This is a genomic window from Lysinibacillus sp. FSL W8-0992, from assembly GCF_038008685.1.
Lineage (GTDB): Bacteria > Bacillota > Bacilli > Bacillales_A > Planococcaceae > Lysinibacillus.
In genome coordinates this window covers 4,553,501-4,611,171 of record NZ_JBBOZQ010000001.1, presented here as the reverse complement: position 1 = coordinate 4,611,171, position 57,671 = coordinate 4,553,501, and the positions used below count along the sequence as shown (strand labels likewise).

At 37.8% G+C, this 57,671-nt stretch carries 45 protein-coding genes and 3 rRNA genes (2 of these 48 running past the window's edge); 42 read left to right on the top strand and 6 right to left on the bottom strand.

Annotated elements, in window-relative coordinates; translation table 11 throughout:
* From neuC to prfB, 20 genes are all read left to right on the top strand, one after another.
* Nucleotides 1-147, top strand: the 3' end of a protein-coding gene (neuC, locus tag NSQ74_RS22890; RefSeq protein ID WP_340826346.1) for a UDP-N-acetylglucosamine 2-epimerase. 1,008 nt of this gene lie to the left of the window's left edge; the window shows 147 of its 1,155 coding nt (coding positions 1,009-1,155); the start codon falls outside the window, past its left edge; the stop codon is at nt 145-147.
* 153 nt (nt 148-300) lie between these two features.
* Nucleotides 301-1,236, top strand: a complete 936-nt coding sequence (locus NSQ74_RS22885; RefSeq protein WP_340826345.1) for a hypothetical protein — start codon at nt 301-303, stop codon at nt 1,234-1,236.
* A 2-nt stretch (nt 1,237-1,238) separates the two neighbouring features.
* Nucleotides 1,239-2,309, top strand: a complete 1,071-nt coding sequence (gene neuB, locus NSQ74_RS22880) for an N-acetylneuraminate synthase (RefSeq protein WP_340826344.1) — start codon at nt 1,239-1,241, stop codon at nt 2,307-2,309.
* 2 nt (nt 2,310-2,311) lie between these two features.
* Complete coding sequence (locus NSQ74_RS22875) at nt 2,312-3,301, top strand: GNAT family N-acetyltransferase (protein WP_340826342.1); 990 nt, start codon at nt 2,312-2,314, stop codon at nt 3,299-3,301.
* 44 nt (nt 3,302-3,345) lie between these two features.
* Entirely contained in the window at nt 3,346-4,008 is a 663-nt protein-coding gene (locus tag NSQ74_RS22870) for a class I SAM-dependent methyltransferase (protein WP_340826341.1), read from the top strand.
* A gap of 20 nt (nt 4,009-4,028) precedes the next feature.
* Nucleotides 4,029-5,075 carry a nucleotidyltransferase family protein gene (locus NSQ74_RS22865; RefSeq protein ID WP_340826340.1) on the top strand — a complete coding sequence of 349 codons (1,047 nt, stop codon included), beginning with the start codon at nt 4,029-4,031 and terminating at the stop codon, nt 5,073-5,075.
* Complete coding sequence (locus tag NSQ74_RS22860; RefSeq protein WP_340826339.1) at nt 5,072-5,758, top strand: acylneuraminate cytidylyltransferase family protein; 687 nt, start codon at nt 5,072-5,074, stop codon at nt 5,756-5,758. Before NSQ74_RS22865 ends, NSQ74_RS22860 begins: the two co-directional genes overlap by 4 nt.
* A gap of 118 nt (nt 5,759-5,876) precedes the next feature.
* Nucleotides 5,877-7,031 (top strand): glycosyltransferase family protein, encoded by a 1,155-nt coding sequence (locus NSQ74_RS22855; protein WP_340826543.1) that lies wholly within the window; start codon nt 5,877-5,879, stop codon nt 7,029-7,031.
* A 152-nt stretch (nt 7,032-7,183) separates the two neighbouring features.
* Nucleotides 7,184-7,561: a flagellar protein FlaG gene (locus NSQ74_RS22850; RefSeq protein ID WP_340826337.1), complete on the top strand. Its 378-nt coding sequence runs from the start codon at nt 7,184-7,186 to the stop codon at nt 7,559-7,561.
* A 26-nt stretch (nt 7,562-7,587) separates the two neighbouring features.
* Nucleotides 7,588-9,156, top strand: coding sequence for a flagellar filament capping protein FliD (gene fliD, locus NSQ74_RS22845; RefSeq protein ID WP_340826334.1), 1,569 nt, complete (start codon nt 7,588-7,590; stop codon nt 9,154-9,156).
* 14 nt (nt 9,157-9,170) lie between these two features.
* Complete coding sequence (locus NSQ74_RS22840) at nt 9,171-9,536, top strand: flagellar protein FliT (protein WP_340826333.1); 366 nt, start codon at nt 9,171-9,173, stop codon at nt 9,534-9,536.
* Between the two features lie 27 nt (nt 9,537-9,563).
* A complete protein-coding gene (gene fliS / locus NSQ74_RS22835; protein ID WP_340826331.1) occupies nt 9,564-9,974 on the top strand; it encodes a flagellar export chaperone FliS in 411 nt (136 codons plus the stop codon).
* A 239-nt stretch (nt 9,975-10,213) separates the two neighbouring features.
* Complete coding sequence (locus tag NSQ74_RS22830; protein WP_340826330.1) at nt 10,214-10,597, top strand: PilZ domain-containing protein; 384 nt, start codon at nt 10,214-10,216, stop codon at nt 10,595-10,597.
* Nucleotides 10,598-10,685: 88 nt separating this feature from the next.
* Nucleotides 10,686-11,237 carry a ribosome hibernation-promoting factor, HPF/YfiA family gene (hpf, locus tag NSQ74_RS22825; RefSeq protein WP_340826329.1) on the top strand — a complete coding sequence of 184 codons (552 nt, stop codon included), beginning with the start codon at nt 10,686-10,688 and terminating at the stop codon, nt 11,235-11,237.
* 614 nt (nt 11,238-11,851) lie between these two features.
* Nucleotides 11,852-13,403: ribosomal RNA gene (locus tag NSQ74_RS22820) — 16S ribosomal RNA — on the top strand.
* Nucleotides 13,404-13,648: 245 nt separating this feature from the next.
* Nucleotides 13,649-16,576 (top strand): 23S ribosomal RNA (locus tag NSQ74_RS22815).
* Between the two features lie 71 nt (nt 16,577-16,647).
* Nucleotides 16,648-16,763: ribosomal RNA gene (rrf, locus tag NSQ74_RS22810) — 5S ribosomal RNA — on the top strand.
* Together the 16S, 23S and 5S rRNA genes form the textbook arrangement of a ribosomal RNA operon.
* Before the next feature lie 519 nt (nt 16,764-17,282).
* The gene (gene secA, locus NSQ74_RS22805) at nt 17,283-19,796 is read left to right on the top strand and encodes a preprotein translocase subunit SecA (RefSeq protein ID WP_340826327.1); all 2,514 of its coding nucleotides are present in this window, start codon (nt 17,283-17,285) and stop codon (nt 19,794-19,796) included.
* Between the two features lie 363 nt (nt 19,797-20,159).
* A complete protein-coding gene (locus NSQ74_RS22800) occupies nt 20,160-20,717 on the top strand; it encodes a competence protein ComK (RefSeq protein ID WP_340826326.1) in 558 nt (185 codons plus the stop codon).
* 461 nt (nt 20,718-21,178) lie between these two features.
* A protein-coding gene (prfB, locus tag NSQ74_RS22795; protein WP_401021137.1) for a peptide chain release factor 2 occupies nt 21,179-22,283 on the top strand; the annotation gives its coding sequence in 2 pieces (ribosomal slippage) (nt 21,179-21,253 and nt 21,255-22,283; 1,104 coding nt in all).
* A 941-nt stretch (nt 22,284-23,224) separates the two neighbouring features.
* Here prfB and NSQ74_RS22790 read toward each other — a convergent pair.
* Nucleotides 23,225-23,734 carry a competence protein ComK gene (locus tag NSQ74_RS22790; RefSeq protein ID WP_340826325.1) on the bottom strand — a complete coding sequence of 170 codons (510 nt, stop codon included), beginning with the start codon at nt 23,732-23,734 and terminating at the stop codon, nt 23,225-23,227.
* A gap of 228 nt (nt 23,735-23,962) precedes the next feature.
* On the opposite strand from NSQ74_RS22790, the gene NSQ74_RS22785 reads away from it, so the two are divergent.
* The 12 genes from NSQ74_RS22785 (at nt 23,963) to NSQ74_RS22730 (ending at nt 39,348) form a co-directional block, all read left to right on the top strand.
* Nucleotides 23,963-24,205, top strand: coding sequence for an IDEAL domain-containing protein (locus tag NSQ74_RS22785; protein ID WP_340826323.1), 243 nt, complete (start codon nt 23,963-23,965; stop codon nt 24,203-24,205).
* 348 nt (nt 24,206-24,553) lie between these two features.
* Entirely contained in the window at nt 24,554-26,533 is a 1,980-nt protein-coding gene (gene uvrB, locus NSQ74_RS22780) for an excinuclease ABC subunit UvrB (RefSeq protein ID WP_340826322.1), read from the top strand.
* A gap of 7 nt (nt 26,534-26,540) precedes the next feature.
* Nucleotides 26,541-29,405, top strand: a complete 2,865-nt coding sequence (gene uvrA, locus NSQ74_RS22775; protein WP_340826321.1) for an excinuclease ABC subunit UvrA — start codon at nt 26,541-26,543, stop codon at nt 29,403-29,405.
* 279 nt (nt 29,406-29,684) lie between these two features.
* Nucleotides 29,685-30,875, top strand: coding sequence for a DUF4097 family beta strand repeat-containing protein (locus tag NSQ74_RS22770; protein WP_340826320.1), 1,191 nt, complete (start codon nt 29,685-29,687; stop codon nt 30,873-30,875).
* A 274-nt stretch (nt 30,876-31,149) separates the two neighbouring features.
* Nucleotides 31,150-31,836 (top strand): cell division ATP-binding protein FtsE, encoded by a 687-nt coding sequence (gene ftsE / locus NSQ74_RS22765; RefSeq protein ID WP_340826319.1) that lies wholly within the window; start codon nt 31,150-31,152, stop codon nt 31,834-31,836.
* Complete coding sequence (gene ftsX, locus NSQ74_RS22760) at nt 31,826-32,710, top strand: permease-like cell division protein FtsX (protein ID WP_340826317.1); 885 nt, start codon at nt 31,826-31,828, stop codon at nt 32,708-32,710. Before ftsE ends, ftsX begins: the two co-directional genes overlap by 11 nt.
* A 268-nt stretch (nt 32,711-32,978) precedes the next feature.
* The gene (locus tag NSQ74_RS22755) at nt 32,979-34,277 is read left to right on the top strand and encodes a murein hydrolase activator EnvC family protein (protein ID WP_340826316.1); all 1,299 of its coding nucleotides are present in this window, start codon (nt 32,979-32,981) and stop codon (nt 34,275-34,277) included.
* A 271-nt stretch (nt 34,278-34,548) separates the two neighbouring features.
* The gene (locus NSQ74_RS22750; protein ID WP_340826315.1) at nt 34,549-35,169 is read left to right on the top strand and encodes a hypothetical protein; all 621 of its coding nucleotides are present in this window, start codon (nt 34,549-34,551) and stop codon (nt 35,167-35,169) included.
* Nucleotides 35,166-35,753 carry a peroxiredoxin family protein gene (locus NSQ74_RS22745; protein WP_340826314.1) on the top strand — a complete coding sequence of 196 codons (588 nt, stop codon included), beginning with the start codon at nt 35,166-35,168 and terminating at the stop codon, nt 35,751-35,753. The genes NSQ74_RS22750 and NSQ74_RS22745 overlap by 4 nt, the downstream gene beginning before the upstream one ends.
* Before the next feature lie 616 nt (nt 35,754-36,369).
* Complete coding sequence (locus NSQ74_RS22740; protein WP_340826312.1) at nt 36,370-37,818, top strand: S41 family peptidase; 1,449 nt, start codon at nt 36,370-36,372, stop codon at nt 37,816-37,818.
* A gap of 124 nt (nt 37,819-37,942) precedes the next feature.
* A complete protein-coding gene (locus NSQ74_RS22735) occupies nt 37,943-39,124 on the top strand; it encodes a PDZ domain-containing protein (RefSeq protein ID WP_340826311.1) in 1,182 nt (393 codons plus the stop codon).
* Entirely contained in the window at nt 39,124-39,348 is a 225-nt protein-coding gene (locus NSQ74_RS22730) for a CsbA family protein (RefSeq protein ID WP_340826541.1), read from the top strand. Before NSQ74_RS22735 ends, NSQ74_RS22730 begins: the two co-directional genes overlap by 1 nt.
* Nucleotides 39,349-39,529: 181 nt before the next feature.
* Here the strand turns inward: NSQ74_RS22730 and NSQ74_RS22725 are convergent, their stop codons facing one another.
* Both NSQ74_RS22725 and NSQ74_RS22720 read right to left on the bottom strand, forming a co-directional pair.
* Nucleotides 39,530-39,856, bottom strand: coding sequence for an AzlD domain-containing protein (locus NSQ74_RS22725; protein WP_340826310.1), 327 nt, complete (start codon nt 39,854-39,856; stop codon nt 39,530-39,532).
* Nucleotides 39,853-40,584, bottom strand: coding sequence for an AzlC family ABC transporter permease (locus NSQ74_RS22720; protein ID WP_340826309.1), 732 nt, complete (start codon nt 40,582-40,584; stop codon nt 39,853-39,855). Before NSQ74_RS22720 ends, NSQ74_RS22725 begins: the two co-directional genes overlap by 4 nt.
* Before the next feature lie 125 nt (nt 40,585-40,709).
* On the opposite strand from NSQ74_RS22720, the gene NSQ74_RS22715 reads away from it, so the two are divergent.
* From NSQ74_RS22715 to NSQ74_RS22680, 8 genes are all read left to right on the top strand, one after another.
* Nucleotides 40,710-41,261, top strand: coding sequence for a helix-turn-helix domain-containing protein (locus NSQ74_RS22715; protein ID WP_173478100.1), 552 nt, complete (start codon nt 40,710-40,712; stop codon nt 41,259-41,261).
* Between the two features lie 11 nt (nt 41,262-41,272).
* Entirely contained in the window at nt 41,273-41,896 is a 624-nt protein-coding gene (locus tag NSQ74_RS22710) for a TVP38/TMEM64 family protein (RefSeq protein ID WP_340826308.1), read from the top strand.
* A 167-nt stretch (nt 41,897-42,063) separates the two neighbouring features.
* Nucleotides 42,064-45,573: a helicase-exonuclease AddAB subunit AddB gene (addB, locus tag NSQ74_RS22705; RefSeq protein ID WP_340826307.1), complete on the top strand. Its 3,510-nt coding sequence runs from the start codon at nt 42,064-42,066 to the stop codon at nt 45,571-45,573.
* A 1-nt stretch (nt 45,574) separates the two neighbouring features.
* Nucleotides 45,575-49,288: a helicase-exonuclease AddAB subunit AddA gene (gene addA, locus NSQ74_RS22700; protein ID WP_340826306.1), complete on the top strand. Its 3,714-nt coding sequence runs from the start codon at nt 45,575-45,577 to the stop codon at nt 49,286-49,288.
* A 158-nt stretch (nt 49,289-49,446) separates the two neighbouring features.
* Nucleotides 49,447-50,613 carry a DUF418 domain-containing protein gene (locus tag NSQ74_RS22695; RefSeq protein ID WP_340826305.1) on the top strand — a complete coding sequence of 389 codons (1,167 nt, stop codon included), beginning with the start codon at nt 49,447-49,449 and terminating at the stop codon, nt 50,611-50,613.
* A gap of 124 nt (nt 50,614-50,737) precedes the next feature.
* Nucleotides 50,738-51,640, top strand: coding sequence for a fumarylacetoacetate hydrolase family protein (locus tag NSQ74_RS22690; protein WP_340826304.1), 903 nt, complete (start codon nt 50,738-50,740; stop codon nt 51,638-51,640).
* 228 nt (nt 51,641-51,868) lie between these two features.
* Nucleotides 51,869-52,237: a YisL family protein gene (locus NSQ74_RS22685; RefSeq protein WP_340826303.1), complete on the top strand. Its 369-nt coding sequence runs from the start codon at nt 51,869-51,871 to the stop codon at nt 52,235-52,237.
* 393 nt (nt 52,238-52,630) lie between these two features.
* Nucleotides 52,631-54,097: an alpha-amylase family glycosyl hydrolase gene (locus tag NSQ74_RS22680; protein ID WP_340826301.1), complete on the top strand. Its 1,467-nt coding sequence runs from the start codon at nt 52,631-52,633 to the stop codon at nt 54,095-54,097.
* Nucleotides 54,098-54,390: 293 nt separating this feature from the next.
* On the opposite strand, the gene NSQ74_RS22675 is transcribed toward NSQ74_RS22680, so the two are convergent.
* Both NSQ74_RS22675 and NSQ74_RS22670 read right to left on the bottom strand, forming a co-directional pair.
* Nucleotides 54,391-55,248, bottom strand: coding sequence for a DegV family protein (locus NSQ74_RS22675; RefSeq protein ID WP_340826540.1), 858 nt, complete (start codon nt 55,246-55,248; stop codon nt 54,391-54,393).
* A 92-nt stretch (nt 55,249-55,340) separates the two neighbouring features.
* Nucleotides 55,341-56,147: a Cof-type HAD-IIB family hydrolase gene (locus NSQ74_RS22670; RefSeq protein WP_340826300.1), complete on the bottom strand. Its 807-nt coding sequence runs from the start codon at nt 56,145-56,147 to the stop codon at nt 55,341-55,343.
* A gap of 125 nt (nt 56,148-56,272) precedes the next feature.
* Here NSQ74_RS22670 and NSQ74_RS22665 point away from each other — a divergent pair, with 125 nt between their 5' ends.
* Together NSQ74_RS22665 and NSQ74_RS22660 are read left to right on the top strand one after the other, a co-directional pair.
* Nucleotides 56,273-57,037, top strand: coding sequence for a prolyl oligopeptidase family serine peptidase (locus tag NSQ74_RS22665; RefSeq protein ID WP_340826297.1), 765 nt, complete (start codon nt 56,273-56,275; stop codon nt 57,035-57,037).
* Between the two features lie 53 nt (nt 57,038-57,090).
* The gene (locus tag NSQ74_RS22660; RefSeq protein WP_173478090.1) at nt 57,091-57,399 is read left to right on the top strand and encodes a metal-sulfur cluster assembly factor; all 309 of its coding nucleotides are present in this window, start codon (nt 57,091-57,093) and stop codon (nt 57,397-57,399) included.
* 219 nt (nt 57,400-57,618) lie between these two features.
* Here NSQ74_RS22660 and NSQ74_RS22655 read toward each other — a convergent pair whose 3' ends face one another.
* A protein-coding gene (locus NSQ74_RS22655; RefSeq protein ID WP_445669070.1) for a Crp/Fnr family transcriptional regulator crosses the window boundary here: on the bottom strand, nt 57,619-57,671 show its final stretch. The gene runs 643 nt beyond the window's last position; only the last 53 of its 696 coding nucleotides appear in the window; its start codon lies off the right edge, out of view — the gene reads right to left on this strand; its stop codon occupies nt 57,619-57,621.

Here is a 57,671-nt window from a genome sequence, read left to right as displayed (position 1 = left end):
TCACAAGCTATAAGCAGTGATTTCATTGATAACTTAGAAAATATGCCTCTTAAATATGATGGTTATGAAACATCAACTGAGATTGTTGAGATTTTGAAAGACTTAGATTTTTCAATTTTGACAAAAAAGAAATTCTGTGATTATTAGAAAGGAGGTAATAGTATTCGAATAGGTGGAGATTTTGAATTAACGCCAAATTTATTAGTAGGGAAACCAATAAATAATTTAAATAACTGGGTAATAGATAGTGGTAGTGACATAGTTTGGACAGATACTGGTCGCTCCGGAATTTATTTAGCTTTGCAAGACTTATTAAAAAAGGGAATAGAAAAAGTAGCGTATTTACCAATATTTTGTTGTGAATCAGTGAAACAACCTTTTATACAATTAGGCTTTGAAATTAAATACTATTCAATGGGAGAGGATTTACAACAACCGAAGTCTTTACCTGTAGATTTAAATAATAAAGTATTTTTATTTATTAATTATTTTGGCTTTGAAAATAAATGTATATATAGTTGGTTACAAAAAAAGAAGGAAGTTCAATCTTTTTTTGTAATAGAAGATTGTGTCCAGGCTGCCTTTAATAGTTTCGACCATACACTTTCCGATTACATCATATATAGTTTTAGAAAATTTACCCCTCAACCAGATGGTGCAGCTTTAATTGCAAGGTCATCTAAATTCAATTTGGAGCTTGATACACATTACGATAACGAAGAGTTTTTAGGTAAACAAATTTTTGGAAAAGTATTAAGGGCGAGTGTAGAAGATGAAGCGCTATATTTAAACTTATTAAAAGATTCAGAGTTACTATTAGATGTACCTATTCTTCCAAGTGAGATTTCGGATATATCTAAATTAATTATGAATAGAATTGATATAGTTGAAGTGAAAAGAAAGAGAAAAGAGAATTGGGAAAATTTATTTTATGAGCTGGATTCGAATGATTTTTTGAAAGCAAATATTAAAAGCTTGTTTAAATGTCTTGGTAATAATATTGTACCATTGGGTTTTCCTATCATTGTAGATGAAAAGAAAAGAGATGAACTATTAAGTTTTTTGAGGTCGCGAAATATATATTGTCCAGTACATTGGCGTATCAGATCTTCATCAATAAAAGAGGATTATGAATTAAGCAAAAAAATAATCACAATACCCATTGATCAAAGGCTAGGCGAAGCAGAAATCAAATACATCATACAAACATTAATTAATTTTTACGAGGTGCATTAATTATGAAAACATATATTATAGCAGAGGCTGGAGTCAATCATAACGGAGATGTTAATCTAGCAAAAAAGTTAGTTGATATCGCAGTAAAAGCTGAAGCAAATGCAGTAAAGTTTCAAACTTGGATTACTGAAAATGTAATGAGTAAAACGGCTCCCAAGGCAGAATATCAGATTGTGAATACTGGTAGTCAAGAGAGCCAATTTGAAATGGAAAAGAAGTTAGAATTGACTTTTGATGAATTTATTGAATTAAAGAATTATTGTGATGAAAATAGAATTGAATTTTTATCTACACCATTTGACTTTGAAAGCGCAGATTTTTTAATTAACTCTTTGAAGTTGAGTACAATCAAAATACCATCTGGTGAGATTACTAATGCACCTTTATTACTTTATATTGCTAAGCATCATAAAAATATAATACTTTCCACAGGTATGGCTACAGTAGCAGAGATTCAACAGGCATTAGGTGTTATAGCTTTCGGATTAATAAATGATAAAACTAGTCCTTCAATAGAGGCTTTTGAAAGTGCCTATATATCTGAACAAGGACAACAATTATTAAAAGAAAGAGTAAGGCTATTACATTGTACTACCGAATACCCTGCACCAATAGATGAAATCAACTTATTAGCAATGAAATCAATGAGTAAAGTATTTGGGTTACCAGTTGGTTATTCTGATCATACAGAAGGTATTGAAATATCAATTGCTGCTGTTGCACTAGGAGCAACAATAATTGAAAAACACATTACTTATGATAAAAATGCAGAAGGACCAGATCATGCAGCTTCAATTGAGCCGCTAGAATTAAACAAAATGGTAGAAAGTATTCGAAATGTAGAAAAATCTATTGGAAATGGTATTAAGATTCCTAGTAAATCGGAATTAAAGAATAGAGAAATTGCCAGAAAAAGTTTAGTTGCTTCTGAAGCTATTAAAAGCGGAGAATATTTTAGCGATGCTAATTTGGCAATAAAAAGGCCTGGTAGTGGAATGTCTCCTTTCTATTATTGGGAATTACAGAATCAGAAGGCGACTAGAGATTTTAATATAGATGAGGAGATAAATTAAAAATGATTGTTTCAATCGAAAAAGCGATACAAGTTTTTGAGTTACTCCCTAAAGATTTGCAATCTTACTATATGAATCCTACTTATATTGCGAAAGATTCTTTAAATAATCAAAAATTAAAAGTATGCTTTTTTGTTATTCATCAAGAAAATAATATTTTTTATCATGCATTTTATTTAGGTAATGTGTTAGACACTAATTTAAGAGATATTTTAACTCCATATGGATATGGTGGACCTATTATTTTTGGCACTAAGATATTTAAAGAAAAAGCCATTAATAGTTATAAAGATTGGTGTAAAGAAAATAAAGTATTAGCAGAATTTATAAGGTTCCATCCCTTGGCAAATACAACCGAATCTTATTATGGAAATTTGTTGTTTAATAGAGAAACTGTTTATATTGATTTAGAAAATCCTGGTGACCTAATAGGTGGTTTTAGCACAAGAGTTCGTACAGCTGTAAAAAAGGCATATAAAAATAATTTAAAGGTGATTTTCTCTAAAGAACCTATTTATTTAGAGGCGTTTATAAATCTATACAATGATTTAATGTTGAATAAACAAGCAGGATCAGATTATTTTTTTAAAGCTGAATATTATAAAGAACTGTTAAAAAGTGATCATACTTTCTTATTAAGCGTAATAGATACAGACGGTGAAATAGTAGCGTCTTCAATATGCTTTATGACAGATTATATTGCCGAGTATCATTTGTCAGCTTCAACAATAAAGGGAAGAAATTTATGTGCAACAAATATAATAATTTATGAATTCGCCAAATTTGCTAAAGAAAATAATGTGAAGAACTTTTATTTAGGTGGAGGGACAGATAGTTCTACTGAGAACTCTTTACTCTTTTTTAAAAAAGGTTTTTCAGCTCTGAGTAAAGGTTTTTATATAGGAAGTTATATTCATGATCCAATAAATTATAAAGATTTAAAAACAAAAATAGGAGATTTTGATAATAAAAAAATTTTATTCTACCGTTAATTAATTTTTTTAAAGGCTAAATTCAAATTAAAAGAGGGATATATATGGCATGGGATAAAGTATGGAATGATATATTTTTAAATCAAGAATGGGGAAAATATCCTTCGGAAGATTTAATAAGATTTACTGCTAGAAACTTTTACAATAACCATAATCGAAAAGAAATAAAAATTTTAGAAGTTGGTTGTGGTGTAGGGGCTAATTTATGGTATTTATCGAGAGAAGGATTCTCTGTTTACGGTATAGATGGCTCAGAAATAGCAGTAAAAAAGGCAACTCAAAGATTAGATAACGAAATTATAGGTTGGACAGGAGAAGTTATTCAAGGCGATATACTAAATATTCCTTATGGAGATAATTTTTTTGATGCTGTAATTGATAGTGAAGCTATCTATGCTAATGATTTTGAAAATGCTAAAAAAATCTATAATGAAATTTTTAGAGTCTTAAAACCTGATGGGAAATTATTCACAAAACATTTTGCTAATGGTTGTTGGGGAGATCAAACCGGAGAAAAAGTAGGATATAATGCATGGATAGTAGATGATGGTCCTATGTTGGGAAAAGGTTTATCTAGATTTGCAACAGAGGAAGATATGAAATTACTGTTAGATAAATTTCAAATACTAGAGTTTGAAATAATTAGTAGAAGTTGCGAAAATCAAAAACATTTAATAAAAGAATGGATCGTAATTGCACAAAAATGAGTTAAGCTGGTGGTGTTAGATTGGGAAATTGGAAAAATATTGTTGTATATGCTGAACAAACATTACTTGAAACTATGAAAATAATAGATGATTCATCTTTACAATTTGCTGTAGTTGTTAATAAAGAGAATCAATTACTAGGGACTGTAACCGATGGTGACATTCGTCGAAGCATATTACGGGGAGAAGAATTAAATACTTGTATTTATAATGTAATGAATAAAATGCCGGTATTTGCTTATGAGTATAATACAAGGAACGAATGCTTAGATATATTAAAAAAATATAATCTTAAACAGCTACCTATTATTAACAAAGAAAAGCAACTTGTGAATGTAATTTTTAAAGAAATTAGAAACCTCCAAGAGGAAAATAATAGCGTAATTTTAATGGTTGGAGGTTTAGGTGCTAGATTACGTCCCTTAACAGATAAAATTCCTAAACCTATGCTCAAAGTTGGTGATAAGCCGATACTCGAAATTATCATTGAAGGTTTTAAACAATATGGTTATACAAATTTTATTTTATCAGTAAACTACAAGAAAGAAATGATTCAAAATTACTTTCAAAGCGGAGAAGCATTTGGGGTAAATATTACTTATATAGAAGAAACAAAAAGAATGGGCACTGCAGGGGCTCTTTCAATGTTACCAGAGAGACCTACAAAACCTGTATTTGTAATGAATGGAGACCTTTTAACACAGGTTAACTTTCACCAGTTAATGCAATTTCATAAAGAACAACAAGCAGTAGCAACAATGTGTGTACGCGAATACGAATATCAAATCCCTTATGGTGTTATTAAAACAGAGGGAGCAAATTTAGTTTCCATACATGAGAAGCCTATACATAAAAATTTTGTAAATGCAGGTATCTATGTTTTAAATCCTGAAGCATTTGATTATATTCCTAAAGATGTCTATTTTGATATGCCTACTTTATTTGAAACAATTATTGCAGATAATAAAGCAGCAACTATTTTTCCTATTCGGGAATATTGGTTAGATATAGGTAGACTAGATGATTTTGAAAAAGCTAATTTAGATTACGGGGAGCGTAATGTATGAAACAGAGCATCTTAGCAATTATTCCGGCCAGAGGAGGCTCGAAAGGAGTACCACGAAAAAATATAAAAAATTTAGCAGGAAAACCTTTAATCGCTTGGACTATAGAAGAAGCAAAAAAATCAAAGTTTATTACACGCTTAATTTTATCTACTGAGGACGAAGAGATTATAAAAGTGGCAAAGCAGTTTGACTGTGAGGTGCCATTTACTCGACCAATGGATTTAGCCCAGGATGGAACACCAGGTATTGATCCAGTTCTACATGCCATTGAACAATGTCCTGGTTATGACTATGTGGTACTTCTTCAGCCTACTTCGCCATTAAGAACTGTAGAGGATATTGATGGTTGTATCGAAATGGCTATTAAACATCATGCTAATTATTGTGTTAGTGTAACAGAACCGGAATATTCACCATTTTGGACGTATACTATTGAAAATGGATATTTAAATCCACTGATTAAGCAAGATAAAATAACTCCAATTCGTCAAGATTTACCAAAAACATTTAAACTAAATGGCGCTGTTTATGTTGCTAAAGTAAGTGCTATATTACAAGAAAAGTCTTTTATTAATAGCGATACAAAAGCATTTATTATGCCAACAAATAGATCAATGGATATTGATACAGAGTTGGATTTTGAAATATGCGAAAGTATATTAAAAAAGAGAAGGGAAAGTTAGTGGAGAGATAAAACCTAAAGAAAACTTCCTTAAAAACTATAAGGAAATATAAAAAGTAACCATTTATATTAGCTGAAACTGATATTATATTATTATCGAGGTGATTCATTTGAAAAAAGTGATACTAATAAAAGGGCAATCTAATTACAATGTTCTTAGGTATTGGATTGATGCACTTGCAGTTGGGTTTGAAAAAATAGGTGTAGAAGCGATTGTTTTAGATGTGAATAACTCGATTAATCAACAACTTATTACAACATTGCAAATGGATGTCGATGCGATTATATCATTTAATGGTTTATTAATTGAACAAAAAGAAGTTCTCGAAAAGGTTATTCGAGCTCCATATATCTATTTACTTATTGACCATCCAATTGACCACTTAGCACGTATTCAAAACTTGCGTGAAGGAGATATATTAACTTTGATGGATCGTAATGATGTGAATAATTTAGAAATATTCGGTCTTATTGTTAATAATCTATATATGCTTCCGCACGCGGCAATCGAATTATCTATTGAACCATGTGAGAAGTCAATAGATATTTTAGTGAGTGGTTCTTATTCAGATATGTCAAATTATAAAGAGTATATTAATGGACAAACACCAGCAATAAGAGCAATTTGTGAAGAGGTTATAGAAAATTGTTTAGCTGATACAAGAAAATATTATATAGAAGAGTTTATAGAAGCTTTTAAAAAGCGTGGTATTTCGATTGAATTACGATTATATGAATCGCCTGAATTTATTAAGATGGTTTATGATATTGGTCGTTATGTTTATTCTAACAATCGTTTAAAAGTAATTACGGCTTTAGCGGATGCAGGTATTAAAGTGGATATATACGGAAGTAATTGGGATTGTTCTCCTGTGGCTAGTTATCCAAATGTCCATATCCATGAATCGGTAAGTTATTGGAAGACACAAGAATTAATGAGAAAGTCAAAAATAGTGATGAACTTTCAAGCATTACTCCGTGATGGTACCCATGAAAGGGTTTTCGCCGGAATGGCAGCACGTTCTGTGGTAGTAACAAATGAAACACCTTACTTAAGAGAAATATTTAATGAAGGTGAAGAATTAATTTTCTATAACTTTAATGATATAAATGAAATGGTGAAGAACGTACAAGGTATTTTAAAAAATGATGGACAACGTGGAAAAATATCAGAGTCAGCATGGCAAGCCGTAAAAGGAATGCATACATTTGAAGAAAGAGCAAAAGCAATTGTCGATATTTTTCATGATGTGTATCCAAAGACATTAAAATAAAAGCAAATCAACTTTTAATTTGAGCAAGTTTATATGGGGAAATATGACTTCTATTTTTCTATTTATTTTTACATAATCTTTTTTAGTGAAAGAATGCCAAATGCTTCCGATAATAAACTTAAGTTATTTATTTGTTTAGGAGGTTAGTGAAAATGCGAATTGCCACACAAAGTCAATCAATAGAATCAGGTAATCCATCGGGCTCTGTACAGACAATCCAGAAAAACTCTAACGAAGTAACAACTAATTCAGTTATGTTACCAATAAATGAGAAAATAGAAGTGAAAACCGAAGAACAGTCAGTATCAAAGGAAAAATTACAGCAGGCAGTAGACTCAGTAAATGAATTTTTACAATTAAACCATAGTGCATCTAAGTTTGTGTTTCATGAAGGATTAGATCGTTATTTTGTACAGGTTGTTGATACTGAAACAGAAGAAGTTGTAAAAGAAATTCCACCGAAAAAACTTTTAGATGCATTTTATGAGATGCAAAAGCTAGTAGGTATGATTGTAGACGAAAAAATATAAAATTGTAATTATTGGAGGTAAATATTATGGCAACTACAAATGCAGCATCGTTTTCATATTTATCAAGTTCTAGTAACCGACTTACAGGATTAGCTTCTGGTATGGATATCGACTCTATTGTTGAAAAGTTGATGAAAGCTGAAAGTGCAAAAATGGAGAAGCTTCAGCAACAAAAGCAAAAATATGAGTGGCAACGTGATTCTTATAGAAGTATTAACACTAAATTAGAGGCTTTTAGAACAGAGGCATATGATAAATATAAACCAAGTTCATTTTTAACAAAGTCTGCAACAGTTTCTGATTCAAGTAAGTTATCAGTAACAGCGAGCGCTTCAGCTTCAGGATCTTTAACAATAACAGATGCTACGCTAGCAAATTCTGCTATTAAAATTTCTAATACAATTAATATCCCGAATACAGCTGATGCGATAACAGGATCTACAAAGTTAAAAGACTTAAATATTACAAATCCTGATGGTGAAGTAAAGGTTAAAGTGATTCAAAAAGATGGTACTTTAAAGGAAACTTCAATAAAGTTTAATGTTGAAACAGATACAGTTGAAGACTTTGTGAAAAAAGTTAACTCTTCAGGAGCTGGGCTAACTGCGATTTTCTCAGGCGGTAAGATGTCTTTAACAGCAAATGCAACAGGAAATAAAGATGGCTTATCCATGGAAGTAGTAACTGATGGAACAAATCCTCCTTCTTCAGATGTTTTTGAAAAGTTAGGCCTAGCAGATAATACAGGATCATTTGGTAATGCGGCAGTTGGTCAAAATGCTAAATATACTGTAAATGGTATTGAGAAAACAAGCTCATCGAATACATTTTCTGAATCGGGTTATACAATTACATTAAATAAAACTTTTACACAAGCTGATGGATCGGTATCGATTTCTTCGACTACTGATAAAAATGCAATTGCGGATAAGGTCAAATCTTTTGTTGAACTTTATAATGGGCTAATTGAAAGCTTGAATTCTCCTATTAAAGAGAAGAAGAATTATAGCTATCCTCCTTTAACAGATGCTCAGAAGGCAGAAATGTCAGAAGATGAGATTAAGAAATGGGAAGAGAAGGCTAAATTGGGTACTTTAAGAAATGATGCTGCAATTAGCGCAGTTGTATCAAATATGCGAACAGCTATTTACTCAATTGGTACTAATAAAGATGGAAAGTACAATACGTTATATAACATTGGCATAACTACTTCAGATAAGTACACAGATGGTGGCAAATTAGTAATTGATGAAAAAAAACTTCTGCAAGCAATTGAAGAAAACCCAGATGCAATAGCAGATTTATTTACACGATCAGCAGAAGAAAATGGTACAGGAGATAAGGGTGGACTTATAACTCAACTGCGCGGTATAGCGAAAACGGGAATTGATTCAATTGCTGCTAAGGCAGGAAAAGAAGGTGCGGTTGAAAATTCATTCACTTTAGGTAAGAATTTAATTTCAATTGAAACAAAAATTAGTGATTGGCAAAAAAAATTAAAATCAATTGAAGAGCGCTATTTCAAACAATTTTCTGCAATGGAGCAAGCTATTCAAAAAGCGAACTCGCAATCTAGTTTATTTGCACAAGGATAACTTTGGTGAGATAAATGGATGATAAATTATTAACTAATTATTTGCAGATTTCTGCTCAACTATATAAATATTTGACACAGATCCCAACAGGTGAAGAACGTACAGATTATACTAACAAAATAAATGATTATTTAGATGACCGCGGAAAACTAGTAGAGCAAATAAAACAGTGTAACTTCAAGTATGATGCAACTAATAAAACACACCAAACATTATTCGAACTGGATAAAGGTATTCAGGAAAGATTATCTATAGTGATGGATGCTGTTAAAGAAGACATTAAGGATTTAAATAATTCTAAAAAGCATGAACAACAATATATAGATCCATATGAAAGTTTAAGAACTTTAGAAGGTCGTTATTACGACGGAAAAAAATAGCAGTTATTTATATAAAGGAGTGTCTCCATGGCAACGCAAAATGCAGCTTATAACGCCTACAAACAAAATAGTGTGACAACGGCTTCACCAGGAGAGCTTACGTTGATGTTATATAATGGCTGTTTAAAGTTTTTAACTAAAGCTAAATCAGCTATCAACGATAGAAACATTGAACAGCGAAATTACAATATTCAACGCTCACAAGCAATTATTTCAGAATTGATGTCTACATTAAACATGGATATTGAGATTTCAAAACAAATGATGAAATTATATGAATATATACAACATCGTTTAGTAGAAGCAAATATCCAAAATGATGTTAGCATCATCGAAGAAGTTGAAGGCTTAGTGACAGAGTTTCGGGATACTTGGAAAGAAGTTATTCGCATTAATCGACAACAACAGTTCGGTAATGGGAATAACGGACATGTTTAATAAAAAATTAGAGACCATCGCTTGATGATGGTCTCTTTTGTTTATTAGACAAATTATGCAAATGAAAAAACGATAAAGTTATTAAGATTATACAAAAATCGACAAGAGGAACTTTACATATAGTCATAAATTAGGTGATTTAACGGTAAAATATGTTACTAATTCCCTCTGGATGAAAATCATGTATTCGTGTCATAATCAAGCTAACTAAATGTTTGAAAAGTATTGGGGTGGGGAAAATGATATTTAAGCGTCAAGAAGGCTTTCGTTTTAAATTTGACGAGCCGGTTAATATGACCTTTGCTATATATGAGAATGGTAAAGTGAATCATGCGCAAACGGCAATGGCTGATTTATTGGATATTAGTCCGAGGGGATTAAAGATGTTTACTGAGGTTGATTTAGGTGTACGTCCTTCTCCTCTTGATTTGCGCTTTGTTCTAGATACAAGAGAAATCCGAGTATATGGCGAGGTAATTTGGAGCCGTCCTCATGGTAATGGGAAACAATACGGCGTATTTTTCAATAATCAAGGCGCTATTGAGGATTTGATTGTTGACGAGCTGAAATTACGTCGTAAAAAAGAAATGGCTGAAGCAAAACAGAAAAAAATAAATTCATAAAATTTTATTGAAAAAAGAATTATTTTAGAGGAATTTCACACACTTGTGTAGAAATAAGAAGTATAGCAGTCATAAAGGAGGAGTTTACATGTTAAACTTTAACATTCGTGGTGAAAATATTGAGGTAACGCCAGCTATTCGAGAGTATGTAGAAACTAAAATCGAAAAAGTTGAACGTTATTTTAACGAAGATGTTAACGCCAATGCTAACGTAAATTTAAAGGTTTATAATGACAAGCAAACAAAAGTGGAAGTTACGATTCCAATGAAGAACTTAACACTTCGTGCAGAAGAACGTCATAATGATATGTATGCTGCTATCGACTTAATTGTTGATAAATTAGAGCGACAAATTCGCAAGCATAAAACAAAAGTAAACCGTAAATTCCGTGAGCGTGAAGGTGCAGGACTTTATTTTGCTATAACGCAAGCTGCAGCTGATACTGTAACAGAGGAAGACGAATATTCCATTGTACGTACTAAACAGTTTGATTTAAAACCGATGGATCATGAAGAAGCTGTTTTACAGATGAACATGTTAGGCCATGATTTCTACATTTTCACTGATGCTGAATCAAACGGCACAAACATTGTTTACAAACGTAAAGATGGCAAGTACGGCTTAATTGAAACAACTTAAATAAATGATTAAGAACCCTCAATTATGAGGGTTCTTTTTTATCCCATTTAAAGGATGGTATATTGTACTTTTAAAATGTAGAACTAATGTGTTGAGGCTAAGTAGGATAATGGAGCTTTACATAATATCCGGAGTCTAGATGAAATGCATTTCAATCTAAATGAGTGCGGTGTTTTTCCTTTCCTTAATCTAAAGGTATAATAAAGAACTTCTCATACTTATAGTATAAAAATAAAAAAACAATTTTTTATTAGTTTTTGTTGACTAATCTATAATTAACATGATATTATTTAATCCTGTCGTCAAACACCAATAGTATTAATGAAATATTAATCAAATATAATGTTGACAGATGAAATGTTATCGTGGTATATTGTAAATCCTGTCACTTCGACAGCGAAAATAACTTTTAAAAAAGTTATTGACAAACACAATGATATTTTGATATAATAATTTTATTGCTGCTGAAACGCAGTGCAACATGAACCTTGAAAACTGAACAAGCAAAACGTAATCAATATAGTTTTTACTAGCTAACTACGTTTAGTGAACGAAACAAAATTTTGGACATCAAAATTGATGCCAGCAAAACAATTTGAGCTAATCAAATTTCTTTTATGGAGAGTTTGATCCTGGCTCAGGACGAACGCTGGCGGCGTGCCTAATACATGCAAGTCGAGCGAACAGATAAGGAGCTTGCTCCTTTGACGTTAGCGGCGGACGGGTGAGTAACACGTGGGCAACCTACCCTATAGTTTGGGATAACTCCGGGAAACCGGGGCTAATACCGAATAACTTGTTGTCTCTCATGAGACAATTCTAAAAGACGGTTTCGGCTGTCGCTATAGGATGGGCCCGCGGCGCATTAGCTAGTTGGTGAGGTAACGGCTCACCAAGGCGACGATGCGTAGCCGACCTGAGAGGGTGATCGGCCACACTGGGACTGAGACACGGCCCAGACTCCTACGGGAGGCAGCAGTAGGGAATCTTCCACAATGGGCGAAAGCCTGATGGAGCAACGCCGCGTGAGTGAAGAAGGATTTCGGTTCGTAAAACTCTGTTGTAAGGGAAGAACAAGTACAGTAGTAACTGGCTGTACCTTGACGGTACCTTATTAGAAAGCCACGGCTAACTACGTGCCAGCAGCCGCGGTAATACGTAGGTGGCAAGCGTTGTCCGGAATTATTGGGCGTAAAGCGCGCGCAGGTGGTTTCTTAAGTCTGATGTGAAAGCCCACGGCTCAACCGTGGAGGGTCATTGGAAACTGGGAGACTTGAGTGCAGAAGAGGATAGTGGAATTCCAAGTGTAGCGGTGAAATGCGTAGAGATTTGGAGGAACACCAGTGGCGAAGGCGACTATCTGGTCTGTAACTGACACTGAGGCGCGAAAGCGTGGGGAGCAAACAGGATTAGATACCCTGGTAGTCCACGCCGTAAACGATGAGTGCTAAGTGTTAGGGGGTTTCCGCCCCTTAGTGCTGCAGCTAACGCATTAAGCACTCCGCCTGGGGAGTACGGTCGCAAGACTGAAACTCAAAGGAATTGACGGGGGCCCGCACAAGCGGTGGAGCATGTGGTTTAATTCGAAGCAACGCGAAGAACCTTACCAGGTCTTGACATCCCATTGACCACTGTAGAGATACAGTTTTCCCTTCGGGGACAACGGTGACAGGTGGTGCATGGTTGTCGTCAGCTCGTGTCGTGAGATGTTGGGTTAAGTCCCGCAACGAGCGCAACCCTTGATCTTAGTTGCCATCATTTAGTTGGGCACTCTAAGGTGACTGCCGGTGACAAACCGGAGGAAGGTGGGGATGACGTCAAATCATCATGCCCCTTATGACCTGGGCTACACACGTGCTACAATGGACGATACAAACGGTTGCCAACTCGCGAGAGGGAGCTAATCCGATAAAGTCGTTCTCAGTTCGGATTGTAGGCTGCAACTCGCCTACATGAAGCCGGAATCGCTAGTAATCGCGGATCAGCATGCCGCGGTGAATACGTTCCCGGGCCTTGTACACACCGCCCGTCACACCACGAGAGTTTGTAACACCCGAAGTCGGTGAGGTAACCTTTTGGAGCCAGCCGCCGAAGGTGGGATAGATGATTGGGGTGAAGTCGTAACAAGGTAGCCGTATCGGAAGGTGCGGCTGGATCACCTCCTTTCTAAGGATATTTTCGGAATACAAACCTTGGGTTTGTAAGATTACGTTTTGCGTTCAGTTTTGAAGGTTCATCATTACGATGAAATACTTCAATATATACTTGCTCCTGTCGCTACGCTTTCGTCGCAAAGCTGCGAAGAAGTAGAAACAGGTAGTAGCTTTGTTCTTTGAAAACTAGATAAAACGACATTGAAATTGTAACAAACACATTTATTTTTAAATTAAGTTTTTTAGGCTTAATAACTAGGTTAAGTTATTAAGGGCGCACGGCGAATGCCTTGGCACTAGGAGCCGAAGAAGGACGGCACTAACACCGATATGCTTCGGGGAGCTGTAAGTGAGCTTTGATCCGGAGATTTCCGAATGGGGGAACCCACTACGTTTAATCGCGTAGTATCTTGACGTGAATACATAGCGTCTTGAAGGCAGACCCAGGGAACTGAAACATCTAAGTACCTGGAGGAAGAGAAAGAAAAATCGATTCCCTGAGTAGCGGCGAGCGAAACGGGAAGAGCCCAAACCAAGAGGCTTGCCTCTTGGGGTTGTAGGACACTCTATACGGAGTTACAAAGGAATGAGTTAGATGAAGCGACTTGGAAAGGTCCGCCAGAGCAGGTAAAAGCCCTGTAGTCGAAAGTTTATTCCCTCCAGAGTGGATCCTGAGTACGGCGGAACACGTGAAATTCCGTCGGAATCCGGGAGGACCATCTCCCAAGGCTAAATACTACCTAGTGACCGATAGTGAACCAGTACCGTGAGGGAAAGGTGAAAAGCACCCCGGAAGGGGAGTGAAAGAGATCCTGAAACCGTGTGCCTACAAGTAGTTAGAGCCCGTTAATGGGTGATAGCGTGCCTTTTGTAGAATGAACCGGCGAGTTACGATTACGTGCGAGGTTAAGCTTTATAAGGCGGAGCCGCAGCGAAAGCGAGTCTGAATAGGGCGAATTAGTACGTGGTCGTAGACCCGAAACCAGGTGATCTACCCATGTCCAGGGTGAAGGTGAGGTAACACTTACTGGAGGCCCGAACCCACGCACGTTGAAAAGTGCGGGGATGAGGTGTGGGTAGCGGAGAAATTCCAATCGAACTTGGAGATAGCTGGTTCTCTCCGAAATAGCTTTAGGGCTAGCCTCGTGATGAGAATACTGGAGGTAGAGCACTGTTTGGACTAGGGGGCCATCCCGGTTTACCGAATTCAGACAAACTCCGAATGCCAGATATTTATACACGGGAGTCAGACTGCGAGTGATAAGATCCGTAGTCAAAAGGGAAACAGCCCAGACCACCAGCTAAGGTCCCAAAGTAATCGTTAAGTGGAAAAGGATGTGGCGTTGCACAGACAACCAGGATGTTGGCTTAGAAGCAGCCATCATTTAAAGAGTGCGTAATAGCTCACTGGTCGAGTGACGCTGCGCCGAAAATGTATCGGGGCTAAACGATTCACCGAAGCTGTGGATTGACATCTACGATGTCAGTGGTAGGAGAGCGTTCTAAGTGCGTTGAAGTCAGACCGGAAGGACTGGTGGAGCGCTTAGAAGTGAGAATGCCGGTATGAGTAGCGAAAGACGGGTGAGAATCCCGTCCACCGTATGACTAAGGTTTCCTGAGGAAGGCTCGTCCGCTCAGGGTTAGTCGGGACCTAAGCCGAGGCCGATAGGCGTAGGCGATGGACAACAGGTTGATATTCCTGTACCACCTCCTCACCGTTTGAGAAATGGGGGGACGCAGTAGGATAGGGTAAGCGCGCCGTTGGTTGTGCGCGTCCAAGCAGTAAGGCGTGTGTGTAGGCAAATCCGCACACTGTAACGTTGAGCTGTGATGGCGAGTCCGTATGGACGAAGTTCCTGATTTCACACTGCCAAGAAAAGCCTCTATCGAGGTGAGAGGTGCCCGTACCGCAAACCGACACAGGTAGTCGAGGAGAGAATCCTAAGGTGTGCGAGAGAACTCTCGTTAAGGAACTCGGCAAAATGACCCCGTAACTTCGGGAGAAGGGGTGCTCTTGAGCGTGCAAGCGCACGAGAGCCGCAGTGAATAGGCCCAGGCGACTGTTTAGCAAAAACACAGGTCTCTGCAAAACCGTAAGGTGACGTATAGGGGCTGACGCCTGCCCGGTGCTGGAAGGTTAAGAGGAGTGGTTAGCGCAAGCGAAGCTGCGAATTGAAGCCCCAGTAAACGGCGGCCGTAACTATAACGGTCCTAAGGTAGCGAAATTCCTTGTCGGGTAAGTTCCGACCCGCACGAAAGGCGTAACGATCTGGGCACTGTCTCAACGAGAGACTCGGTGAAATTATAGTACCTGTGAAGATGCAGGTTACCCGCGACAGGACGGAAAGACCCCGTGGAGCTTTACTGTAGCCTGATATTGAATTTTGGTACAACTTGTACAGGATAGGTAGGAGCCAGAGATCTCGGAGCGCCAGCTTCGAAGGAGGCGTCGGTGGGATACTACCCTGGTTGTATTGAAATTCTAACCCATGCCCCTTAGCGGGGCAGGAGACAGTGTCAGGCGGACAGTTTGACTGGGGCGGTCGCCTCCTAAAAGGTAACGGAGGCGCCCAAAGGTTCCCTCAGAATGGTTGGAAATCATTCGTAGAGTGTAAAGGCACAAGGGAGCTTGACTGCGAGACCTACAAGTCGAGCAGGGTCGAAAGACGGGCTTAGTGATCCGGTGGTTCCGCATGGAAGGGCCATCGCTCAACGGATAAAAGCTACCCCGGGGATAACAGGCTTATCTCCCCCAAGAGTCCACATCGACGGGGAGGTTTGGCACCTCGATGTCGGCTCATCGCATCCTGGGGCTGTAGTCGGTCCCAAGGGTTGGGCTGTTCGCCCATTAAAGCGGTACGCGAGCTGGGTTCAGAACGTCGTGAGACAGTTCGGTCCCTATCCGTCGTGGGCGTAGGAAATTTGAGAGGAGCTGTCCTTAGTACGAGAGGACCGGGATGGACACACCGCTGGTGTACCAGTTGTCTTGCCAAAGGCATCGCTGGGTAGCTATGTGTGGACGGGATAAGTGCTGAAAGCATCTAAGCATGAAGCCCCCCTCAAGATGAGATTTCCCATTACGCAAGTAAGTAAGATCCCTCAAAGACGATGAGGTAGATAGGTTCGAGGTGGAAGTGTGGTGACACATGGAGCTGACGAATACTAATCGATCGAGGACTTAACCAAAAAAGTTTGAAACATTCAATGAACCGTTTATCCAGTTTTGAAAGAACAAAATCTTTCAACAAAATATAAGGTCTAGTGATGATGGCAAAGAGGTCACACCCGTTCCCATACCGAACACGGAAGTTAAGCTCTTTAGCGCCGATGGTAGTTGGGGGCTTCCCCCTGTGAGAGTAGGACGTCGCTAGGCACTAATAGTAAGCCGAGGATTTAATCCTCGGCTTTTTTTAATTTCTTAAACAGCAGGATTGCTAGTATTCCATGTTATTAATAGCGTAAGGGTTCCTAATGAGGATAATTTTGAATGGATTAGGTAATCGTTTTGAACCTCCGTGAGATAGATTGATAAAAGTTATAGAATTCATCAAGAGTATTAAAAATCTGTAGCACCAATATTTATCCTGTTTAACTGTCACGTAATTCTCTTTAATCTTGACATGGATGGGGACATGCTGATTTTTGCTTCGGGGTCTGGAACATAATTAATCTTTAGAGTTTATCATTGGAAAATGTTCATTAATAGAAACAACTAAATTATTTTCCTTATTCTTTCGTAATATCCTTGTCTTACGCATAAAAGGGAGAAAATGGTCGCAAAATGAACTTATTTTGCGATGTTTCGTTCCTTACTATAGGACACTGTTTGCATGAAACTGTTACACAATGGTAAAATGGAATTTGAGACTCGTATAGGAAGTGAAAAATATTCATGGCAAACCTATTAAATAAATTATTTGATTTCAATAAACGTGAGTTAAAAAAATTAGAAAAAATCGCTGACCAAGTTGAGGGATTAGCTTCTCAAATGGAACAGCTTTCAGATGAGCAACTACAAGCGAAGACAGAGGAATTTAAAAAACGTTATGCAGATGGCGAAAAATTAGATTCTATTCGTGCTGAAGCTTTTGCAGTTAGTCGTGAGGCATCGAAACGTGTATTAGGAATGTATCCTTTCCGCGTGCAAATTATGGGTGCGGCTTCACTTGATGAAGGTAATATTTCAGAGATGAAAACCGGTGAAGGTAAAACGTTAACAGCTACGATGGCAGTTTATTTAAATGCTATTACTGGTAAAGGCGTACACGTTGTAACGGTCAATGAATATTTGGCAAGTCGTGACGCTGCTGAGATGGGAGAGCTGTATAATTTCTTAGGCCTTTCAGTTGGTTTAAACTTAAACAGCTTATCAAAAGAAGAAAAGCGCGCGGCATATGATGCGGATATTACGTATAGTACAAACAATGAATTAGGGTTTGACTATTTACGTGACAATATGGTGCTTTATAAAGAAGAGCGTGTTCAACGTCCGCTTCACTACGCTGTAATCGATGAGGTTGACTCGATTTTAATTGATGAGGCACGTACACCATTAATTATTTCGGGTCAAGCTGGGAAATCTGCGCAGTTGTACAAGCAGTCTAATGCTTTTGTACGCATGTTAAGTGCTGATACAGATTACACATATGAAGAATCAACAAAAGGCGTTACATTAACGGATGCAGGTGTAGAAAAGGCCGAAAAAGCTTTCGGTATCGACAATTTGTTTGATTTAACACATGTACGTTTAAATCATGCCATTAACCAGTCGTTAAAGGCACATGTGAGTATGCATAATGATGTTGATTATGTTGTCCAAGAAGGCGAAATTGTTATCGTTGACGGCTTTACTGGTCGTTTAATGAAGGGACGCCGTTATTCTGATGGTCTCCATCAAGCAATTGAAGCTAAAGAGGGCGTTGAGATTCAAAACGAATCAATGACGATGGCAACAATTACGTTCCAAAACTATTTCCGTATGTACCAAAAGCTTGCGGGTATGACAGGTACAGCGAAAACAGAAGAAGAAGAGTTCCGTAATATTTACAACATGAGTGTTATTGCGATTCCAACGAATAAGCCAATTGCACGTGATGACCGCCCAGATTTAATTTTTGCTTCTATGGAAGGAAAATATAAAGCAGTAGCGGCTGATATTGCTGAGCGTCATAAGGCTGGTCAACCAGTACTTGTTGGTACAGTTGCAATTGAAACATCTGAAATTATTTCACAATTACTTGATAAACATAAAATTCCTCATAATGTACTGAATGCGAAAAACCATGAGCGTGAAGCAGAAATTATCGCGAATGCAGGTTCAAAAGGTGCCGTTACGATTGCAACAAATATGGCTGGTCGTGGTACCGATATTAAACCTGGTGAAGGTGTATTAGAAATTGGTGGTTTAGCGGTAATTGGTACGGAGCGTCATGAATCACGTCGTATCGATAATCAGCTACGTGGTCGTTCAGGACGTCAAGGGAATCCAGGGGTTACGCAATTCTACCTGTCACTTGAAGATGAATTAATGCGTCGATTTGGCTCTGACAATATGAAGTCTATGATGATGCGTCTTGGAATGGATGACTCTCAACCATTACAATCGAAAGTTGTATCAAGAGCGGTAGAATCAGCGCAAAAACGTGTTGAAGGGAATAACTTCGATGCACGTAAACGTTTATTACAATATGATGATGTTTTACGTCAGCAACGTGAGATTATTTACAAAGAGCGTTATGACGTTTTAGAAACGGAAAATATGCGTGAGCTTGTAGAGTCGATGATTCAGGAAACAATCGATAATATTGTCGGACTATACACACAAGATGACCAGCCGAAAGATTGGAACTTAAAAGCGATTGAGGACTTTGTCGCAGCTAACCTATTAGAAGAGGGCACATTAAAAGTGGCGGACTTCCAAGGTAAATCTGCCGAAGAAATTAATGCGACTATTTCCGACGCTGTACACCAACGCTATGATGAAAAAGAAGAAGAGCTTACACCAGAGCGTATGCGTGAGTTTGAGAAGGTTATTTTATTACGTTCAATTGATACGAAGTGGATTGATCATATTGACGCAATGGATCAATTACGACAAGGGATCCATTTACGTGCGTATGGTCAAAATGATCCTCTACGTGAATATCAACAAGAAGGTTTTGCGATGTTTGAGGATATGGTCGCTTCAATTCGTGAGGATGTAGCGAAATATGCGATGAAAGCAGAAATTCGCAGTAACTTAGAACGTGAAGAGGTTGCAAAAGGTCAGGCTGTGAATCCGAAAGAAGATGGTTCTCCTGCACCGAAAAAACAACCTGTTCGTAAAGCTGAAAATATTGGACGTAATGATTTATGTCCATGCGGTAGTGGAAAGAAATTTAAAAACTGTCACGGTGCAGGTCAATAAAATAGGGAAAAGATCAATTCAACGAGAAGTTGAGTTGGTCTTTTTTTGCTTAGAAAGAAACGGGCTCTAAAATCTGAATTAATAGACAATAGATAATTGAAAGTATACAATAATTGTAACAATAGGTATTTAGTTCAATGAAAGTAATGAGTATAGCAGATTATTTAAATAAATAGTAAGACACTTTCATATGAATTTACTTTCTTTGACAAAAGGGGAGGTGAATTTATGCGTTAGTCGGACTAAATTCTCGAGTAATGTAGTTTTAGCAGACGTGCTCGAGGAAGTACATAAGTATACCCATAAACATGTACATTCCTTTTTAATTCACATGATAAATATGATTTAAAGGAGGAGTAATCATTGCATTATAATTGTGAAGACATTATGAGTAGTGAAACAATGTTGTATATGCCTGAGTATGATGCCTTTGGAAATTTATGTACAAGAGTAATTGAAAGGGACTATCAATATATTTCAAAATTATCTCCTACGAGACTAATGGATTTTAATCTCCGCTATTTTGGTTCGAGCTTACGAGGAGCCTTTGATGGATCAAAGATGATTTTAGGTAAGCTCAATAAAAATCCCATAGTTGTCCATGAACGGTTTAATATTTTGTGGTTTCCAAGTAAGTCACCGTTACATCCAGAATGTATTTGGTTTGCTGTCCATCATATAGACGACTATATTGCTGTTAGTAAAAAGCAAACGAAGGTTGTGTTTATGAACGGTCAAGAAATTATTGTGGATGTTAGTCCGAAAGCTTTTGAATATCGTATTCAGAGGGCTTTTTTATTAAAATACAAGCTTGAAAAACGTACAAAACATTTACTAGTGCAGTTTGATCGAGTCAAAGTATTTCAACGAATGGCGATTCGTTCTAAGGTAGAGGATGAAACGAAAAAGGATGAATGCTAGTGAAAGTTATTTCTGTACAGATGTAACGGAATATCCATTGAGTGCTTTTAAGAATTTTATTTTCTTTAAAATACAATTAATAAATACAGAGGGGTGTAGTCTTTGATGATTTATTATGAAACGATTTGTATTTGCTGTAAAAGACAATTTAAGCTTTTAGAAGGAACTAGGAAATATCAGCTTTATAAAGTGAATCGGAATAGACGATTGACATGCGAGCATTGTGATCAAAAAATTCACGCCGAAGCTCGTAAAAGTTTACTCGGAAAGCTTAATTAGTGAATAATATATTTTTGATCATAAAAGATAGTAGTATAAGCTAAGCGCTTGGGACTACTATTTTTTATGTCTCATGGACAGGGCATATTGAAAAAAGTATGTTTTCCGCTTTAAAAACGCTATAATAGAATAATACGGATTTTACATGTAATATCCATTAAATATGTTCGGAGGATTTAGCAATGATTGAATTAGCAGATGTGCGTAACGCGTTAGATACTACAGCCAAAAAATTGGCGGACTTCAGGAGGTCTCTTTGACTTAGAAAACAAAGAGGCACGTATTCAAGAATTAGATGAAATGATGCTAGAACCAGGCTTCTGGGACGATCAGCAAGGAGCACAGGTAGTCATTAATGAAGGTAATGGCTTGAAGGCAATTGTTAATGAATATAAAGAGCTAGTAGATACACATGAAAACTTAGATATGACATTAGAGTTATTACGTGAAGAGCCTGATGAAGAATTACAGGAGGAGCTAGGCAACGAGCTAGCAGAGTTCCAACAAAAAATGGGCGATTTTGAATTGCAATTACTATTAAGTGGTCCATATGATCAGAACAATGCCATTTTAGAGCTTCATCCTGGTGCTGGTGGTACAGAGTCTCAAGACTGGGGTTCTATGTTACTTCGTATGTATACACGTTGGGCTGAAAAACGTGGATTTAAAGTAGAAACAGTCGATTATCTTCCAGGTGATGAAGCGGGTATTAAATCCGTAACTTTATCTATTAAAGGACATAATGCTTACGGTTATTTACAGGCTGAAAAGGGTGTACACCGTTTAGTACGTATTTCACCGTTCGACTCTTCTGGTCGTCGTCATACATCATTCGTTTCATGTGATGTCATGCCTGAATTTGATGACAATATTGAAGTAGACATTCGCACAGAGGATTTAAAAATTGATACGTACCGTGCAACAGGCGCTGGTGGTCAGCATATTAATACAACGGATTCAGCTGTTCGTATTACGCATATTCCAACTGGTACTGTCGTTCAATGTCAGGCAGAGCGTTCACAAATTAAAAACCGTGAAAAAGCAATGACGATGTTAAAAGGGAAATTATATCAATTAGAAATTGATAAGCAGCAAGCACAACTTGATGAAATTCGCGGTGAGCAAAAGGAAATTGGCTGGGGCTCTCAAATACGCTCATACGTATTCCATCCATACTCTATGGTTAAGGATCACCGTACAAGTGAAGAAACAGGGAATGTAGGCGCAGTAATGGACGGAGATTTAGATCCATTTATCAATGCATATTTACGTTCTAAAATTGGATAATCAATGAAGACCTCAGAGGCGTTACGCTTCTGAGGTTTTCTCATTTTAAGTGCCAGTCACTCAAACAATTCTGAATTTTCATAACACTGCTAGTAGGTTAACCAAGTAAAAACCTACGTAGACTTCTGCGGGAATGCACAGAACGTAAGACGCAACAAACCGCGCGTTAGCGAGGGTTACGGCTTACGTGTGTGCCCGCGAAAAGCGAAGTGGGTTTTTACACTTTAGAATTACAATGCATAGAAAGGCACAGGAACTCCAGCTATGCAATATCCTCCTAGGCACTGCTAGTAGAACATTTATATATGAATTTCCAAGTAAAACCCACGTAGACTCCTGCGGGAACGCACAGAGCGTAAGACGTAACAAACGGCGCGACAGCGACGGTTACGGCTTACGTGTATGCCCGCGGAAAGCGAAGGGGAATTTACGCTTTAGAATTACAATGCATAGAATGGCACAGGAACTCCAGCTATGCAATATCCTACTAGGCACTGCTAGTAGAACATTAATATATATTTCCTAAGTAAAAACCCACGTAGACTCCTGCGGGAACGCACAGAGCGTAAGACGTAACAAACGGCGCGACAGCGACGGTTACGGCTTACGTGTATGCCCGCGGAAAGCGAAGTGGGTTTTTACGCTTTAGAAGTACAATGCATAGAAAGGCACAGGAACTCCAGCTATGCAATATCCTACTAGGCACTGCTAGTAGAACATTTATATATGAATTTCCAAGTAAAAACCCACGTAGACTCCTGCGGGAACGCACAGAGCGTAAGACGTAACAAACGGCGCGACAGCGACGGTTGCGGCTTACGTGTGTGCCCGCGGAAAGCGAAGTGGGTTTTTACGCTTTAGAATATCCAATGCAATAACGATGTAAGGACTCACCCTACTCACCTTAATAGTAATAGTAATAGTAATAGTAAACCTTCTCATTAAAATGGTGGATGGTACGGAGCATCGTGGCTAAGTTGTTTACGCTCACCCATATAATGTTTATAAAGCATAGAAGCATTAACAAATTGTTTACTAATCGAAGCATATTTAATCGGCAGCTCAATTTCCATATCATTTTTCAATGTGATAATACATCCTTCACTACTCGGCGAAATATTGGAAATTGCATGGAGCCCAATCCAAATATTGTGTATAGAGTTTGGCGAATAGGTCGGTAAAAAAATGCAAGGAAAGCCATAATCATATGCGACGACTATAGGGAGCTTATGTTGATTACCAAAAAAACGTTTTGCAGAATGTTTTGCAGCTTCATAAGTCGTGCCTAATGAGATGCAAGATTTGCGTAAAACATGCAAAGGTTTGCGTGTCACAATAAGCTCATTATGCTTGTCAATAACTCGAGTAAAAATTTTAGATTCATGCTGAATCGGTTCCAATAAATAAGTATTAAAAGACATTAAATAACCATTCACATAATTTGATGACATATGTAAAAGCCTCCTTTTAATAGTGATTATTTGTAGTGTAAATGACAAAAATGCATTCTGAAAATATAGATATAAACCGAAATTATATAGATAATTGATGCTTTTCCCTAAGGAATTTGCTCGAAATTCCGCTATAATTCTAATAAATAATAGATGATTTTTATTTGTTTAGCGTTGCATTTTAATCTAAATTTTCTTATAATTTAGAAAAGGATCGAGGTGAGATCGTTGGATAAATATTATTCGTACACAGATTTTCTAAAAGCCGTAGGTCAGTCAAAAAAAGTTGATGAGGCAGAGAAATTATTGAACGAGATTTATTTAGATTTATTTTTAAATCATATCCAGCGTATGCATCGTGAAGAAAAGCTAATGGTTCTGATAGATAGAACACTCGATGAACGAGATAAAAAAGCTTTTCACTTATACGCAACTGAACTAGAGGCTTTACACAAAGTAGCAAGTGAATAATATGATAAGACCGCTCTCCAATTACAGGAGAGCGGATTTTTTTGTTTATCTACAAATAGATGTTATCAGCACTATTATGTTTAATGAAAAATTGTAAAATCTTTTATTTTTCTAGAATTCTATGATTAAAGAAAGGGTATATATCTAATCATAGGTATAAAGGATAGAAGTTTGTTGTTTCTGAAAGAGTGTTACATCTAAGAGAAACTTCAAATGCTACATCAACATACACGTACCGAAATTGAAAATGAAGAAAAATAACAAACATTCGTTCGTTAAATGTTCGATATTTTAATACTGCTATGCTAAAATAAATGTACAAATTGGAAGGAAAGGACGGGGACATGCGTGCAAACATTTGATTTACAGGCGCCTTATCAGCCTAATGGTGATCAGCCACAGGCGATTGCAGAATTAGTGGAGGGTGTACGTGAAGGGAAACGACATCAAACATTACTTGGTGCAACAGGGACGGGCAAAACTTTTACGATTTCCAATGTCATTCAGCAAGTAAAAAAACCAACACTGATTATGGCCCACAATAAAACACTTGCGGGTCAATTATATAGTGAGTTCAAAGAGTTCTTCCCAAATAATGCGGTTGAATACTTTGTAAGTTATTATGACTACTTTCAACCGGAAGCGTATGTTCCGCAAACAGATACGTATATCGAAAAAGATTCAAGCATTAATGATGAGATTGATAAACTCCGTCACTCAGCCACTTCTTCACTTTTCGAACGTGATGATGTCATTATTATTGCGTCCGTATCCTGTATATACGGTTTAGGTTCTCCGGAAGAATATCGAGAATTAGTTGTATCAATTCGCACAGGGATGGAAATTGAGCGCAATCAATTACTTCGAAAATTAGTCGACGTGCAATATGAACGCAATGATATTAGTTTTACACGTGGGACGTTCCGTGTGCGAGGAGACGTTGTGGAAATTTTCCCAGCATCTCGTGATGAACATTGCGTCCGTATTGAATTTTTCGGAGATGAGATTGACCGAATTCGAGAGGTAGATGCTTTAACTGGAGAAATATTGGCAGATCGAGACCATGTAGCAATTTTCCCAGCATCCCACTTCGTTACACGTGAAGAAAAAATGCTTAAAGCAATTGACAATATTGAACAAGAATTAGAACAACGCCTTGAGCTATTGAGAGCAGAAGATAAGCTATTGGAGGCACAGCGCTTAGAGCAGCGTACACGCTATGATTTGGAAATGATGCGTGAAATGGGCTTTTGCTCAGGTATTGAAAACTATTCACGCCATTTAACATTACGTGAAGCTGGGGCAACACCATATACGTTACTTGATTACTTCCCAGAGGACTTTCTACTCGTCGTCGACGAAAGCCATGTGACATTACCACAAGTAAGAGGTATGTATAATGGGGACCAAGCGCGCAAAGGGGTACTAGTAGAGCATGGTTTCCGTTTACCTTCTGCACTAGACAATCGTCCATTGCGTTTTGAGGAATTTGAACGACATATTCATCAAGCAATTTATGTATCAGCAACGCCTGGTCCATATGAAATTGAACATACTCCAGAAATGGTAGAACAAATTATACGTCCAACAGGATTACTAGATCCGTTAATTGAAGTTCGTCCAATTGAAGGGCAAATTGATAATTTAATTGATGAAATTCATGATCGTATTGCGCGAAATGAGCGTGTACTCGTAACAACATTGACGAAAAAAATGTCAGAAGATTTATCTGCATATTTGAAGGAAATGGGCTTAAAAGTGGAATACTTACATTCAGAGATTAAGACATTAGAACGTATTGAGATTATTCGCGAACTTCGTAAAGGTACATATGATGTACTTATCGGCATTAACTTATTGCGTGAAGGCTTGGATATTCCTGAAGTATCACTAGTAGCGATTTTAGATGCAGATAAGGAAGGCTTTTTACGTTCGGAGCGTTCTCTTATTCAAACAATTGGCCGTGCGGCACGTAATGCAAATGGGCATGTCATTATGTACGCGGATAATATGACAGATTCTATGAAAAAGGCAATTGAGGAAACAAAACGCCGCCGTACAATTCAAATGGCTTACAACGAGGAACATGGTATTACACCGAAAACGATTGTCAAAAAGATTCCGGATGTTATTCGTGCGACACAGGTGGCAGAGGAAGAGGAGTCTTATGTAACAAAGGCAACGAAAGGCAAAAAATTGACGAAAGCAGAAAGAGAGAAATTACTTGCTACTCTTGAAGTTGAGATGAAGGAAGCGGCAAAAGCACTTGACTTCGAACGTGCAGCTGAGCTTCGCGATACAATATTTGAATTGAAAGCAGAAGGGTGATTGGCTTGTGAAAAATACAGAAATTGTCGTGCAAGGCGCACGAGCACATAATTTAAAAAATATAAATGTCACAATTCCACGTGATCAATTAGTCGTGTTAACAGGTTTATCTGGATCTGGGAAATCGTCATTAGCGTTTGATACGATTTACGCTGAAGGACAACGTCGCTATGTCGAATCATTATCGGCATATGCGCGCCAATTTCTTGGCCAAATGGATAAACCGGATGTAGATGCAATAGAGGGGCTATCGCCTGCTATTTCAATCGACCAAAAAACGACGAGCCGAAATCCACGCTCAACAGTCGGAACAGTTACGGAAATCTATGATTATTTGCGTTTACTATTTGCCCGTATCGGCAAGCCCATTTGTCCAAATCACGGTATTGAGATTACGTCTCAAACGATTGAGCAAATGGTCGATCGTCTGCTCGTCTATCCAGAGCGTACGAAAATGCAATTACTTGCACCAATGATTTCAGGGCGTAAAGGGACACATGTAAAATTACTTGAGGATTTGAAAAAGCAAGGCTTTGTCCGTGTACGAATTGATGGAGAATTACGCGATTTAGACGATGCTATTGATCTAGATAAAAATAAAAAACATTCGATAGAAGTTGTTGTCGATCGTGTAGTTGTAAAAGAAGGAATTGCAGCTCGTCTTAGTGATTCGTTAGAAACAGCCCTTCGATTAGCAGAGGGACGTGTGCTTGTCGATGTAATGGAACATGAAGAATTATTATTTAGCGAACATCATGCCTGCCCATTATGTGGATTTTCAATTGGAGAGTTAGAGCCTAGGATGTTTTCTTTTAACAGTCCATTTGGGGCGTGCACAAGCTGTGACGGTTTAGGAACGACACAAGAGGTTGATCTTGAGCTTATCGTGCCAGATTGGGATCGTTCATTATTAGAGCACGCTATTGCACCATGGGAGCCTACTAGCTCTCAATATTATCCACAGCTATTAAAGGCTGTATGCGACCATTACGATATTCCAATGGATTTACCTGTCAAAGATTTACCTAAAGAAAAGATGGATAAGGTTTTATTTGGCTCAGGTAAAGATAAAATTCACTTCCATTATGAAAATGAATTTGGCAATGTGCGAGATCAGATGATTGAATTCGAAGGTGTCGTTCGTAATGTAGAGCGTCGTTTTAAGGAAACAACTTCCGATTATGTACGAGAACAAATGGAGAAATATATGGCTCAGCAAGCTTGCCCATCTTGTAAAGGCTACCGACTAAAGCCCGAAACATTAGCTGTGAAAGTTGCAGATCAGCATATTGGACAAGTAACAGAGTATTCGATTCAGGATGCAGATACGTTTTTCAAAGAGCTCGATTTATCTGAAAAGGATATGCAAATCGCAAAACTCGTATTGCGTGAAATAGAAGAACGTCTCGGCTTCTTAGTCAATGTAGGATTAGATTATTTAACATTAAATCGTGCTGCGGGAACACTTTCAGGCGGGGAGGCTCAGCGTATCCGTCTGGCAACACAAATTGGCTCTCGTTTAACAGGAGTGCTCTATATTTTGGATGAGCCATCTATCGGCCTACATCAGCGAGATAATGACCGTCTCATTAGTACGCTACAAAATATGCGTGATATCGGAAATACGTTAATTGTAGTAGAGCATGATGAAGATACAATGCTAGCAGCGGATTATCTTATTGATGTTGGACCAGGTGCTGGAGTACATGGTGGACAAATTGTTGCAGCAGGTACACCACAGGAAGTAATGGATAATCCTAAGTCATTAACAGGACAATATTTAAGCGGCAAGAAATTCATACCGCTACCAATTGAGCGTCGTAAACCAGATGGTCGTAAACTATCTATTTTAGGTGCAAAAGAAAATAACCTACAAAACGTCAAAGTAGACGTACCATTAGGTCTATTTGTAGCGGTGACAGGTGTTTCTGGCTCTGGTAAATCAACTCTCATCAATGAGATTTTATATAAATCTTTAGCGCAAAAGCTCAACCGTTCAAAGGTGAAGCCAGGTGCACATAAAGAAGTAACAGGATTGGATGAGTTAGAAAAAGTTATTGATATTGATCAATCACCAATCGGCAGAACGCCACGCTCAAATCCGGCAACATATACAGGAGTATTTGATGATATTCGCGATGTTTTTGCAACAACAAATGAGGCAAAAGTACGCGGCTATAAAAAAGGGCGGTTTAGCTTTAATGTTAAAGGTGGTCGTTGTGAAGCTTGTCGTGGCGACGGTATTATTAAAATTGAAATGCATTTCCTGCCAGATGTTTATGTGCCGTGTGAAGTTTGTCATGGTAAACGTTATAATCGCGAAACACTTGAAGTGAAATATAAAGATAAAAGTATTGCGGATATTTTAGATATGACAATTGAAAATGCTGTGGTGTTCTTTGAAAACATTCCTAAAATTCAACGTAAATTACAAACGATTGTTGATGTAGGGTTAGGTTATATGAAATTAGGACAACCTGCGACTACCCTATCAGGTGGTGAGGCACAGCGTGTTAAATTGGCTTCTGAATTACATCGCCGCTCAACAGGTAAGTCATTTTACATTTTAGATGAGCCGACAACTGGCTTACATGCAGATGATATTGCACGCTTACTCATTGTGTTGCAACGCCTTGTTGAAAATGGTGACTCAGTACTTGTCATTGAGCATAATTTGGATGTTATTAAAACAGCGGATTACATTATTGACTTGGGGCCAGAGGGTGGCGACAAAGGTGGTACAATTGTTGCTACAGGTACGCCAGAAGAAGTAGTGGAAGTAACGGGCTCTTATACAGGTAAATATTTAAAACCGATATTAACACGTGATAGAATGCGTATGGAAGCTGCTTTGGTAGAAGCATCTAAATAATTTATTACAAAGTATTTTATTGTAAAAATCTGCTTTTTTCCGAGGGTAAGACTTAAGACCCCGCATGCTCGTTAGCTTTTGTGGCATCATGCATAAGGCTTTTTCTCCCTCAGGAAATCTTGCAGATTTTTTATTTTCTCATATCAAAAATGCACCTAATAGCGACAATGCAGTAATTCATCATCTGTGATAGTAAATACTTTTTCATTTTTTCAGTGAAACTTTTCACATAGGGATACGTATAAATAGATATAACAATCTGTGGGAGGCTATATGATTATGCAAAATGAACGTCAACGAATTTTAGAACTTGTGGAAAAAGGTACAATTTCAGCGCAAGAGGCGATTACATTATTAGAAGCATTAGAGCAACCTAGCAAGTCCACTCAAAGTAGTAACGATGTGTCGAATATGGGTCAGCAATCCTCAACAGAGAAGGAATCTATCTTTAAAGATCCAGAGTTTAAAGAAGAACAAAAGAAAAAAGATGCAGACTTCACTAAAAATTTCCAAGAGGAAATGCATGATTTTCGTAAAGATTTATCGCAAATCGGTTCAATCTTTATGGATATGATGAATACGGCAGTTAAAAAAGTAAAAGAATTCGATGTTTCTTCGCCATTTGGAGATAAATTTGAGTTTACACATACAGAAGAACTAGCGGCAGAGAATGTAGAAAATGTCATTGTTGAATTACCGAACGGCAATTTTTCATTAGAAACGTGTGAAGGTGATAACTTCCAAGTCATTTGTAAAGTAAAGGCACCGCTACTTAATGATAACGAGGAAGAAACACGTAATCATTTCTTGGAACAATTTGTTGTGAAGAACGAGGAAGGCTCACTTAGAATTTTAAGTCAGCTTAAGCTTGTGCAGGTGAATGTACAATTACTTGTGCCAAAGGAAAAGTTAGATAAATTGTCAGTCCGTTTAATGAACGGTAGTGTTGCCTTGCAAGATATCGAGCTAGATCAATTAAAACTTAAAACACTTAATGGTGCGATTAAGGGCTCTAAGCTAGTATTTACGAAGGCAGAAGTGGATTCATCGAATGGCTCGATCGAACTAACTGATGTACGTGGTAAAGATCTAGAAGCAGAAACATTGAATGGTCGTGTTTATTTAGATGGGGCTTTAGATGAAGTAGAAGCAAAATCTATAAATGGACATGTTGTTGTGACAACATGCTCTAGTAATTCATCAAAAATTAAAGCACATACAGTTGCTGGAGCTGTAGAAATATATGTACCTCGAACAATGTCTTTAAGCGGAAAAATTGTCACAAACTTCGGCAAAGTGGATGTAGGTATTCAAGATACGTCGAAAATTGAAACACAGGATCAATTCTTAACTAAAGTAGTTCGTTTTGATAAAGAAGTGGAAAATGCGAATCGCTTATTTATCGAAGGCGAGTCGAAAACAGGAGCAGTTTTAATTCGTTATACAACTACTGACGAGCAACAAATGTAAAATTATAGAGCATTCGGCTAGGCTATATAGCTTGAATGCTTTTTTATATTCAATATTTACTAATAAGAAACAGGAATCACTATAACCTTCCATCGATTCCTGTTTTTATTTGTTGTCATTTGGTGGTTTTTAAAAAAATATTCCAAAAAACATTAAATAAATAGAATTTAATGCCAACGAATGAAATAAAACTGTAATAAAAAAACATAGATTGAGTGATATAATAGAAAAAGAATACATCTTACATATAAGAGGTTTAGGTGGTTTAAAAAACATGATAGAAATGAAAAATGTGACAAAGAAGTATCCGAATGGTGTAGTTGCGACAAATGGCATTTCGGTTAATATAAAACAAGGTGAATTTGTCTATGTTGTTGGTCCAAGTGGTGCAGGTAAATCGACATTTATCAAGTTAATGTACCGTGAGGAAAAAGCAACTTCAGGTGAAATTACTGTTAATGGTATTAATTTAGGTGATTTAAAAAATAAAAAAGTACCTTTCTTGCGCCGTCAACTCGGTGTAGTTTTCCAAGATTTCAAATTACTTCCAAGATTAAATGTCTATGAAAACGTAGCATTTGCGTTAGAGGTAATTGAAGAGGAACCAGTTGAAATCCGACGTCGAGTTATGGAAGTTTTAGATCTTGTTGGATTAAAGCATAAGGCAAGAATGTTCCCGAACGAACTTTCTGGTGGAGAACAGCAACGTGTTTCTATTGCTCGTTCTATTGTGAACGTACCAAAAGTAGTAATTGCAGATGAACCAACAGGGAATCTAGACCCTGAGACATCTTGGGAGATTATGAATTTGTTTGAAGAAATTAATGCACGGGGAACGACAATTGTAATGGCAACCCACAACCGCGAAATTGTGAATACCATTCGTCGTCGAGTTATAGCGATTGAAGGCGGTATGATTGTCCGTGATGAGCACGGAGGTGACTACGGCTATGAAATTTAATACGGTAAAACGACACTTTCGAGAGAGTATAAAATCACTTGGTCGTAATAGTTGGATGACAATTGCTTCTGTCAGCGCGGTTACAGTGACTTTGATATTAGTAGGTGTATTCTCGCTAATTATGATGAACTTAAATAAAGTAGCATCAGATTTAGAGAACGATGTTGAAATAAAAGTGTTAATCGATGAAACAGCAGATGAAGCTGCTGAAAAAGCATTGCTAGCAAAAATAGAAAAATTGCCTGATGTTGCGGAATTTACTTATTCCACAAAGGAAGACGAATTGACAAAGTTAGTGAAAGATTTTGGGGATGACTTTAAGCTTTTTGAGCAAAGTAACCCGTTACGAAATGTTATTTATGTGAAGGCAACAGATCCACAGCAAACTGCCACGGTTGCAAAGACAATTAATAAGTATGAATATACATACGATGTGAAGTACGGTGAAGGTAAGGTAGAAAAACTTTTCAACTTCTTAAATATTAGTCGTAATGTAGGTCTTGTGCTGATTTTAGGGTTATTATTCACAGCTATTTTCTTAATTTCTAATACGATTCGTATTACGATAATCGCACGACGCGATGAAATCGAAATTATGAAACTAGTAGGTGCAACAAATTCGTTTGTGCGTATTCCATTTCTTTTAGAAGGTATGTGGCTGGGGATATTAGGTTCTATCGTCCCGATTGCGGTTATCGCAACACTTTATCACAATGTATATAGAATTATTGCACCTCGTTTACAAGGTGAGCTTGTTCAGCTTCTTAGCTTCTCACCACTTGTTTATCAAGTAAGTGGTCTACTATTGCTTATTGGTGTGCTTATTGGTATTTGGGGAAGCTTCATGTCTGTACGTAAATTTTTAAAAGTTTAACTTGTTTCAGCAAAAGTTCTTATTTATAAAAGCGGGGGATACACGGGATTCTTTGTGGATTTCACCCCCGTCTGACTCAAGTTAAAGTCCACGGTGAATGTCACAGATATTATAAGGAGCCTATTGATCAGGCTCGAAAAAAACTTGACGCAATAATGCCGAGGCGTAATTTATATATTTAGTCAGAGATGTAGCGCAATAAAAAGCCGTTTATGACGGCGTACATAGTCAGAAAAATGGAATTAAATAGACGAAGGGAGTTCAATAAATGAAAAGTAAGGCAAAAAACACAATTAAAGCATTTGCAGCAACAACGGCACTACTTCTTATTATCCAAACTCCAACAGCGTATGCAACTAGTTTAACGGATTTAAAAGAAGAGAAAAAACAAGTAGAAACAAAGAAAAATCAATTAAATTCTTCTATTAGCAATAAAGAAAATGCAATTAGTGCAAATGAAGAAAAGCAACAAAAATTACTAGATCAAATTCAAGCGTTAAACGCTGAAATCGAAACTACAAATAGTAGTATTAAAAATGTATTGGCAGAAATTCAATCTACAAATGCAGAGATAAAAGAATTAGAAGGTACAATTGAAGAGCTTCTTCGCAAAATTGAAGAGCGTGATTTATTATTACAAGATCGTGCACGTGCAATTCAAGCTGGGGGCTCAGTTAGCTATTTAGATGTGCTACTAGGTTCTAATAGCTTCGTAGATTTCATCGACCGCTTCTCCGCTGTAAATGCATTACTTGAAGCGGATCGTCAAATTATTCGCGATCAAAAACAGGACAAGCAAACATTAGAAGAGCAAAAGCAAGTACTAGAAAGTAAACGTCAAAAGCTTGAAGAGCAGAAAGCAAAGCTAGAGCGTCTAAAAGCATCATTAGATGGACAGAAAAAAGAGAAAAACACTTTAGTTGAACAGTTAGAAAAAGAACAAGCAAAACTAAAGTCAGAAAAAGTATTACTTGAAAAAGAATATTCAGAGGCGCTTGAAATTAGTGCTGAATTACAGCAGCAAATTATTTCAGAGCAAAACCGATTAGCGGAAGTAGCTCGTCAACAAGAGGCAAAACGTAAAGCAGCAGCCGCTGCTGCAGCTGCAGCAGGGAACTCAGGCTCTGGCGGCTCTACAGTGAATGCTCCAGCTTCGGATGGAACATGGATTAAACCAACAAATGGTCGTTTAACATCACCATATGGCTGGCGTAATCTTGGTGCTGGTCCTGAATTCCATTATGGAGTTGACCTTGCCAATAAAACAGGTACGCCAATTTGGGCAGCGGCTGACGGTGTCGTATCTTACGCCGCACCACTTAGCTCTTACGGAAATGTGGTTATTTTAACACACTCTATTGATGGAAAAATATATACAACAGTTTATGCACATTTAAGTGCATTTAATGTTAGTGTTGGTGACGAAGTAAGCCAAGGACAGCAAATCGCAGCAATGGGTAGTACAGGTCGCTCAACAGGACCACACTTACACTTTGAAGTGCACATCGGCTCTTGGCAAGGACAAGCAGTTGGTAGTGTGAATCCACTAAAATATATTCCATTGTAAATATTTTATGAAGAGAGTCGTCTCATTGTGAGACGGCTCTTTTTTGCGTGTAAGTGACAAAATAAAAAGGAGATTTTTCCTGTTATAACGTGCATTCGAAAGAAATTTTTATTACTATATACGATGTAGGGTATTTTCAAGTGAAATGCTCCAAAAATGACTATTCTATGAAAACTTGAGAATAATTTTTGAACACAGTGTGAAATGGAAGTTTTCATAAAAGTATGTATGCTATGCTAAAATTATCTATATCGGTGGAGGATTTGTTAAGGTGATTAATACTGAGTGGTTTTCAATTCGTGCATTAACTTTACCAGCAACGGCGGTCGCATTATTAGCAGCATTTATCATTGTATGGCTTGTCTTACGAATACAATTCCCGAAAATATGGTCAGGGGTATACGGCGATACAATCTTTACTTTTATACTTGTTTGGAAATTTAGCGTCGTTATTACGGACTTTCAATCTGTCCTTTCACAACCATTAACGCTTCTTTACTTTAATGGCGGAACTGTCGGTGTCTTATTAGGAATAGTTGCCTTAATATTTCAATTGTGGTGGAAGCGACAACAACTACAATTCGATTCTGAAGGCGTAACTGCAAGTGGCTGGGCAATCATTTTAACGCAATCCATTTATCAATGGTTCGTGGTATTATTGAATGACAATTCGCTCCAAAGTGAACTCATCACTTTGGTAGTGCTAAGCATACTAACGATTATCATATTATGGAAAGTAACAGAAACAACTCTAGCGTTATTAGTGTATACAGCTGTGTATGTAATCGTTGCTGTTTTTCAGCCTAATGGCTTTTGGCAACCGGCTGTTGGAGTAAGCTTCCTATTACTTATGTTAGGTATAGGAATTCAACGAATGGGAGGAAAAGAATGAAAAAAAATATTGGGTTACTTATGGTTGTGTTGTTAATAGCTGCGATGATTGGTACATATGTTAAACAGCAAATTGATAAAGAGCGCGAAATTGAAACGGCCTCACTTGGTAAAGAAGTAGAGGAACGGACAATTGGGTTGAAAAAAGGAGATACACCGCCAGATTTAACGTTAACTAATTTAGATGGTGAAAAAGTGACGTTAAGTAAGTTACGCGGAAAAAAAGTAGTATTAAATTTTTGGGCAACATGGTGTCCACCGTGTAAAGCTGAAATGCCACATATGCAAAATTATTACGATCAATATGCAAAAGAGGATAATGTTGAAATTTTAGCAGTCAATTTAACGTCAGCCGAGCGAGACGTAACAGCTGATGCGAAAATTGATTCAGTCATGACATTTAGAGATGGTTTTGAACTTACATTCCCGATTTTACTTGATCCAGAAAATGTTGCTGGTTCAGATTATCAGGTCATTACAATTCCAACAACGTATTTCATTGATTCAACTGGGGCTATTCAGCAAGCGATAGAAGGCCCAATGAACATCGAAATGTTAAAAAACACTGTTGAAGCATTAGATTAAAACTAAACTACAACCCACTGTGCCCGTAAAATGCACAGTGGGTTTTTTTAGTGCCGGTTTTTTAGTGCCAGGCACCCAAACTATTCCGAATTTTTATAATACTGCTAGTAGATTATTTTATATATCCAAGAAAAAATACACGTAGACTCCTGCGGGAATGCAGTGGGTTTTAGTGCCGGGTATTAGTGCCAGGCACCCGAACAATTCTGAATACTTAAAGCGCTACTAGTAGATTATTTTATATATCCAAGTAAAAATCCACAAAGACTCTTACGGGAACGCACAGTGGGTATTAGTGCCAGGAACCCAAACAATTCTGAATACTTAAAGCGCTGCTAAGATTATTTTATATATCCAAGTAAAAATCCACGTAGACTCCTACGGGAACGCACAAAACGTAAGACGCAACAGGCGGCGCGATAGCGACGGTTGCGGCTTACGTCGTGCCCGCGGAAAGCGAAGTGGATTTTTACGCTATAGGTGGCTAGATTCTTTGAAAAGTGCCAGGCACCCAAACAATTTTGTATAGCCCGTGAGCTTATTTAGAATTCCAAAACATTATTTTGTATGTTTGAAAATAAAAATTCATACAGTAAAGAGACAGAGGAGGGAAGGTTTGCGCAAAATTACGGCAGGAGTCGGGGTACTTGTCAGCAGTTTATTGATAGGTAGTGGATTTTACTTTGACTTGTTTGATTTTGATGGAGGAGAGAAAAAAGTGCAAGTCGCAGAAGTTGATTCGATTAACGAAGCTTTGCAACTAATCGAAAAGAAATCTGTATATAGCACTAAAAAAGAAGAATTAGTAGAAGGTGCTTTACGTGGTATGGCAGATGCAATTAAGGACCCGTATAGTACCTATTACACGAAGGAAGAGGCTGAGCAACATCGACAAATGCTAGCAGAAGAAAGAGTTGGCATCGGTATTGAACTGACAGAAAATAATGGAAAGTTTATTGTTGTATCGCCTGTTCGTTCGTCACCAGCAGAAAAGGCTGGAATGCGCTCTCTCGATGAAATTGTACAAGTTGATGGCGTAAAAGTAGATGGGAAAACAATGAGTGAACTAATGCATTTAATTCAAGGTGACAAAGGGACAAAAATTACAATTGTTGTTTATCGTCCAAGTGAGGATAAGCATATTAAAATGACGATGGAACGTGCTGCAATCTCCAATAAAACCGTAACGAGTGAGGTAGTGAAGGTTGAGGATACTTCGATAGGATATATAGAAATCTCGTTATTTGGTGAGAAGACAGCAAATGAGTGGGTTGCAGAAACAAGTAAGCTACTACGCAAAGATGTAGAAGGGCTCGTTGTTGACGTTCGTGATAATCCTGGAGGCTATTTACATAGCGTCGCAGCGCTACTAAGTACAATTTTAGAAAATGGTAAAGTATTTGCCTATATGCAAAATGCAGAGGGGGCTATGGAACCATTAAAAACTGAATCGAAAGGCTTTGATGAAAAATATTTAGCTACGATGAATAAAATTCCGATTGTCATTATTCAAAATGGTGGTAGTGCATCAGCTAGTGAAGTACTCAGTGGAGCATTAAAAGGCTGGAATCGTGCTTCCCTTGTCGGCGTTAAAAGTTTTGGTAAGGGCACAGTGCAGGAATCATGGTCTCTTGCAAATGGGGGAGAACTAAAGCTATCGACAAATAAATGGCTTACGCCAAAACGTGAATGGATTCATGGGAAGGGCATTGAAGCTAGTTTAGTTATTGAACAAAACGAGTTATTTGCGTTCCAATTGCATCCATTAACAGGGCAATTCAAAATAGGCAATATGAGCGAGGAAATCGCGTATACACAAAAAGCATTGCAAAAGCTTGGTTATCAAATTGACCGATTAGATGGGTATTTAGATGAGACAACTCAAGAGGCAGTAAAACTTTATCGTAAGCAGAAGGAATTACCGCCAGCAGATAATGATGTATATGTAGATTCTACATTCTTCAATAGTTTAAATGGAACGTTAAAGGCTTATAAAGAAGATCGTCAAAATGACTTGCAATTCCAAATGGCAACAAGCTTCCTGTTGCACAATATTGAGCAATAGATATTATAAATCTAGTAAAAATGATGGGAAATAACAAGCTTTCTACCAGTTACTACTACGCAAGACAGTGGTCGTTTGATACAATGAATGCATAGTATTCATGACAGAAACGGCGGGTGTTCGTATGGTTAGTAACATATTAATAGAAATTGTAACAGCGATTGGCCGCTTTTTACTTAATCCAGTAGTTTATATGGCGATAGTGGTTGCTATCTTATTAGGGTATAGACGTGTAAAGCAAGAGCGAAGATTTTTTAACAGACGTATTATTTGGGGTTGGACAGAGCTGATAGGACAATGGAAGCGTGGATGGCCTTATGCATTAGTCATTTCACTAATAAGTCTAGGTTTCGGGCTCACTGTACCCAAACCTTTTTTACTAATTTTAATGGCTATATCTTTACTAGGTCTCTTGTTATTTTTCATCAATGTATTGTCACCAATTTACACAATGGCAATCGCGACTCTTACATTGTGGGCAATGTACCAGTATAACTGGTCGTTCTCCTGGTGGAAGCTTTCGTTGGAAGGCGTCGATTTATTAGCAGGGGCTATTGTTACAATTACGATCATAACAGGGCTATGTGTAATAGTAGAAGGCATGTTTATTCGCCGTACTGCTAAACAAGTTATCACACCTGCTATCGAAAATACAAAACGTGGCATGCAGGCTATCGTCTATCGAACAAGGAATGTCTGGGTGTTACCTATTTTCTTTATTATTCCAGGTAATATCATCCCATCATCACTGCCATATTGGCCGCAGTTTACGTTGGGAGATAATCACTTTGCATTCGTATTATTCCCTGTAGTTATCGGTTTTTCAAAGCTGTTAAGGAAAGAATTACCCGTTGTGCAGTTGCCAAAAATAGGGCGCTCAGTCTTATTGTTAGGACAGCTGATTTTAATAGGTGGACTTGCATCATTTTTGGCACCGATTATTGGTTATATAACATTAGCGGTAGGGGCATTAATTCGGATCATAATATCAATTTATTATGCTTTGCAAGATAAAACGGAATCGTATGCGGTTGCCCCAAGTACAAAGGGAGCTATTATTGCTGCGGTGCTTCCTGATTCGCCAGCAGAAAAAATGGGCTTACTTGCAGGGGAATGTATTCGTAAAGTAAACGGACACACGATTACTACAGAAGTTGAATTATATGAAGCTTTACAATCAAATGCTGCACATTGTCGTTTAGAGGTGCTAGACCGTAATAACGAAATTCGCCTTACGCAGCATGTAATTTACAGCAATGACCATTATCGAATTGGGTTATTGTTGGCGGAGCCGAGGGAACTATGATAGATCTATATGGGAAAATGATGCTAGCATTATTTTTCCCAGCATTACTCGTGTTATTGTTTACACGTATTACGTATAACCGTTATGTGGCGTTAGGTTTAGCTATAGCACTTATTGCCGCTTCAGTATATGCAGGTTATACTTCCCCACCTATTATTTTTGTTGTAGATGCTTTTTCGTTAACTTTTGGTTTTTGGTTGGCGAGCAAAATGCAAAAAAAATAAGGAGGGCTGTCATTAAAGACTTCCTAACTCCTTTAGTAATAAATAAAAATCCGCGTCGCATTTGCGGGCACTGTGTAAGACGAACTCATCCATATTGGGGTGATTCGTCTTACACCTCGTGCTACTTTCGCAAGCGACTAAGCGGATTTTTTTATAGTGAAAAAGCAAACATTAAATATTTTTACATAATGAATCTTACAGCAGCCATTATTATAACGCCTGCCACAACTGTAATCGATAAGCTTTTTGTGACTAGTGCAATGATAAGTGTAGGCACAAAAGTTAAAAAGACAGGCCAATCCAGTGTAACGAAACTTTTGCTTTCAGTATCCAATAAATTTTCGATAACAAGGGCACTAAGAATACAAACTGGAATAAAACTTAGCCATTTTAAAACTACATCTGGCAGTTTCACACTGCGCACAAACATAAACGGTATAATACGGGGTAACCATGTAACCAATGCACAACCGATAATAAGCCATACCATAGAAGCTGTTGTCGTCATTTATCTGTCACCACCCCAATCGTAGCTACAATAACAGTTGCAAGTAGCACAGCTAAATGCGAAGGAACGAGATAAGATAAGCCATACATAATGACCACCATATAGCCAATTAACATAAGGTAATGCATGATTTTATTTTTTCCAACGCTACTAAGCTGTAGCACTAGTAAAGCAACAAACATGGCGATTAATGCAAAGTCTAAGCCCCACTTTTCGGGATTTGCCACCCATTGTCCTAAAAAAGCACCTGCGACGCAAGATAAAATCCAAAATGCGTACGCTGTGATATTCAGTCCATCCATCCATTTGCCATGTAATTTACCATTTTGCATTTGTTTGGTTACGGCTACACCAAATGTTTCGTCTGTTAATAATGTCCCGAATCCGACATTTCGTAGCATAGAATAGCGCGTAAAATGAGGTGCCAATGTTAAACTCATTAATAAATGACGTAGATTTACGATAAAAATGGTTACAATGATAGCAGAGGCAGGACTACTCGTTAGCAAAAGTGCGCAAAAAATAAACTGCGCAGAACCCGCGTAAACGAGAATTGTTAGTAATGCAATTTCAACTACAGATAGTCCAGAAGCGGAACCTACAACACCGAATGCCAGTCCTATACTAATATAACCGAGTAAAGTAGGTACACAATCTTTTACTCCTTGTAGGAAGCTATCGTCTGTAGAGGTTGTTGATTCATTATGAAGATCTGTTGTGCTTGTCATAAATAGGTCATCCTTTCGAAAAAATTTCCATGTATACTTATAATGGAATAGTTTGAACATTCACATATGTTTATTAAAGTATACATATGTCCGATAAAATAAACAATAGGAAATGGTGAGTCAAGATGGAACAAATGAGTCGAAATTTAGCATTCCAATTAAAAAAAATACGACAGCAGCGTAGTTTAAGCTTAGATGATGTGGCAAAAGCAACAGGCGTAAGTAAAGCACAGCTAGCGCAAATTGAAAAAGGTGAAGCGAATCCAACGGTTTCAACAATTTGGAAAATAGCTGCAGGCCTTCGAATATCATTTTCATCCCTTTTACAGCCACCGATAGCCCATTTTATGAAGTTTAGCAGTAAAAATGCGCCACATGTCGATGAAGACGATGGGCGTTATCGAGTTTACTCAATTATTCCTTATGATCCTGAACGTGGCTGGGAATTTTATAAGGTAGAAATGGAACCAGGGGCGAGAAGTAGGAGTGAAGCCCATACAGAAGGGGTAGAAGAAACTGTGACTGTTATTCATGGACAAGCTATTATTTCTGCTGGCGTAATGCATGAAACTTTAACTGAAGGAGAAACCTTGGTATTTTCTGGGCATCAAGCACACGAATATCAAAACGCTTCAGAAGAACTTACAATTTTACATGTAATTTTGCAATATAAGTAGAGGTGGCAATAGTGAATGAATGGTTTACTGTAGAAAATATCGAGCATGTTGCGGCACAATACCGAACACTAGGCCCAATAATAGGTGTAGTACTACCTTTTTTAGAGGCTTTTTTTCCTTTTTTACCGCTAGTTGTGTTCGTTGTCGCAAATGCGAGTGCATTTGGATTATGGATTGGATTTTTATTATCTTGGTTAGGTTCAGTAGCTGGCTCATATGCAGTTTTTTTGCTTGTTCGACATTTCGGAAAGCATCCGAAGCTGCGTTTTGTAACGCGAGGGAAAAAGGTACAAAAGCTTATCAAATGGGTTGATATGAACGGAATTAGTCCGTTGTTTGTATTACTGTGCTTTCCATTTACGCCTTCAGTCATTGTCAATATAGTTGCGGGACTTTCTCATATTCATAAAAAATATTATTTAACGGTGCTATTAGCAGGGAAATTCGTAATGATTTTAGGGATGAGTGTTCTTGGCTATGATTTAAAATCGCTATTAACAAGTCCGATACGACTGATTATTGCTGGTGTAGCCATTGTCTTGTTATGGTGGATTGGCAAGTTAATCGAGAAGCGATTGAACGCTCGAGTGGAAAGAGATTTGAAACGTGTGCGAAAAATGACGAAAAATGAATAATCTTCTAGGCTGAATCTGCACATGCAGTCCCTTGTATCATGTAAAATGGTAGGAGGGTCTTTTTTATTTCATTTAGCAATAGCTTTAATAGTGGAGAATTATAATGAAACAATTACAATAAATTTTTTATCATAGATTTGATTTTTTACGAATAGGGGGAAGAGTGAATGACATTACGAATTGTATCAGGACGTGCAGGTACCGGAAAATCAGCGTTTATTCATAGAGAAATAGTCGAGCAATTATCAACAGATCCATTAGGTCACCCTATTTTTATCATTGTCCCTGACCAAATGTCTTATTCAACTGAATATGAACTGACAAATAGACATGGCTTACACGGGCTAATACGTGCACAAGTGATGACGTTTAAACGTTTGGCTTGGCTTGTATTACAAGAAACAGGTGGTATTGCTCGTCAAGAAGTAAATGGCTATGGTTATCGGATGCTTATTCGAAAATTACTAGAGGAGCAAAAAAGTGATTTCTCTCTATTTCGACAAGCTGCTGGTAAACGGGGCTTTACAGAGGAAATCGAATCGTTATTACGTGAATTTAGCCGTTATAGTGTAAACAGTTCGGTATTAGCGGAAGTGACAGCTTCTTTAAAGGCTATTGATGCACCGAATACATTGCAGGCTAAAACAAATGATTTACAAATCGTTTTGCAAGCATTAGAAGCACGACTTGGCACGACTTATGTCGATAGTGAGGGATACTATCCGATCTTAACCGAGCAGTTAAAATTTTCAGAGACGATGAAACAGGCGACAATTTATATAGATGGCTTTACTGCCTTTACTGTAAGAGAGCTAGAGCTTGTTAAAGAACTGCTAAAGGTGTCAAAGCAAGTAACCGTAGTGCTGCCGTTTGACCATATAGAAGAAGTGTATGATGAGCAAGCGCTCTTTAATGAAGCGGCAATTACAAATCAGCGTTTGCATGATATAGCACAGGAAAATGGCATTGAGGTAGATGCACCGTTGCATTTTATCAAAACACATCGATTCCAGTCAGAAGATTTACGTCATGTAGAAGCAACATTTGAAAATATGGTGCCAAAAACGAAAAAATCAACAGGCGATGTGAAGGTCTTTGAAGCGTCGAATCGACGGGCTGAGATTCACGCCATTGCCCGGGAAATAACGAAGCTGACAAGGCAGGAGGGCTATCGTTATCAAGATATAGTGTTACTTTATAGACAAGCAGATGTATATGATCCGCTTATTTCAACAATTTTCCAACAATACGACATTCCTATTTTTGTGAACTCGAAAAAAACGATGCTCCATCATCCATTAATTGAGTTTAGTCGTTCTGCATTGGAGGTTATTACTTCTAATTGGAAATATGAACCGCTTTTTAGAAGTGTGAAAACAGATTTGTTTTTCCCTTTGCATGCTGAGCAAAGTGTTTGGCGGGAGCGTGCAGATCGCTTAGAAAATTACTGTTTAGCACAAGGAATATACGGAGAACGTTGGTTTGAAGATGCTCGTTGGTTTTACAAAAAATATCGAGGTCTTGAATTCCATTCCCGTGTTCAAACGGATGAAGAGCGTGCGATGCAGACAGAAATTGAGGCAATTCGTGATGTAATCCGTCCACCATTAAAAGCATTACAGGACAAGCTTATGCAAGCGACAACTGGTAGAGATGTAGCAACTGCGTTATATGAACTTGTAGAAGAAGTTCAAGTATATGACAAGCTTCAAATCATGAAAGATCGTGAAATTGATAGAGGAGAAGCATTAGCTGCAAGTGAGCATGATCAAGCGTGGAAAGAATGGGTTGCAGTACTCGATCAGTTTGTTTACATGTTTGGTGAGCAAGAAATGTCAGTGGAAGAAGCGGCAAAAATTTTAGATGAAGGATTCGATACATTAGAATTTTCCCGTATTCCACCTACTTTAGATGAAGTGATGGTGGCAACAGTCGATTTAGCTCGTTTATCGCATATTAAAGTTGCCTTTGTTCTTGGAATGAACGATGGCGTTTATCCTACTCGTATGGATTATGAAGGATTGCTATCTGATACGGAACGTGAATGGTTTATGCACATTGGCTATGAATTAGCCCCAACATCCAAAAATAGGTTACTGCAGGAAAACTTCTTACTATATCGTGCAATTACAACACCTTCAGATAAGCTTTATATGACTTATTCGACGGCAGATGAAGAGGGGAAAGCGTTATTATCCTCGTTATATATTAAGAAGATTATCGGAAACGATAAAACGGCAGGGCTTTTAAGCGAGGTAAATGTCGAGCGTGTAGTAATAGATCCAATTGAATTGATTGATGATAATGTATTGCCGTATTTACGACATCCTCGTACAGCATTAGCCCATTTAACGCTACAGTTACGGCAAGCAGAGCATAGTCGTGAGCTTGCACCAGAATGGGTAGCTTTACAAAAATATTATGAGCAAGATCCATATTGGGCATTAATTTTACATCGACTAATGCATCCAATTACGCATAAAAATGAGGCAGAACCACTGGAAGGCTACATTACACAAGAGTTATATGGTCGTAAGTTAACATCAAGTGTGTCAAGGATTGAAAAATACTTCCGTTGTCCGTTTTCACATTTCACAACGTATGGGCTGCGTTTGGAAGAACGAGCAGAATATCGTTTAGAAACATTTGCAATGGGTGATCTATTCCATGAGGCATTGAAATGGATTACAGAAGAGACGCATCGTTTACAACTATCTTGGATTCGTTTAACAAAGCAGCAAATTCAACAGCTTGCACGACAGGCTGTAGAGCAAATTGTGCCCGTATTCTCACATCAAATTTTGCTATCTAGTGCACGCTACCGTTATATTCAGCGCAAGCTTATACGTATTGTAGAGCGCACAATGATGGCACTAACACAGCACGCGAATGTTTCGCATTTTAAACCAATTGCCATCGAAGCATCGTTTGGACCAGGGCAACACGAACAGCTTCCTCCATTGGAAATTGATTTACATGGTGGCAAAAAAATGTTTATGCGAGGTCGTATTGACCGTGTGGATAGTGCATCTATAGATGATCGATCCTATTTACGGATAGTCGATTATAAATCGTCTGCCCGTGATTTAGATTTGAATGAGGTATATCATGGGCTATCGTTGCAGGTGTTAACTTATTTAGATGTAGCGATGGAAAATGCATCCTATTGGCTACCTGGTGATGCAGAGCCTGCTGGTGTGCTTTATGTCCACGTCCATAATCCAATGCTAAAACTTGATAAAGACTTAAGTGATAGTGAAATTGAAGAAGATCGATTAAAGCAATATAAGATGAAGGGTCTTTTAACAGAAAATCCAGAAGCTATTTTATCGATGGACGAGCAACTTGAGGAAGCAAGCGGGCACTCACAAATCATACCTGTCTATATGAAAAAGGATGGTACACCGTCCGAATCACAATCGCGTATTGTGCCTGTTAATGATATGAAAAACTTGCAGCATTTTGTGCGCCGTAAGCATCAAGAAGCTGGGAATGGTATTTTAGCAGGGGACACAGCCATTAGCCCTTATAAACTAAAATCAAAAACAGCCTGTGATTATTGTCAATTTGCATCAGTGTGCCAATTTGACCCATCCGATGGTAAACAAAGCTATCGTCAGTTACCGCAAGTAAAGCCGGTAGAGGTTGTCGAAAAAATTCGGGAGGAGATGAACTAACATGGTGCAGCAAATACCCTTGAAGCCAGCAAATGTCACTTGGACAGATGATCAGTGGAAAGCGATTTATGCAAGTGGGCAAGATACCCTTGTTTCAGCAGCAGCTGGTTCTGGTAAAACAGCAGTGCTCATTAATCGCATGATTGAGAAGGTTGTAGCAACAGAAAACCCAATTAATGTTGATGAATTACTTGTTGTAACGTTTACCAATGCTTCGGCAGCTGAAATGCGCCATCGTATGGCAGAGGCACTTGAGAAGGCGATAGCAGAAAATCCGACGTCTAGCCATTTGCGACGTCAGTTGAGTCTTGTCAACAAAGCACAAATTTCAACATTGCATTCTTTCTGTTTAGCCATTGTGAAGCAGTATGCTTATATGCTCGATATAGACCCAGGTTTCAGGATAGCGAATGAAGCTGAGATTGCGTTGCTTAGAGATGATATTTTAGCTGATGTGCTAGAATCAGCCTACGATACGGAGGATGAAGCACAAATCAACGCCATTTATCGACTAGTGGATAGCTTTACATCAGATCGTGATGATCAGGCGATTGAAACATTAATGAGTAAGCTTTATGATACTTCTCGCGTTCATGCTGAACCGAAAAAATGGTTACGAAGCTTACCAGAAACATATAAGTTAGCGGATAATGTGACAATTGATGATTTAGAGTTATCAAAATATGTAAAATTGACTGTTAAGCATAGCCTGGAGGAAGCATTCGTATTAATTTCTGAAATGCGTGCCATTACGCTCCAGCCAGATGGTCCTGCTCCATATGCTGAAACGGCAGAAATCGATTTTGCTATGATTCAAGAAGGCATTCGGATTAGTCAAGAAGGAACATGGCAACAGCTATTTGATTATTTTTCAACTGTGAAGTGGTCGACACTTAAGCGTGTTTCAAAGGATGCTTTAGTCGATGTAGAGCTTCAGGAGTTGGCAAAGAAAAAGCGTGAGTCTGCTAAAAAAATAATGAATAAGCTGAAAGAAACCTATTTTGTACGTACACCTGCCCGTCTGCTTGAAGAAATACGACTAATGGCACCAACGATTGCAACATTGGTTGAATTGACGACTATTTTTTACGAGCATTTCCGTTTGGCAAAATTAGAACGGGGAATTATCGACTTTTCAGACTTAGAGCATTATGCACTGCAAATTTTAACGGAAGAGATAGATGGTAAATTACAGCCATCACCTGTTGCGCTAGATTTGAAAAAACGTTTTAAAGAAGTGCTTGTGGATGAATATCAAGATACGAATATGCTACAAGAAACGATTTTACAATTGGTCAAGCTAGGTAAAGAGCAAGATGGCAACCTTTTTATGGTTGGTGACGTAAAACAAAGTATATATCGCTTCCGTTTAGCAGAGCCAAAGCTCTTTATGCGAAAGTATGGTGAATTTTCAGAAGATCCCGAAGCAACTGGCATGCGCATTGATTTGAATGCTAATTTCAGAAGTCGTAGCGAGGTTTTAGACGCTACAAATTTTGTATTCGCGCAAATTATGGGCGAACGGGTTGGTGAAATACACTATGATGACAATGCTTCATTGAAGCCAGCGGCACCATATGACGATAAAGAGGTACCTGTTGAACTTGTCGTTTTACATCCACTCGAGGAAGAGGCATTGGATGAAGAACAGGACGAGAGTATTAGTGAGGCTTCAGAGCTTGAGGAACTAAAAAAATCACAGTATGAAGCACGATTTATTATTGATCGAATTCGCCAAATGATGGAAGATGGTACAACGGTATACGATACGAAAACAGCAACAGAGCGTCCATTAAAATACAGTGACATCGTTATATTAATGCGTTCAATGACGTGGTCAACCGATTTAGTGGAAGAATTTAAACTAGCTGGTATTCCCCTTTATGCAGAGTCATCTAAAGGTTATTTTGATGCACTTGAAGTGATGATTATGCTCAATACACTAAAGGTTGTAGATAATCCGTATCAAGACATTCCACTTGCCTCTGTGTTGCGAGCACCTTTTGTAGGCTTAACGGAAAATGAGTTAGCCAAAATTCGTTTAGCGGATACAAAAACACCGTTTTACGATGCATTAAGGCAGTTTATTCGAAGTGAAGGACATGGTGTACAATCCGAAACATTTGAGAAGCTTCAACGTTTTATGCTGGCATTTGAAAACTGGCGAGATTTAGCACGTCGAGGATCTTTGTCAGATTTAATATGGAAAATCTACTTAGATACTCATTATTATGAAATGGTTGGGGCAATGCCAAATGGTAAACAACGACAGGCGAATCTACGTGTTTTACATGATCGAGCATTAATGTATGAAAAAACGTCGTTTCGAGGCTTATTCCGCTTCCTGCGCTTTATAGACCGGATGCGAACACGTGGGGATGATTTAGGAACGGCAAAGTCCATTGGTGAAAAAGATGATGTAGTAAGACTTGTGACCATCCACTCTTCCAAAGGGTTAGAGTACCCAGTTGTTTTTGTTGCAGGTATGGGACGTCCTTTCAATAAAATGGATTTTCACAATCCATATTTATTCGACCAGGATTATGGGCTTGCGGTCAAGGCGATTGATCCAGAAAATCGCATAACCTATACTTCTTTACCGTTTCTTGCGATGAAGGAGAAAAAAGAGCTTGAAATGAGAGCCGAAGAAATGCGTGTATTATACGTAGCGATGACACGCGCTAAGGAACGACTTATTTTAGTAGGATCAGTAAAAAGCTGGGGTAAAACACGTGATGCATGGCAGGACGCTCAAAACTTGGCTGTGGATGCACCGTTGCAAGATTATTTACGTGCCCGTGCAAATAGTTACTTTGATTGGGTTGGACCTGCTGTTGCAAGACATGCTGATTTTGCATCAATCGCAAGTTCTCCATATAAGGCTAGACAAGATGCATCGCATTGGTGGATTCGTGCAGTTCCAACCTATCATTTTATGTATGACACGCAAGCACTCGATAGCGACGTACAGCAGATGCTAGAAGCACCAGAGGATGCAGAGTTGCTTGCAGAAATTACTGCTCGTTTCCAAGCGCAGTATGCATTTCAAAAATCGACACAAAAACGCTCGAAAACATCGGTTAGTGAAATTAAGCGTGTAGAAAGTTTACAACGTCAAGAAGAGCCAGAATACTATTTTACTGCACCTAAAAAAGACAAGGCTTCTATTGCACCAAGACCAACCTTTTTACAGGACAAGCAGCTAACAGGCGCAGAAATGGGAACGGCCGTCCATACGGCTATGCAGCATGTACCACAGTGTGGCTTTTCAACAGTGCAAGAGGTTGAGCAATTTGTAGCGGAGTTAGTGGCAAAACAGTTGCTAACAGAGGCAGAAAGCAAAATTGTTCCATGTGAGAAAATTTTCCGTTTCTTTACAACTGATATTGGACAACGCTTCAAAAATGCAAAGCAAATTCGCAGAGAAATGCCATTTACCATTAGTCGTGTCGATGAAGACGGTGACGCGCAAATCGTACAGGGGATTGTGGACTGCTTGTTTGAGGATGTTTATGGCAACTGGATATTACTTGATTATAAAACAGACCGCATCAGTTCCCAATTTGCGGAGGAGCCAGCGTTATCGAAGGAACTTATAGGCCGCTATGGTGTACAACTACGTGTTTATAGTGAGGCGATTGAATCGATTTTACACATACAAGTGAATGAAAAAGTGTTGTACTTGTTTGACATTGAGCAGGCACTTTATGCGTAGGGAAACCTTCGCCTGTGAAATTAGGTAGTATTCCTTTCAGAAGCGTTAAAAGGCAAGCTGCAACCTTCTGCATGGAAAGTGAGCGTTGATATGGCTTACCTACATGCAGAAGGGGCAAATTGCAATGTACGTGATAAGAAAGAAGAGGAGGCTATTTTGTGAATTTAAAACCGACGATGTTGCAGGAGCGTATTGCAACATTAGATATTTTACGTGGAATGAGCTTACTAGGTATTTTGCTCGTTAATATGTATGCTTTTTATTTACCAATGCCACATATTGATTTAGGGTCATGGTTTACAACACCGTCAGATATTGTTTGGCAGCAAAATTTAGATATCTATGTGCAAAGCAGTTTTTATCCGTTATTTTCTATGCTATTTGGCTATGGGTTGGCGATGCAATGGCAAAAAGCCCAAAGTCGTGAACAAAACTTTTATGGAATAGGTCTTCGAAGACTTATTGTATTATTTATGTTTGGTTTGGTGCATGCGGTCCTTATTTGGTGGGGAGATATTTTAATGATGTATGCATTTTGTGGTATTTTTTTACTGTTACTTCTACGTTTACAGCCAATTTGGCTTTTATTAACCGGCATTATAATTAATGGATGTATGCATCTTTTTATGTTGTTTGTCGTAGGTTATATTAGCTTTAATACGAAGGTAGATACGTATTTAAATATTACGGATGTGGAAAAAGCAATTACTGCTTATGGTACAGGTAGTTGGGTGGATGCCTTTTTACAACGCTTATCAGACCTATCTGTTCAGGCAGGTATAGGAATGTGGATTGCGTCATTGTTTATGGTATTACCATTTATGCTAATCGGTGCTGCTGCTTCTAAATGGCATTTAGTTGAGCGAGCGAAAGAGCTGAAATGGCTGTGGCTGGCATTAACAATCGCAGGGCTCACAGTAGGTATTTTTTTGAAAAGTACCCCAATCATCTATACTCGTACGTATTTACTAGATTATATAAAGGTCTATATGGGTGGTCCAATATTATCAATCGGCTATATAGGATTCATTGTATTACTATGTCTACTACCAGTTGTCCCAAAATTACTTAGTCCCTTTGCAAAAATTGGACGCATGTCGTTAACGATGTACATACTTCAATCCATTATCGGAACATGTATATTTTATCAATTTGGATTAGGTTGGTATGGAAAAGTTAGTGTTTCTACTGGCGTGTTAATTGCTATCGGTATTATTGTGGCGCAAATGATCTTGGCAGAAATTTGGCTAACGAAGTGGAAGCAAGGTCCGTTAGAGGCTTTATGGCGTAAATTAACATATAAGGCGAAGACTGAGCCAAGCTAAAAAATTGCTCGTAATATACTTAATTGATAGAGAATTAGCAACATTAAAAATTGTTATCGTAAAAGTAAGGTAATTTATATCATATTGTTGTATCATGTAGAAAAAAGAAGGAGCTCTTAAAATCATGAAAATTTTATCATTTAAATTAGGTGGACATGTAAGCTTTGGACCAAAAGTAAAAAAAGAAGAAGCGGTATGGGATGTACTCGCTATTCAAAACGAACTTCAAGTTCTCCCTTCTTTTTCAAGTTCAATTGTCGATGGTATTGCATTAGGCTTCGATTTTGTTGAACAGATTCGTAAATTAGTAGAGGCAGCAGAAAAATCAGATCGTGCTAATAGCTTCAAGCGTGAATTTACAGCGATTGAATGGTTATCACCAATTCCACGTACGCCAAAAAACATTATGTGTATCGGTAAAAACTATGATGAGCATGCAAAGGAAATGGGTGCAGAAGCAGCACCAATCGATTTAATGGTATTTACGAAGTCTCCAACAGCGATTGCTGCGGATGGCCAAACATTATCTATTCATGCTGATCTTTCTTCAAAAATGGATTATGAAGGTGAACTTGCAGTTGTCATTGGTAAACGTGGGAAAAACATTCCGAAAAACTTAGCCTTTGATTATGTATTTGGCTACACAATTGCGAATGATATTACAGCGCGTGACCTGCAAGATAAACATAAGCAATTTTTCTTAGGAAAAAGTCTTGAAGGTACTTGCCCGTTAGGACCATACCTTGTGACAAAAGATGAAATTCCAAATCCACAAGAGTTAACAGTTGTAACAAAAGTGAATGATGAAGTACGCCAAAACGGTACAACAAAAGATATGATGTTCACTGTTGAAAACCTTGTATCAATTTTATCGCAACACGTAACATTAGAGCCAGGCGATGTCATTTTAACAGGTACACCAGCAGGCGTAGGGAAAGGCATGAATCCTCCGCAATTTTTAAAAGCAGGTGATACAGTGAAAGTATCAATTCAAGGTATCGGTACGTTAGTCAATCATTTTGAATAATTTGTATAATCCGCGCGAGTGTAAGCTCCGCGGATTTTTTAATTTGTTTTTTGTAAGGTCCTTTACTAGATGGTGGAAGAATCCCAAAAATGCAATGAATTTAGTGGGATTTAGCTACCTCCGATGCGTAATTGATTCAATTTCGTGAACACAATTTGTAATATTTGAAACCATTTCCACCACATGATAGGATATAGTTTGATAGAAAAAAAATGAGGTGGGACAAACATGGATTTTTTAACTAGCCGAACAGATTTACACATTACAACTTGGGTAGTTGGTATCGTAATCTTTTTAATTGCAGCACTTAGTGGTAAGCAATCAAAAGGCTTACATATGACATTACGTTTATTTTACATTTTAATTATCATTACTGGTGGGGCATTATTTATTGAAGCAATGAAGTTTGGCCAAGGAATGCTTTATGGCTTTAAATTTATTGGCGGTATTTTAGTTATTGGCATGATGGAAATGGTATTAGTCCGTCAAAAGAAAAACAAGCCAACAACAATGTTCTGGATTTTATTTGTAGTGTTTTTACTAATTACAATGTTCTTAGGGTTCAAATTACCAATGGGATTTAGTTTCTTTGCATAATGATTAAAAAAAGCCGTGATGCAGTCGCTTCACGGCTTTTTTTTTGAAAGTGCCAGTCACTCAAACAATTTTGAATTTTCTTGAATTTATAATCTGCGGGAGCATACAAAACGTATGATGCGGGCATTCTGCACACTAGTAAGGGTTGCGGCTGACACTGTGCCCGTGGAAAGCACCGCCGTAGAGGATAACAATGGCAGAGCCAAAATTTACTGTAGTCAAACAACACTTTTTCTCAATGGTCTCTGTCTTTTATTATTGAAGTTGGCTTAATTTGACACCTTTTTGTCTTAATTCATTTTGCATTTCAGGAAAATATTTTGAAATGATAGCTACGTAGCTGTTTTATTTGGTAAAATGACGTTGGATTGCTTTGAAAGAGAGGGAATAAAAGTGAAATTTAAGAAGTGGATAGGCGCAACAGCCGCATCGCTTTTACTGGCAACTTCATTGATTGGTGTAACACCAGCTCATGCGGATGAAGTTCAAACAAGAACGATTGCAGAAGAAAGCATTTTTGATTTACTCGTTGACCGTTTCTTTAATGGTTCAGGCACCAACGATTTTGATACAAATACGCAAGACCCAACGAAATTTGCAGGCGGTGACTTCACAGGTCTACAAGATAAACTAAAATTTATTGGAGAAATGGGCTATACGATCGTATCTATCGGAACAATTTTCGATACTGAAATATACGATGGCTCAATGCCAACAAGCTATAGTAAAATCGAAGAGCATTTTGGAACAGCAGAAGAATTTCAAAGTGTAGTGAAGACATTTAAAGAAAAAAATATGTCGATTATGGTTGACTTTCCCTTAAATAATGTAAGCCCTAATCATGAGTGGGCACAGGATGCAGCAAAACAGAACTGGATTGCCTCTACAGATAATGGACATATTCAATGGGATTTAACAAATAAAGATGTACAAGCTGCTTTAATTGAATCAGCGACAAAATTTGTTTCTACATATGATGTTGGTGGCATACGTTTAACAAATATTGCGGATGCCGATTCTGCATTTCTTAATGCAATGATCGCAGCATTAAAAGATACAAAAAAATCATTATACATTATTTCAAATGAAGAAAGCGATGCAAATTTTGATGCAAGCTTCTCGCCAGAAACGGCAGAAATTTACCGTAATATGTTTAAAAATGTCGATAAAGACTCTTCAAAGCTAATGGAGCCTTTTACTAGTGAGAAACCAACGCAAATTATGATTGATTCATTGCAAACGCATCGTTTTACATTCGATTCCGCATCTGAAAATATGTTCCCTCCAACACGATTAAAAATGGCATTGGGAGCGTTATTTATGATGCCTGGAATTCCTGTTGTTCAGTATGGTACAGAAATTGCCATGAACGGGGAAGTGAAACCTGACACACATCAATTATACAATTTTAAAACAGATGAAGAGTTAATTGATTATATTAAAAACGTACAATCTTTACGTAATCAATCAGCGACATTACGTAAAGGTGATTTTGAAGTCATTACAAATGACAATGGTTTACTTGTGTTTACACGAAAATCTGATGAAGAGCAATGGATTATTATGGTGAACAATACGGGGAAAACACAACGTGTCGATTTAACACCAGAGCAAATTGGTGAAGGCAAAATGCTCAACGGTATTTTACAAGAAGAAAAGGTACGTATAAATGAAAAAGATGTGTACCCTGTCATTTTAGACCGTGAAATTGTAGAAATATATCAAGTTAAAGACGATGAAGGGCTAAACATTCCTTACATGGCTGCGCTTGGATTAGTCTATGTTGTATTTATTGGCTTCGTCGTTGTTATTATTAAACGAGGTAAAAAACGTCGTCAAGAACAAGACGCTGCAAAATAAAATTAGCCAAGAGGCTGGGACAAAACTTTAACAGAGGAACAAAGCTGTTAGTAAATTCTTTTACAGTAGATAAAATTTAGAATAGAACATTAGTTGATGGTAGCGAAGGAGGTGACTCCTGTGGGAACGTACTCAGCGTAAGACGCAACAAACCGCGCGCTAGCGAGGGTTGCGGCTTACGGTGTGCCCGCGGAAAGCAACCGCCGTAGCGGACATCAACTGCATAGTAAAAAAGTGTTAGATTGATTGAAATCAATCTAACACTTTTTCTCTTATGTCCTGTTCTCAATATGCTATGATTGGTAGCTTTTATTTGTAAAGAAAATAGCGATTGTACCTGGTCCAACATGAGAACCGATAACTGAGCCAATCATTGTCATTTGAACTTCTTTTGGCGCGAATTTTTCCTGTATGGATGCCTTTACTTCGTTAGCAAAGGCCGTATCATCACTATGGCTAATGCCGACAATTTTATTAGAAAAATTACCACCACGCTCTTGCATTAAATCTAACATACGCGCAATCGCTTTTTTACGACCACGTGATTTTTCAATCGGTACCAGTTTGCCATCCTCGACATTTAAAATAGGCTTAATGCTAAGGAGTCCACCAAGAAATGCACTTGCTTTTGAAACACGCCCCCCTTTAGCAAGGTAATCTAAATCTTCCACTGTGAAAAGATGTTCCATCTGTGAAGCGAGTGAAGAGACTTTTGTTTCGATTTCTTCAAGCGAAGTACCTGCTTTCCTCAGTTGAACGGCTTCTTGAACGATTAAGCCGTGACCTAAAGAGGCACATTTTGAATCGATAATTGCTAGCTTTAGTGTAGGGTACTGCTCAATTACTTGGTTGCGTATCATTAAAGCTGTACTATACGTACCTGACAATTCAGATGAAAAGGCGATATAAATGCCTTGCTCACCGCTTTTTGCAAGCTCTTCAAAATGTTTTAAAAAGAGTTCTGGTGAAACTTGTGAAGTTTTCGGATGTGCACCTTGTCGGATAGCGTCGTAAACTTCTTTAGAATCAATCGATATGACATCATCATATTCGTTGTTATTTACTTGTACACGTAACGGAAGTAGAATGACATCATTCTCTTCGTAGTAAGACTTCGGCAAATCACATCCACTATCAGTAAAAATTTTCATCATCTTAACCTCCTAAAAAACTGTATTTATTAGTAATGCTTACTTCTCCCTATTTTTAAATGGCTGAAAAAAGGGGAATTACTACTTAACTATCATAATTTTAAGCGCTCAATAAGTATTTTAGCAATGCCATCTTCATTATTCGTCGTTGTAATTTCATTGGCTATGTTTTTTAAGCTAGTGATTCCGTTACCCATAGCGACGCCAATACCGGCATAATCAATCATTTCTAAATCATTGTCCTCGTCACCAAAGGCGATAATACGCTCACGCGGAATACCTAAATCTTTAGCTACATGTGAAATACCGACAGCTTTATTTAAGCCACGACGGACAATTTCAATAATATGAAGCGGTGCACCCCAACGACGATGCTCTATAACTTCCGCATGAACTGCTTGTAAATGGTCTCGAATAATCATGGAATTAGTTTCGTTAGCTTGAATTAGGAGACTTGTTGGATTAACTAATAGGTTTGTCGAAATATCACCTAACGTAATTTTTGGGTTACCCATGTTAAAAATATTTAGTATGCGATCATCCTCTGTATGCACATAAATGTCATCCTTCACTTCAGCTATAATATTTTCATATTCATAGCTATTAACAGAATCAACAACCTCTCGTACAACGTTTAAGTCAATCGGTGTATGCATTGTTTGCCAAGCAGCATTTTTAGGATGGTGGACATAAGCGCCATTAAAATTCACAATAGGTGTTGTTAAACCAAGCTCATGATAGTAGATATCACTTGCACGATAAGGACGACCTGTGGCAATCATAACCTGATGCCCTTGTTCCTTAGCCTGCAATAATGTTTGTTTTGTTTTTAAAGAAATTTGTTGTTGGTCCGTTAATAACGTACCATCTAAATCTAAAACGATTAAATGCGGTTTCATTGCTTGTTGCCCCTTTCCTATATGTTTGAATAGTATCTCTTTGTAATCCATACGTCAAAATTTTGTCACATTGAAAAAAGTTTGCTAACATAAAAAAGGTTAGACAAAAGTTGGGAGTGACAAGAATGTTAGTAAAGAATGAAATTTGGGGACATATTCCTTTGTTACATATATCGACAGATAATATGAATGAAAATACCCCGGTAGTAATTTTCTTACACGGCTTTATGAGTGCAAAAGAACATAACTTACATTATGCATACCAGTTAGTAAATAAAGGGGTGCGTGTCCTATTACCAGATGCAAAACTTCATGGTGATCGCAGCGAAGGATTAACAGAGACTCAAATGAATTTACATTTTTGGGATATCGTCTTAAATTCTATTCATGAAGTAGAGCAATTATATAAAGAATTAAAGAATAAGCAATTAATAGCTAACAATAAAATTGGTGTAGCGGGCACTTCAATGGGTGCAATCGTCACATCTGGCTGTTTAAAACGTTATAATTGGATTCAAACGGCAGCAATATGTATGGGAGGCCCTGGTTTTATTAAATTAGGTGCCTATCAATTGCAACAAATGGCGAAAAACGGAGTGAAATTTCCGATGTCAGAGCAAGAAGTACAAAAAACGAATGAACTTCTCGCAAAGTATGATATCAGTTTAACACCAGAACAATTCGCTGGACGCCCTGTATTCTTTTGGCATGGTGAGCATGATAAAACCGTACCTTTTAATGATACGTATAACTTTTATTTAACATTACGTGCATACTACGATGAAAATCCGAGCAACTTAAAATTTATTACAGATAAACATGCTGGTCATACTGTAACACGTGAAGGTATGTTGGCGGCAACCGATTGGCTTGCACAGCATTTGGCATAATAAGAAGCATCTGCTATGATTAAGTTAACACTGTGACGAAAGGAGAAATACAGATGGATCAAGATATGAAAGACAGCATGTTAAGTGCATTAGAAAACGTAATCGACCCTGAGCTTGGTATTGATATCGTCAACTTAGGTTTAGTATATGATGTAGATTTAGATGACGAGGGGTTAGCAACAGTTACAATGACATTAACTTCAATGGGCTGCCCGATGGGACCGGTTATTGTCGATCAAGTAAATACAGCTATGAGTGAACTACCAGAGGTGAAAAGTACAAATGTAAATATTGTATGGAACCCACCTTGGTCAAAAGATAAAATGTCTCGCTATGCGAAAATGGCATTAGGTGTCCGCTAATAGATTGACTTCTAACAATATGAATAAAAAATCCCTGCTTGCACATAACTGTAAGCGGGGATTTAATATTTATTTTGCTTTAGCAGAAGTCCTCCGCTTTTATAAGTAGGGAAGACATGCCAAAGATGCACTGCATTCACTGAGAATTAAAATTACGGCTTAATTAATCGTTACAGAAACCTACGCATGTCTCAAATACGTCACGCCGTTGTTGATATATTAGTCAATACGGCAAATTTGCAATGGGCAGTTTTCACAGGCAATTTCATTTT

Coding starts and splice junctions, on each gene's coding strand:
- fliS (WP_340826331.1), top strand. CDS start 9,564: ATGGCAACGCAAAATGCAGCTTATAACGCCTACAAACAAAATAGTGTG.
- hpf (WP_340826329.1), top strand. CDS start 10,686: ATGTTAAACTTTAACATTCGTGGTGAAAATATTGAGGTAACGCCAGCT.
- NSQ74_RS22690 (WP_340826304.1), top strand. CDS start 50,738: ATGAAAATTTTATCATTTAAATTAGGTGGACATGTAAGCTTTGGACCA.
- NSQ74_RS22830 (WP_340826330.1), top strand. CDS start 10,214: ATGATATTTAAGCGTCAAGAAGGCTTTCGTTTTAAATTTGACGAGCCG.
- NSQ74_RS22870 (WP_340826341.1), top strand. CDS start 3,346: ATGGCATGGGATAAAGTATGGAATGATATATTTTTAAATCAAGAATGG.
- NSQ74_RS22735 (WP_340826311.1), top strand. CDS start 37,943: ATGGTTAGTAACATATTAATAGAAATTGTAACAGCGATTGGCCGCTTT.
- NSQ74_RS22850 (WP_340826337.1), top strand. CDS start 7,184: ATGCGAATTGCCACACAAAGTCAATCAATAGAATCAGGTAATCCATCG.
- NSQ74_RS22660 (WP_173478090.1), top strand. CDS start 57,091: ATGGATCAAGATATGAAAGACAGCATGTTAAGTGCATTAGAAAACGTA.
- NSQ74_RS22685 (WP_340826303.1), top strand. CDS start 51,869: ATGGATTTTTTAACTAGCCGAACAGATTTACACATTACAACTTGGGTA.
- NSQ74_RS22840 (WP_340826333.1), top strand. CDS start 9,171: ATGGATGATAAATTATTAACTAATTATTTGCAGATTTCTGCTCAACTA.
- NSQ74_RS22790 (WP_340826325.1), bottom strand. CDS start 23,734: ATGTCATCAAATTATGTGAATGGTTATTTAATGTCTTTTAATACTTAT.
- secA (WP_340826327.1), top strand. CDS start 17,283: ATGGCAAACCTATTAAATAAATTATTTGATTTCAATAAACGTGAGTTA.
- addB (WP_340826307.1), top strand. CDS start 42,064: ATGACATTACGAATTGTATCAGGACGTGCAGGTACCGGAAAATCAGCG.
- NSQ74_RS22770 (WP_340826320.1), top strand. CDS start 29,685: ATGCAAAATGAACGTCAACGAATTTTAGAACTTGTGGAAAAAGGTACA.
- ftsE (WP_340826319.1), top strand. CDS start 31,150: ATGATAGAAATGAAAAATGTGACAAAGAAGTATCCGAATGGTGTAGTT.
- NSQ74_RS22675 (WP_340826540.1), bottom strand. CDS start 55,248: ATGAAAATTTTTACTGATAGTGGATGTGATTTGCCGAAGTCTTACTAC.
- neuB (WP_340826344.1), top strand. CDS start 1,239: ATGAAAACATATATTATAGCAGAGGCTGGAGTCAATCATAACGGAGAT.
- NSQ74_RS22665 (WP_340826297.1), top strand. CDS start 56,273: ATGTTAGTAAAGAATGAAATTTGGGGACATATTCCTTTGTTACATATA.
- NSQ74_RS22725 (WP_340826310.1), bottom strand. CDS start 39,856: ATGACGACAACAGCTTCTATGGTATGGCTTATTATCGGTTGTGCATTG.
- ftsX (WP_340826317.1), top strand. CDS start 31,826: ATGAAATTTAATACGGTAAAACGACACTTTCGAGAGAGTATAAAATCA.
- NSQ74_RS22715 (WP_173478100.1), top strand. CDS start 40,710: ATGGAACAAATGAGTCGAAATTTAGCATTCCAATTAAAAAAAATACGA.
- NSQ74_RS22755 (WP_340826316.1), top strand. CDS start 32,979: ATGAAAAGTAAGGCAAAAAACACAATTAAAGCATTTGCAGCAACAACG.
- addA (WP_340826306.1), top strand. CDS start 45,575: ATGGTGCAGCAAATACCCTTGAAGCCAGCAAATGTCACTTGGACAGAT.
- NSQ74_RS22860 (WP_340826339.1), top strand. CDS start 5,072: ATGAAACAGAGCATCTTAGCAATTATTCCGGCCAGAGGAGGCTCGAAA.
- NSQ74_RS22670 (WP_340826300.1), bottom strand. CDS start 56,147: ATGAAACCGCATTTAATCGTTTTAGATTTAGATGGTACGTTATTAACG.
- fliD (WP_340826334.1), top strand. CDS start 7,588: ATGGCAACTACAAATGCAGCATCGTTTTCATATTTATCAAGTTCTAGT.
- NSQ74_RS22745 (WP_340826314.1), top strand. CDS start 35,166: ATGAAAAAAAATATTGGGTTACTTATGGTTGTGTTGTTAATAGCTGCG.
- NSQ74_RS22875 (WP_340826342.1), top strand. CDS start 2,312: ATGATTGTTTCAATCGAAAAAGCGATACAAGTTTTTGAGTTACTCCCT.
- NSQ74_RS22720 (WP_340826309.1), bottom strand. CDS start 40,584: ATGACAAGCACAACAGATCTTCATAATGAATCAACAACCTCTACAGAC.